Source organism: Noviherbaspirillum galbum (genome assembly GCF_010974945.1).
Classification (GTDB): domain Bacteria; phylum Pseudomonadota; class Gammaproteobacteria; order Burkholderiales; family Burkholderiaceae_D; genus Noviherbaspirillum; species Noviherbaspirillum galbum.
Map to the genome: position 1 here is coordinate 1 of NZ_JAAIVB010000047.1, position 57671 is coordinate 57671.

A 57671-nucleotide genomic window follows, 5' to 3' on the forward strand; every position below is an offset into this window, starting at 1 on the left:
CCTGAAGGAGCTGAAGAACCGGGGGATCTCGGTGCTGCTGGTGGAGCAGAAGCTGGCGATTGCGCTGGAGATCTCGCAGCGGGTGTACGTGATGGGGCATGGCTCCATCGTGTTCGAAGGCACGCCGCAGGACCTGCGCAACAACGCTTCCATCCGCAAGGAGTGGCTGGAGGTCTGAGATGGGCGCAATCGGTCCCGACGTCATCCTCAACAAGCCGGCTTACGTGCACGAGTCGGCCTGGCTCTATGGCAAGGTGAGGGTGGAAGAGGGCGCATCCATCTGGATCAATGCCGTGGCACGCGCCGAGCACCAGGAAATCGTGATCGGCGCGTACTCCAACATCCAGGACTTCGCCATGCTGCACATCGGCGACCGGACCCCGACCATCATCGGCAGCCACTGCTCGATCACCCATCACTGCACCATCCATGGCTGCACGATCGGCGACAACTGCCTCATCGGCATCAACGCCACCATCATGGATGGATGCGTCATCGGCGAGAACAGCATCATCGGCGGTCATACCTTCCTCAAGGAAGGCACCATCATTCCCCCCAATTCCATTGTGACCGGCGTGCCCGGCAAGGTCACGCGCACGCAAAACAACTTCGTGCGTAACCGGATCAATGCCTACATGTATTTTCGGAATGCGATTGCCTATCGCGGCGGCGATTTCCGCGATTGGGCGAAGGAGAACATGCCGGCGGAACTGATGGCGGAGATGCAGCGCTTGTCGGGGTTGGTTGGGGAGTGAGGTCGGAATCCCAGCGACATCGACTGCCACGGCTTTCACAACCGCGCCCTGACTACTGTACTTCCCCCTGAACAGGAGGGGACAAGGTGGAAGGCGCTTGAAAACCAGGCGGCCCGCACGCTCGTCCTAAAACATCAGCGTTTCTACGGATAAACTTTTTCCTACCGTCTCTTATACTCTTCTCACTCATTAGAAAAACAGGAGACGACGATGTATAAGAGTGCCCTCAACAGCGCGCTGGCAACGGGAATCTTGATTCTCGCATTCGCAGGGACATCGCACGCACAACAATCCCCCGAACCGATCCGCATCGGCGTATCCGGCCCCTTCACCGGCGGCTCCGCCCCCATGGGCGAAAGCATGCGCAACGGCATCCGCCTGGCCGTGGAGGAGATCAACGGCATCGGCGGATTGAACGGACGTAAAATCGAGCTGGTCGAGCGCGACGACGAAGCCAAGCCCGAGGTCGGCGCAAAGATCGCCAATGAATTTACCCAGCAGAAGATCGTTGCCGCCATCGGCATCGTCAATACCGGCGTTGGCCTAGCCTCCATCGACGCCTACCAAAAGGCCAGGATTCCCCTGGTCGTCGCGGTTTCCACCGGCACCTCGCTGACGAAGAAATACGCGCCGCCCGCCGCGCCGGAAAACTATATCTTCCGCATTTCGCCCACCCTCGACCTCGAGGCCAAGGTCGTGCTCGCCGACCTCAAGCGCAAGGGTATCGACTCCGCCGCCATCCTGGCGGACACGACCGCCTATGGGGAGGCGGGCCTGAAAGCCGTCGAGGAGCAGGCCGCTTCATTCGGCGTGCAGGTGGCATCGAGGGAACGCTTCAACATCGGAGATACCGACATGGGCGCGCAGGTCAAGCGCGCCAAGGCTTCGGGCGCGCAGGCGCTCGTGGTCTGGGGCATCGGGCCGGAGCTGGCGGCAATCGCGCGCAACAAGGACGCCGCCGGTTGGCGCGGTCCCATGCTGGGAAGCTGGACATTCTCGATGCGCAACTTCATCGACGGCTCGGGCAAGGCGGGCGAGGGCGCGCTCATGCCCCAGACCTTCATCCAGGACGTCGGCAGCAGCAGCAAGAACAGCTTCCTGCTGGCATACAGGCGCGCCTTCAACACCGACCGCATTCCCTCGCCGATGAGCGCGGCGCAGGGATACGATGGCATGCACCTTCTTTACCTCGCCTTGCGCCAGGCGAACGGCACCGACGGCCCGAAGCTGAAGGAAGCCCTGGAAAACCTGAAGTTCCGCTACCAGGGCGTGATCACCAGCTACAACAAGCCCTTCTCCGCACAGGACCATGATGCCATCACGCAAAACATGCTCATGATGGGCGTGGTCTCGCACGGCCGCGTGGATTATGCCTATGCCGACGACCAGAAGCGCGGCGCCCTGCTGCGCATGAAGTCCCAGTAACGAAGGACTTGCCGGCATGTCGCCGGGAGCGATCGCCCGCCTGGCCGGGCGATTATTTTTTTCCGCTTAAAATAATACGATCGTTCTTTTTTGGGTTATAGTAGGCACCATCACAACAAAAACCGACTCCAAGAGCGCCAAGGCCCGTGATGCCGCAGGCGGCCTTGGACACACCAACAAGACTTCAACTCAAAGGAAGAGATATGACTGCCGAATACAAGGTCAACGGCTCTGTCGCCGTCATCACGCTCAATAATCCTCCCGTCAATGGCCTTGGCCACGCCACCCGCAGCGCGATCGTGGATGGCATGCGCAAGGCCTTGAACGATGATGCTGTGAAGGCGGTCGTCATCACCGGAGCCGGCAAGGCCTTCTCCGGCGGGGCGGACATCAAGGAATTCAATTCGCCCAAGGCATCCGCCGAGCCGACGCTGCACACCGTGATCAACGTCGTCGAGAATTCCGAAAAGCCGGTCGTTGCCGCGATCCATACCGTCTGCATGGGCGGCGGACTGGAACTGGCGCTGGGTTGCCATTACCGCGTCGTTTCCCCAGGCGCGCAGATCGCGCTTCCCGAAGTGAAGCTCGGCATCCTGCCGGGCGCCGGCGGCACGCAGCGCCTGCCGCGCGTTCTCGGCCTCGAAATGGCCCTCAACATGATCGTGTCCGGTAACCCGGTGCCTTCCGAGAAGCTGGCCAAGACCAAGCTGTTCGACCAGCTCGCCGACGGCGACCTGATGGAAGCGGCGATCGCCTTCGCCAACAAGGTCGCCGATGCGCGCCCGCTGCCGAAGGTCCGCGACATCAAGATCGATTACCCCAACCACGAGGGTTTCCTGCAGTTCTCGCGCAATACCGTGCGCGCGATGGCTGGCCCGTTCCCCGCGCCTGTCAAGTGCATCGATGCCGTCGAGGCAGCCGTTACCAAGCGCTTCGACGACGGCCTGCGCTATGAGCGCGAGCTGTTCACCGAGCTGGTCCAGACGCCGGAATCCAAGGCCCTGCGCCACGCCTTCTTCGGCGAGCGCGCCGCCAGCAAGGTGCCGGACGTCCCCGAGGACACCCCGACCCGCGAGATCAAATCGGCGGCCGTGATCGGCGCCGGCACCATGGGCGGCGGCATTGCCATGAACTTCGCGAACGCCGGCATCCCCGTCACCATCCTGGAAATGAAGCAGGAAGCGCTCGACAAGGGTCTCGCGACGATCCGCAAGAACTACGAGAACACCCTGAAGAAGGGCAAGCTCACGCAAGAGAAGTTCGACCAGCGCGTCGGCCTGATCAAGGGCACGCTGTCCTACGAGGAAATCGGCCAGGCCGACATCGTCGTGGAAGCCGTGTTCGAAGAGATGGGCGTCAAGGAACAGGTGTTCAAGAAGCTCGACCAAGTCATGAAGCAGGGCGCCATCCTGGCGTCGAACACCTCGACCCTCGACGTCGACAAGATCGCCAGCTTCACCAGCCGTCCGCAGGACGTGATCGGCCTGCACTTCTTCAGCCCCGCCAACGTCATGAAGCTGCTGGAAATCGTGCGCGGCGAGAAGACCGGCAAGGACGTGCTGGCAACGTCGCTCAAGCTGGCGAAGAAGATCAAGAAGACCGGCGTCGTGTCCGGCGTGTGCGACGGCTTCATCGGCAACCGCATGATCGAGCAGTACAGCCGCCAGGCTGGCTTCCTGCTGGAAGAGGGCGCATTGCCCGAGCAGGTCGACAAGGCGATCGAAAAATTCGGTTTCGCCATGGGCCCGTTCCGCATGGGCGACCTCGCCGGCAACGACATCGGCTGGGCCATCCGCAAGCGCCGTTATATCGAGAAGCCGGACATCACCTATTCCAAGACCGCCGACCTGCTCTGCGAGATGGGCCGCTATGGACAAAAGACCTCGGCAGGCTGGTACGACTACAAGCCGGGCGACCGCAAGCCGTATCCCTCGCAAGTCGTGAACGACATGATCGTCAAGCACTCGGCCGACCTCGGCATCCAGCGCCGCAAGATCAGCGACGAAGAGATCGTGCAGCGCCTGGTGTTCGCGCTGACCAACGAAGGCGCGAAGATCCTGGAAGAGGGCATCGCGATGCGCGCTTCCGACATCGACATGGTCTACCTCACGGGTTACGGCTTCCCGCTGTTCCGCGGCGGTCCGATGCTGTATGCCGATATCGTCGGCTTGCAGAACGTCGTGATGACGATGGAGCGTTTCGCCCGTGGTCGCCATGGGGAGGCGTGGAAGCCTGCGCCCTTGCTGGCGCGTCTGGCTGCGGAAGGCAAGAGCTTCAACTAAGCATGCAGCCAGGCTGGAAAGCCTTTGCTGAAAACCCCGGCCCGATGGCCGGGGTTTTTTTATGGAGCCGGGATTGCCAACTGACTTCGTCGTTCGCGCGAGGGGGGATCCGATTGTCCGCTCAATGCAACTTGATCCTCGGATTCCTTACCCAGTCCAGCGTCTCCGCCCAGGTCGCAAGCCAGGTCCGGAACCATCCGATCACCGCGATCTGGTGCTGCTTGTGCAGCGCCCAGTACATCCACCGCGCGATCGTGCCCTCGATGAAGACCGAGCCGCGCGCCAGCGCTCCCATCAGGCTGCCGACGGTGCTGCTGTCTCCCAGCGACACCAGCGAACCGCGGTCGCGGTACTTGAATTCGAGCAGCGGCTTGCCGTCCAGCTGGCGGATGAGCGATCTGGCAAGCATCCCGGCTTCCTGGTGCGCGGACTGCGCGCGGGGAGGTACGGCGGGCAGTCCTTCGCCCTGCGGGATCGCGGCGCAGTCGCCGAGCGCGAAGATCGCCGGGTCACGCGAGGTTTGCAGGGTCTTGTGAACCACGAGCTGATTGATGCGGTTGGTTTCCAGGCCGTCGAGCTGGCGCACGTAGTCCGGCACCTTCACGCCCGCCGCCCACACGACGATGCTGCTGGGGATGAACTTGCCGCTTGCCATCTTGACGCCTTCCCTGGTCACTTCGACGACGCGTTCGCCCGTGTGCACGTCGATGTCCAGGTTGGTCAATTCATGCGAGACCGCGGCGGACAGGCGTTCCGGCAATACTTGAAGCAGGCGGGGCGCGGCTTCGACGATGGCGATCTTGAGGTCGCGCTGCGCGTCGAAGTTGCCCAGGCCATAGCTGGAAAGAATGCGGGCCGTCATGTGCAGTTCGGCGGACAGTTCGACGCCGGTGGCGCCGCCGCCGATGATGGTCACGGTGAACCGGCCTTCGCCCGGATGGCGGCTTCTGGCTTGCGCCCGCAGGCAGGTATTGATGAGCTTGTCATGGAACAGCTCGGCCGCGTCGGGAGAGTCGAGCATGATGGCGTTCTCCTGCGCGCCCGGCGTGCCGAAATCATTGGTCTGGCTGCCGATGGCAATGACCAGGGTGTCGTAGGCTATGGCGCGGCGCGGCAGGATCTCCTCGCCGTCCGGATCATGCGTCGGCGCGAGAAGGATTTCCTTGCGGGCGCGGTCGAGGCCGTCCATGCGGCCAAGTCGGAAGGTGAAGTGGTTGGCCTTCGCGAGCGCGAGGTATTCGAGTTCGTCGGCATGGCTATCGAGGGTGCCGGCCGCTACCTGGTGCAGCAAGGGCTTCCAGAGATGCGTCCGTGACGCGTCGATGAGCATGATCTCCGCCTTGCCCCGGCGGCCAAGCTTCTTGCCGAGGCGCACCGCGAGTTCGAGGCCGCCCGCGCCGCCTCCCACGATGGCGATCCGATGCGGCGCGCTTGCCGGGTTGGCAGCAGGAACTGAGCTCATGTTGGCGTGTTTCCTTGTGGCGATGGCATGCCCTGTGGTTGATCCTTGCCTGTCGACTTGACCGGCCCCATTCCATCAAGGTAGTCGTTGCCGGCGCGAAGCCATTCCCACCTCGCTTGACTCAGATCAAATATTTTTCGGATTCAACTGGCTACCCTGACCCGAGCGGAAAAGTGCCTGCAGGGCGTGCATCATGAAGATTCCGATAACGCCCGACGGTTCCTCGTTGCCGGAGCGCCGGAGGCGTGCGACGCATCCAGCGTCACGCCTGCTGGCGGGTTGGCGTTCCGCTTCTCCTTCCCAGTGACACGCATGTAATGTGAGATATGCCCATGAGCATCAGCAAAATCAAGGTGCAGGAATTCCTTGCCCGGCTTCCCTTGTTCAGCGAACTGGACCAGGTGGAGCTGGACCATATCGCGGCCGCGACCCAGGAACTGCATGTGCCCAAGGGAAGGACCATCTTCAACCGCGGCGAGCCGTGCAGCGGCTTTCACAGCGTGGTCTATGGGCAGGTCAAGCTGTACTTCACGTCGCCCGGAGGCAGCGAAAAAGTCGTCGAGATCATCAGCCCCGGCCACAGCTTCGGCGAAGCGCTGATGTTCATGGAAAAGCCTTACATCGTCTCGGCGGACGCGCTGGCCGATTCCATGCTGCTGCACGTCTCCAAGGACACCGTATTTTCCATGCTCGACCGGGACGGGAGATTCGCGCGGCGCATGCTGTCCGGCCTTAGCCGGCGGCTGCACGGCCTCATCTGCGACGTGGAAGCCTACTCGCTTCGTTCGGCGACGCAGCGGGTCATCGGCTACCTGCTGCAGCAGGAAAAGCTGAACGACGGCGACCACATCACCCTGGACGTTCCCAAGACCGTGATCGCCTCCCGTCTCAATCTCACACCCGAGCACCTGTCGCGCATCCTGCATGAATTGATGCAGGAGAAGGTGATCGAGGTGAACCGGAGGGATATCACGATACTGGACGTGAACAGGCTCAGGCAGTATTGAGCGGCCTGCTCCGGTAGTACAGCCGCGCGGCGCGATACAGGTTCGCGCCGAGGCAGGCGCCGGAAGCGGCCAGCGCGAGGCCGGCGAGATGGCTGAGCCATTTCCATTCCATGCCGGTGATCGTTCCCGCCATGCCGGCTGCGCAGGCAAGCAGTCCCAGCGCCACCGCGTGCACGCCCAGGTGCCTGAGTGCCCATGCGTCGGAAATCACCTGCTTCACGTTCGGCGCGCGCTGGCATCCGCCCGCAAGTTCGTTCTGGAGGTGGTACCAGACCAGGAACGGAAGAATCTTGTACAGCATGCCGCACACGACCGACATGCCGAATCCGACGATGAGAAGCACGCCAAGCACGAGGGAATAGGCGGGCGCGTCGGTGAGCCCGGGCATCATGCTTCCTGCGGCGCCCAGGCAGGCGGCAGCCAGGAGCGAGGCAAGGCTGAGGTGCCAGAAGCGCGTCGTCGGATCGGCCTGCGGACGTTTCCGCCGGCGCAGCAGGCTTAGCGTGGTAACGGCGAACGATGCCAGCGAGCCCATCAGTGCCAGCGCCGCCGCAACTTGCGCCATCCCGCCGGATCCTGCCGCACCCATTGCGGATGTCAATGCCAGCAGGACGAACAATACCGGTGCGAGCCAGCCCGACATCCATGCGGGATAGGTCGGCGTCACCTGGAACATCGGCACCACCTGGTAGGCCACGGCGATCACAAGCAGGCCAAGCCAGCCGGCCAGTCCCCATGCGGCGTGCGCATTGACGAGGGAAGTGAACGACAGGCCGGCGAGCCCGGATCCGGTCCCGAGCAGCGCTGCGGCGGCTGCGCCGAGCGCGGCTGCCGCCACCAGGGCGGTCACTGCCAGCCGGACGCCGCGCAGCATGGCGGTGCTGCTCACCGCATTGCGCAGGCTCCACAGGCAGAGAAGCCCGAAGCCGCCGAGCGCGGCGACCAGCAGGGGAATCGCCGACAGGGTCAGCGTGCCGTTCGAGAGAATGAGTCCGCCGGCGAGCAGGAGCGTGCCCGCCCACAACGCAACCGGGACTAGGCGCGACGCCACGCGCGAAAACGCGATCGGAACGCCGGCCACGACCGGCAGCATCTGGAACAGGGCGCCGATCATGACCGAGGACAGGAAGCCGAGCACCAGCAGGTGCACGATGCCCAAGGTCAGGGGCGACCAGCGCGAAACGAAGACGTCCGGCCCGCCCCATGCCGCAAGGCTGCCCGCGAGCACGGCAAACACCGGCGCCGCCAGGAAAAAGCGGGCCGGCAGCGAGAATGCGGGGGATTCATCGAGGGACAGCGAGCGTTGCATGCGCAGTTCGGGCGTGAGGTCGCGGCGTCAGGATGCCATGCCGTCATGGCGTCGTAAGCTCAATCCTGCTCGAGCCGGATGAGGATTTCATACAAGCCGTCGTCGCGTGCCGTCGTGTCGTGGCGGTAGCGGTTCTGGCGCAGGATGCGGTAGAGCGGCACCGGCTCGCGGTCGATCAGCATGCGCAGGCTGTCCTGCGGCGCCAGGCGCGACAAGGCATCCAGCACGCGCTCCATCGGTTCGGGCGGCTCGAGGCCGCATACATTGAGTTCGATGATCCTTGCTTCCATGATTGGCTTCTCCTGTTCCCTCATGCCGCGGTCTCGTGCTTGGACTGCGGCTCAGCCCGTTCCGATCCCGAAGCAACATCCGCCGCCTGCAGGGCTGTCATTGCCTGGATGATTTCCTGCGCCCTGGGGCGCAGCACATTGTCGGCCATCGGATAGAGGATGTTCTCTTCCTTCATGTTGTGCTGCTGCATGAGGGTGTTGAGGGTATCGGCGCAGCCGAAGAAATTGTCCGCGTGCCGGGACTCCAGCGCCGCGCGCATCGACGCGAGCATGTTGCGCATCTGTTCATGCTCCAGGCGCATCACCCGCGTCGGGCCGCTCGCATTGCCGGTCGCGAGTTCGAAAGCCTGGAACAAGACCGCTTCTTCCATCTGGAAATGCCGTTCGAGCAAAGCGCCGAAGCGCGCGCATGAGGCCACGGCCTCCGTCCATTTTTGCCTGGCGGCGTGCATTTCACACTCCGCGAATAGATCGTCGCAACGTCCATGGTCGCCGCTGAGGTAATGCGAGATCGTCGTCATACGTTGTTCCCATTGCTCCTGTTGTTGCGATGCATTCTCCCACCCGCGCCCGCCGCGAATCCTTGACTCAGGTTAAGGATTCACGGATCGCGAAGCGGGTAAAGTTCGCTGCCATGCCGGGTAATGTGCAAGTCCGGCAAAGTTGATTCAGGTCAAACAAATTGAAATTCTGCACTGCTACATTCGCTCGTTCTCAACGGCCTAGGAAGGATCGACGTGCTGGACCTCGTCTTGAAACCACTCATCATCAAGGGAAAGACCCTGTTGCCCATCGTGCAAGGCGGCATGGGCGTGGGGATTTCCGCGCACCGCCTCGCCGGCAACGTTGCCCAGGCGGGCGGCGTGGGGACGATTTCCAGCGTCGACCTGCGGCGCCATCATGCAGACCTGATGGCGGAAACCGGCAAGTCGCGCGACAAGGCGCTGATCGACCGCGCCAATCTCGTCGCGCTGGACCGTGAAATCAAGGCGGCAAAAGGCATCGCTGCCGGAGCTGGCGTCGTTGCCGTCAACATCATGCGCGCCGTTTCCGAATACGCAAACTATGTCCGCCAGGCCTGCGCGAGCGGCGCCGACGCGGTGGTATGCGGCGCAGGCTTGCCGCTCGACCTGCCTGAACTCACGGCCGAGCATCCCGACGTCGCCATCATTCCCATCCTTTCCGACGTGCGCGGCATCTCGCTGATCCTGAAGAAATGGATGCGCAAGAACCGCTTGCCGGATGCGATCGTCATCGAGAATCCGAAGTATGCCGCCGGCCACCTCGGCGCGGCGCGCCCGGAGGATGTCAACGATCCGCACTTCGCCTTCCCCACGGTGCTGGAAGGCACACGTGAACTCCTGCGCCAGCTCGACCTGGAAAAGGAGAACATTCCCCTGATCGCCGCGGGCGGCGTGCACAGCCACGAGCAGGTGAAGGAATTGATGGCGCTTGGCGCGAATGCGGTGCAGCTCGGCACGCCATTCGCTGTCACCGAGGAGGGAGATGCCCATGTCAACTTCAAGCGCGTGCTGGTCGACGCGAAGCCGGAAGACATCGTCACCTTCATGAGTGTGGCCGGCCTTCCCGCGCGCGCGGTCAAGACCACCTGGCTGGCGAATTATCTCGACAAGGAAGAGAAGATGCAGCGGCGCGCGAAGCCGCAGCAGTGCACCGTCGGCTTCGACTGCCTCCACCAGTGCGGGCTGCGCGACGGCATCCCCAAGTCGGGCCAGTTCTGCATCGATACCCAGCTCGCCTTCGCCATGAACGGCGACGTCAAGCGCGGGCTGTTCTTCCGGGGTTCCGAGCCGCTGCCCTTCGGCAACGAGATCCGGTCGGTGCGCGACCTGATCGATTACCTGCTGACAGGCAGGCGTCCCGCGGCGAACAAGCTGGATGCGGGAACGCTGCCGCAACCCGCATAGGAAACCGACCGATGAATGAAACGCTCCACGCCGGCGCGGCAACCGCGGCCGGAGGGTTCGAGCTTGTCTGCCCCGCAGGGACGCTGCCGGCACTCAAGTCCGCGATTGACAATGGCGCGGACTGCGTGTACCTCGGCTTCCGGGATGCGACGAATGCGCGCAACTTCGCCGGATTGAACTTCGACGACAAGGCCATCGCCGACGGCATCCGCTATGCGCACGACCGGCAGCGGAAAGTCTTGCTGGCGCTGAACACTTATCCGCAGGCGCATGACGTTACGCCTTGGCGCAATGCGGTGGACCGTGCCGCGGGGGCGGGCATCGATGCGCTCATCCTCGCCGATCCGGGGCTGATGGCCTATGCGGCAGAGCGTTACCCCGGCATGCGCCTGCATCTCTCGGTGCAAGGTTCCGCGACGAATTTCGAAGCGATCAATTTCTACCATGCGCGCTTCGGCGTGCAGCGGGCCGTGCTGCCGCGCGTGCTATCCCTCGAACAGGTGAAGTACGTGGCCGAAAACACGCCGGTGGAAATCGAGGTATTCGGTTTCGGCAGCTTGTGCGTGATGGTGGAAGGGCGCTGCGCCCTGTCGTCATACGTGACCGGCGAGGCGCCGAACACGCATGGGGTCTGCTCGCCCGCCAAGTCGGTGCGCTGGCAGAAGACGCCGAAGGGAATGGAGTCGCGCCTGAACGGCGTGCTGATCGATCAATATGCAAGCGATGAGAACGCCGGTTATCCGACGCTCTGCAAGGGGCGCTTCGAGGTCAATGACGAGCAGTACTACGCGATCGAGGAACCGACCAGCCTGAATACGCTCGAGCTCTTGCCCAAGCTGATGGCAATGGGTGTGCGCGCGGTGAAGATCGAAGGCCGCCAGCGCAGCCCGGCCTACGTGGCGCAGGTGACGCGGGTATGGCGCGAGGCGATCGATCAATGCCTCGCCAGCGCCCAGCGCTATTCGGTAAAGCCGGGCTGGATGGCGGATCTCGGCAAGGTGGCGGAAGGGCAGCAGCAGACGCTTGGCGCCTATCACCGTCCATGGAAATGACAAGACGCATGGCGTCGATGAATCAAGGAGGCCCGATTTGAAACTTGCGCTTGGTCCGCTGCTCTACTTTTGGCCCCGCCATACCGTCTTCGAGTTCTACCAGGAGATCGCCGAATCCGCGGTCGACATCGTGTATCTCGGCGAAGCGGTCTGTTCCCGGCGCCGCGAACTTCGCCTGAGCGACTGGCTCGACATCGCCGATCTCGTCACGGCTTCCGGAAAGCAGGCCGTCTTGTCGACACAGGCCTTGCTCGAATCCAAGAGCGACATCAACACCCTGCATCGCGTGACGGAGAATGGCCGCTACCTGGTGGAAGCGAACGACATGGGCGCCGCGCATCGCCTCGCCGGAAAGCTGCCCTTCGTGGCCGGCCCCCATCTGAACGTCTACAACCCGCCGACGCTCTCCCTGATGCATGAACTCGGGGCGACGCGATGGGTCATGCCGCTGGAAATGTCCGGCGAGGCGCTGGCCGTGATGCAGACCTCCAGGCCGTTGGGCATGGAGACCGAGGTGTTCGCGTATGGACGGATGCCGCTCGCTTTCTCGGCCCGCTGCTTCACGGCCCGCCATTACAACCTGCCAAAGGACGACTGCCAGTTCAAATGCATGGATTATCCCGATGGACTTGCGTTGAAGACGCGTGAAGGCCAGCCTTTCCTGACCTTGAACGGCATCCAGACGCAATCGGCCTCGGTGCATAACCTCGTGCAGGAAACGGAAGAACTCGGCCGGCTTGGCGTCGACATTCTCCGCATCAGTCCGCAAGCGACGGACACGGTGCAGGTCGTCGACATTTTCCGCGCCGTCTGCGATGGCAAGCGCGATGGCGGGGAAGCGCTGGCTGCCATGGCGTCCATCATGCCCGCGGCCGCATGCAACGGCTACTGGCATGGCAAGCCCGGCCTCGAGCTGTGCATCGCGGCGTGAATTCCCTTGATCAAGAACACGATGACACCCAACCAATTCATCATTCCCGCGCCGGTCGGCCGCCTGTGTGCCTTGCTTCCCGCCTATCCTGGGTGGGTGCTGTTCGCGTCCGCGCTGAACCTGGTCGTCAGCCGCAATCTGCCGGATGACGTGAAGCAGGCGCTGACAGGGCGGCGATTGCGAATCACGGCGACCGATGCGAACCTCAGCTTCACGGTGGAGTGGCGGGCCGGCGGGTTTCGCGCTTGCGCACCGGGAGCGATGCCCGAGCTGACGATCAGTGCGAGCGCGCAGGATTTCCTTCTCCTTGCGCGGCGGCAGGAAGATCCGGATACCTTGTTCTTCAGCCGGCGGCTTGGAATGGAAGGGGATACCGAGCTTGGGCTGCTGGTGAAAAATACGCTGGATGCGATCGAGGTTCCTGTTTTCGAGCTTGGCAGGACGGCGCTGGGCAGAGTGTTCGGGCGGTTTGGGGGGAAGAGGTGATTGCTGTCGGTGGCGCCTGCCGGTGAGGTCTAAATTGGCGTCCAGCGCCTGCAGCGTTTTTCGCCGTCCCAGCCATCTTCATGATTTCCGCCTGCGCGGGAATCATGGGGTGCGCTAGACCGGCCTACCGGCACCCGCCGCCACAACAACCACCACCGGCGCCAAGATCCAGGCTGCGCATGCCCGCCACGCTGAACCCGGCACGCTTGAGCGTGGCGAGAAGTTCCTGACGGCTGGTCTTGTTTCCATCGAAGGCGACGACGGCTTTCTGGCAACCGATATCGATCTGCACATGGCTGACCCCCGACACTTCCTGCAGAACGCGGGCCACGAAATTGGCAGTGGTTTCTGAGGCGATACCGCTCAGTTTGAAGATCTCGGTTTCCATCGTATTCGTCTCTACCATGAGGGTGACCGGCGAAGTGTAAGCGGCAAAGGCGTTGCCGCTGAATGATCCAGATCAAGAATATCCAAGTGAAAAAAAGCGTTTGCGGATTCACGCGACGCGGAATAACATGTAATGCAAATGCATGTTTAAGCCTTGTCCCAGAAATTGCACAGGCACGATTCAGCTTCGACTCGAATTCCTCTCAACATCAAGATCACCATCATGGCTCTCATTACCATCGACGAACCCCGTGTCACGGGAAACCCTGGAAAGTCGTTTGGCGACCATCCCGTGTTCCGCCTCGGCTTCCGTCCCTTCTACCTGCTTGCCGCGCTGTTCGCCGCGGTCAGCATTCCGCTGTGGCTCGCCGCGTATTCGGGCGTGTCCTTGCCGCACCTGCGCATCGACATCAACTGGCACATGCACGAGATGGTGCACGGCTTCGCCATCGCGGTCATCATCGGCTTCCTCTACACCGCCGGCCGCAACTGGACAGGGCTCTGGACGCCGAAAGGAAAGCATCTTGCGGCGCTGGCCGGACTCTGGCTGGCAGGGCGGGGCGCCATGCTGTTCCTGCCGCCGCTGCCCGCTGCCGTGGTCGATGTCGCCTTCCTTCCGCTCGCCGCCTGGCCGTTGTACCGGGTGCTCGCGCGTGCCGGCAACAAGCGCAACATGTTCCTGATCGGCTTGCTGGCGCTGCTGTCCCTGCTGAACTTCGCCTTCCACGGCGCGCGCATCGGCTGGCTCGACATCTCCACCATCAAGCCCATCCATGCCTCGCTGTTCGTCATCGTCGTCATCGAATCGGTCATCGGCGGTCGCGTCATTCCCGGGTTTACCGCGAATGCCTTGCCTGGCGTGAAGCCGCATGTCAGCGAAAAGCTGGATCGCATCTGCCTGGGCTTCACCGCGGCTGCCTGCATCGGCTGGGTAGCCGGCGCGTCCGGGCCGCTGATGTTCGGACTGGGACTGTCGGCAAGCTGCGCGCAACTGTTTCGCCTGATCGGCTGGAAGCCGCACCGCACCGTGCGCAAGCCGCTGTTGTGGATCCTGCACCTGTCGTATGCCTGGATCGCGGCGGGCTTCTTCCTGCTGGCGCTGGCCGGCATCCATGCCGTCAGCGCGAGCGCGGCGGTGCACGTCCTTGTGATCGGCTCGATGGCCGGGCTGATTATCGGAATGATCACCCGTACGGCGCTCGGGCATACCGGCAGGAAGCTGGAAACCGGCTGGGCCGAGCCGGTCATGTACCTGCTGCTGCAGGCCGGCGTGGTGGCGCGCCTCGTCGCGGCGATCGACGCCCTGCAACTGCGCGAGCCGGCGCTGGGCATGGCTGCCGCATGCTGGTCCGCCGCCTTCCTGCTCTACGTCGTGTCGTATGGACCTTTCCTGATGCGTCCGCGCACCGACGGGCGGGAAGGTTGATGTCTCCGGCGCTGGCGCCTGACGATCGCGAGTCCGGCTATTTTGACCTAGATCAATGTTGAGAATCGACCCGCTTTCGTACACTGCAAGCACACCGGAAAACGTCCGTCTCGCCTGGCGCGAGCGCAGGAGCACATCACATGGCAGTCCCCAACCTGGCAATGAATGCCATCCCCGCAGTCCAGTTCGACGCTGAACTGATTCGCAAGCTGACCCAGCAAGGCCCGCGCTACACCTCGTATCCCACCGCCGACAGGTTCAATGGCAACTTCGGCGTGGGCGACTACCTGCAGGCGGTAAATTCGGTGCGCGCCATGGGCGCGCGCAACCCCTTGTCGCTGTACGTGCACATCCCGTTCTGCGAGCACCTCTGCTACTACTGCGCCTGCAACAAAATCGTTACCAAGGTGCGCAGCAAGGCGGAGGTCTACCTGACCTACCTGAAGCGCGAGATCGACATGCAGGGCAAGCTGTTCGAGGGAATGAACACCGTCGAGCAACTGCATTTCGGCGGCGGCACGCCGACCTACCTCAACGATGCGCAGATGGGCGACCTGCTCGCGCACATCCGCAAATGGTTCAAGTTCGCGACCGATGACGCAGGCGAATACTCGATCGAGATCGATCCGCGCACCGTCTCGGCGGCACGCATCCGGACATTGCGCGAGCAAGGTTTCAATCGCGTGAGCCTCGGCGTGCAGGATTTCGATCCCGACGTGCAGAAGGCGGTCAACCGCATCCAGCCGGAAGAAAAGACGCTGGAAGTGATCCAGGCCGCGCGCGATGCCGGGTTCCGCTCGATCAGCATCGACCTGATCTACGGCCTGCCGAAGCAGAACCTGATCACGATGAACCAGACCCTCAACAAGGTCATTGCCGCCAATCCCGACCGCATCTCGATCTACAACTATGCGCACATGCCGGCCTTGTTCAAGTCGCAGCGCCGGATCTCGGAAGATGAACTCCCCAGCGGCGAGACCAAGCTCGACATGCTGTCGCTGTGCATTCGCCGCCTGACCGAAGCGGGCTACGTCTACATCGGGATGGACCACTTCGCCAAGCCGGACGACGACCTCGCCATCGCCCAGCGCCATGGCCGCCTGCACCGCAACTTCCAGGGCTATTCCACGCATGCGGACGCGGAAATGGTGTCGGTCGGCGTGTCGGCGATCAGTGCCGTGGGTTCAACCTATAGCCAGAACGACAAGACGCTCGAAGGCTATTACGAGCGCATCGAGCAGGGCGAGCTGCCCATCGTGCGCGGCACCAAGCTCAGCCTCGACGACGTGCTCCGCCGCATCATCATCCAGATGCTGATGTGCAATTTCGAGCTCTCCATCCGCTCGCTGGAACTGGCCTACCCGATCAGCTTCGCGACTTACTTCCAGCAGGAACTGGCCAAGCTCAAGGAACTCGAAGCACTCGGCCTGCTCAAGCTCGACAGCGAGTGGCTGACGGTCACCGCCAAGGGCCGGCTCCTGATCCGCAACATCTGCATGGTGTTCGATCGCTATCTCAACATGCCGCAAGAGATCAAGCTCGAGCGGATGAAATATTCCAAGACGATCTGACGTGTCCCAGATCCACCTGCTTCCTGTCTTCCTGGTCGGCCTCCTGGGTGGAGTGCATTGCATCGGCATGTGCGGCGGCATCGTGGGCGCGCTCTCGCTCGCCGGCGACAGGAAGCGCATTCCCATCATCCCGGTCTCCGGCGCCGCAACGTCCAGCCTGATGGCAGGCCAGGCCGACGTGAGCGGCCTCGCGCGCGTCCTCGCCTATAACACCGGACGCATTGCGAGTTACGCCACGGCCGGCGCCATCGCGGGCGGCGTTGCCCAGGGCGTGCGCGCGCTGTCCTTCATGTCCTCCCTGCAGATCGGCGGATACTGGCTTGCCAACATCATGCTGGTTGCCCTCGGGCTGTACCTGATGGATGCCTGGCGCGGGCTGGCCCGCCTCGAAGCGGCCGGCCAGTTCGCATGGCGCCGCATCCAGCCGCTGGTCCGGCGTTTCCTGCCGATGGACACGCCAGGCAAGGCGCTGGCCCTCGGCGCCCTCTGGGGATGGGTACCGTGCGGGATGGTGTACAGCGTCCTGCTCACGGCCATGATGAGCGGCTCCGCTGCCAGCGGCGCGCTGACCATGCTTGCCTTCGGCGCGGGCACCTTGCCGGTGCTTCTCACCATGGGCCTGTTCGGCGACCGCTTGCAGCAATGGACGCGCCAGCGTCGCGTCCGGGTCATTGCCGGCGTCATCGTTCTCGGATTCGGCCTCCTTGGCCTGGCACGGGTCGTGCATGGATTGCCCCTCGGCGGGCTGGATGCATTGTGCATCAGTCCTGCCGTGCACTAAGGAGCAGTCTTCATGTCTAGCGCGCCAATCCCGCATCAGGAGGATTGCTTTCACTGCGGCTTGCCGGTGCCTGCCGGCGCTGCCTGGTCTGTCGAGATCCAGGGGCTGCCCCGGGCCATGTGCTGTCCGGGCTGCGAAGCCGTGGCGAAAACCATCGTCGAGAGCGGATTGTCGGACTATTACGCCTCGCGCACGGCGTTCTCGCCGCGCACCGGCGATGACCTGGTGCCGGAAGCGCTGCGGCTCTACGACACGCCGGAAGCCATGCAGGGCTTCGCCCGCGCCGCCGGAAACGAGCAGCCGGATGGCAGTGAATCCCAATCGCAGGAAACGGTGTCCGCCACGTTCTCGATAGAGGGAATCCGCAGCGCCGCCTGCATCTGGCTGATCGAACGCCGGCTGTCCATGGTGCCGGGCGTGCTTGCCGCCAACCTGAACGTGGCAACCGAACAATTGCATGTCCGCTGGAAACCCGCGGCGTGCAAGCCGAGCGACATCCTATCCGCGCTGCGCTCGCTCGGATACACCGCCTATCCCTACGACCCGGTGAAGCATGAAGAACTGGTGCGCCGCCAGGCGAAGCGGCTCTTCAGGCAGGTCTTCATCGCCGGCCTGTCGATGATGCAGGTGATGATGTACGCCGTTCCCGCCTATCTCGCCACCGATGGCACGATGGATGCCGACATGGCTGCGCTGATGCGCTGGGCCAGTCTCTGGCTGACGGTGCCGGCCGTGTTCTATTCGGCATTGCCGTTCTTCCGGGGCGCATGGGCGAACCTCAAGACGCGGGCGCTGGGCATGGACGTGCCCGTGGCCATCGGCATTGCGGCCGCGTTCGGAGGCAGCGTGGTCAACACCGTGCAAGGCAGCGGCGAGGTCTATTTCGATTCGGTGACGATGTTCATCTTCCTGCTGTTGTGCAGCCGTTATCTCGAAACGGCTGCGCGCCGCAAGGCCGCATCGGCCCTCGAAAGGCTGCAGCGCGGCCTGCCGCCGTCGGCGAGCCGCCTGCTTGATTATCCGGCAAGCCGGGATACGGAAACCGTTCCGGCCGCCAGGCTCGTGCAGGGCGACCTGCTGCAGATCCGGCCCGGCGAATCGGTGGCCGCGGATTGCGTGATCGTCGAGGGCGCAAGCGCAATCGATCTGTCGCTGCTCACCGGGGAAAGCGTGCCGGTGCGCAAGGGATGCGGCGATGCGCTGCCCGGCGGCGCGGTCAATGCCAGCCAGCCGCTCATTGCGCGTGTGCTGCGGCCGACCACGGAAAGCACCTTGTCCAGCCTGGTGAAACTCATCGAGCGGGCAGGGCAGGAGAAGCCGAGGCTGGCGCAATGGGCGGACCGCGTCGCGGCTTGGTTCGTCGGCGCGCTGCTGCTGTTCGCGGCCGTGGTCTTCGCCGCCTGGCAATGGCTCGATCCCGCGCGATCCTGGGCAATCGCCATCGCCGTGCTGGTCGTGTCCTGTCCGTGCGCGCTGTCGCTTGCCACGCCGACGGCGCTGGCCGCCGCCATCGACCGGCTCGTTCGCCAAGGGGTGCTCGTGATCCAGCCGCACGTGCTCGAAACCCTGCACCGCTGCACGCATATCGTTTTCGACAAGACCGGCACGCTGACCAACGGCAAGCCGACGCTGCGGCGCATCGAGGTCGCGGACACGAAGGCACCTGATACCGCGCTGGCGGACCGCTGCCTGCAGATTGCCGCCGCGATGGAACAGGCCAGCAGCCACCCGCTGGCAGCCGCCATCGTCGACGCGGCGCGCGCCAGGTCGCTCGCCGGCATGCAGGCGGAAGAGATCGTCCATACGGCGGGCGAAGGCTTGCAGGCGCGCATCGAGGGCACGCTGTACCGGCTGGGACGCGTCGGTTTCGTCGCCGCCCTGGGCGGGCCGCCGGTCGCGGCGCAGGCGGATGCCAGCGTCACCGCCATCTACCTCGGCACGGCAGCAGGGCCAGTGGCGCGGTTCGAGCTGGAAGACAGCCTGCGCGACGATGCGCGGGAAACCGTGCGCCTGTTCCAGCACGCGGGCAAGGAAGTCATCTTGCTCAGCGGCGACCGGCAGGAGGTCTGCGCGCATGTCGCCGCACAACTGGGCATCCGCGAAGTGCGGGGCGATTGCCTGCCCGAACGGAAGCTCGCTTTCGTCCAGGAACTGCAGGCGCGGGGCGGGGTGGTTGCGATGGTGGGCGACGGCATCAACGATGCGGCCGTGCTGCGCGCTGCGGATGTCTCATTCGCCATGGGCGGCGGCGCCGCGCTGGCCCAGACGCATGCGGATGCCGTGCTGCTGTCGGGGCGCATCGCTTCCGTCGCCGCGGTGTCGATCGCCGCGAAGCAGACCATGACGGTGATCCGCCAGAACCTTGGCTGGGCCACCCTGTACAACGCCATCGCGATTCCCGCGGCGGCATTCGGACTGCTCAACCCCTGGCTCTCCGGCGTCGGCATGTCGCTCAGCTCGGCATTCGTCATCCTCAACGCGCTGCGCCTGCGCCGCGTTCCCCGGCAAGCTTCGCCGCAAGCACCCGCGCACGCGGGCATGCTGCGCGAACAAGCCGCTTGAAAGGCCGCCATGGAAGCCCTTTACTTTCTCGTTCCCTTCAGCGTCGTGGTCGTGTTCTTTTCGATATGGCTGTTCCTGAATATGTCCGAAGGCGGCCAGTTCGACGACATGGTCGGACCCGCGCTGCGCGTCATCCAGGATGATGACAAGCCGGCATCGCCCGAGAAGACGGCGTCGCGGCTGCCTGACTGACGATCCCTCCACTAATGGGCCGCCGCCATGTTCCCTCCCCTTGAAGGGGAGGGAATAACAGCTGATCCCCGTTCCTGATTATGCGAATGCCCCGCATCGCGCTTCTCTGATTCAGGAACGCTCCGCAGTCATTTTCCCCGAATCCCGCATGAACACTGGCCCGCGCGGCCAGGCATTGTTCCTGCATTAGGCATGTCATCGCATTGAGCATTGCAAGCGGAGAGGGCGAGGCGCGCATCACGCTTTACCCGCAACGAGTGAACACTTTCGCATCGGTTTCCTTGAGTCTGGCCAATTTGATTCACATCAAGGAAATTCAAACCCCCGAAACGTAACCTCGCCCCATCGTTTTACCAACAGGAGATCGTACGTGGATACTGCACTTAACTACAACTACAAGGTCGTGAAGCAATTCGCGATCGCCACTGTAGTGTGGGGTGTGGTCGGCATGCTGGTCGGCGTGTTCATCGCCGCCCAGCTTGCCTGGCCCGCCCTCAACTTCGACATTGCCTGGCTGAGCTATGGACGCCTGCGTCCGCTGCACACCAACGCGGTGATCTTTGCCTTCGGCGGCTGCGCCCTGTTCGCGACGTCGTACTACTGCGTTCAACGCACCTGCCAGGTCCGGCTCTTCTCCGACGCGCTTGCCGCAGTCACCTTCTGGGGCTGGCAGCTCGTCATCGTGGCGGCTGCGATCACACTGCCGATGGGTTTCACCTCCGGCAAGGAATACGCCGAGCTCGAATGGCCGATCGACATCCTGATCGCCGTGGTGTGGGTGTCCTACGCGATCGTGTTCTTCGGCACGCTGGTCAAGCGCAAGGTCCCGCACATCTACGTCGCGAACTGGTTCTACGGCGGCTTCATCCTCGCCGTGGCGCTGCTCCACATCGTCAACAGCGCCGCGATCCCGGTCACGCTGACCAAGTCCTACTCCGCCTACGCCGGCGTGCAGGACGCGATGATCCAGTGGTGGTACGGCCATAACGCGGTGGGCTTCTTCCTGACCGCAGGCTTCCTCGGCATGATGTACTACTTCATTCCCAAGCAGGCGGAAAAGCCGGTGTTCTCGTATCGCCTGTCGATCGTGCACTTCTGGGCGCTGATCTTCACCTACATGTGGGCGGGCCCGCACCACCTGCATTACACCGCGCTGCCCGACTGGACCCAGTCGCTCGGCATGGTGTTCTCGCTGATCCTTCTGGCGCCTTCTTGGGGCGGCATGATCAACGGCGTGATGACCCTGTCCGGCGCATGGAACAAGCTGCGCACCGATCCCATCCTGAAGTTCCTGATCGTGTCGCTGTCCTTCTACGGCATGTCGACCTTCGAAGGCCCGATGATGTCCATCAAGACGGTCAATGCCTTGTCGCACTACACCGACTGGACCATCGGCCACGTGCACGCCGGTGCGCTGGGCTGGGTCGGCTTCATCTCGATGGGCTCGATCTACTACCTGCTGCCGCGCCTCGTCGGCAAGGCAGAGATGTATAGCAAGCGCATGATCGAAACCCACTTCTGGATCGCCACAATCGGCATCGTGCTGTACATCGCCGCGATGTGGATCGCCGGCGTGATGCAAGGCCTGATGTGGCGCGCGGTGAACGCGGACGGCACCCTGACCTACACCTTCGTCGAAGGCGTGAAGGCGACCTATCCGTACTACGTCATCCGTTTCGGCGGCGGCCTGCTGTACCTCAGCGGCATGATCCTCATGGCCTACAACACGATCATGACCATCCGCGATCCGAAGCCGGTGAATGCCCGCATTCCCGCCACAGCCGCACACGCATAGCATTAGGAGCAAACAATGAAGTTTTCACATGAGTGGATCGAGAAAAACCCTTGGCTGCTGATCGCGCTGGTGGTTCTCGTGGTGAGCGTCGGCGGCCTGGTAGAGATCGTCCCGCTGTTCTTCCAGAAGTCGACGACCGAGCCGGTGGCAGGCCTGAAGCCTTACTCCGCGCTGCGCCTCACGGGCCGCGACATCTATGTGCGCGAAGGCTGCTACAACTGCCATTCGCAGATGATCCGCCCCTTCCGCGCCGAGACCGAGCGCTACGGCCACTATTCGGTTGCGGGCGAATTCGTCTACGACCGGCCGTTCCAGTGGGGTTCCAAGCGCACCGGCCCGGATCTTGCACGTGTCGGCGGCCGCTACAGCGATGAATGGCACCGCACCCACCTGAACAATCCGCGCGACGTGGTTCCCGAGTCGAACATGCCGAGCTATCCATGGCTGGCATCGTCCAAGCTGGATCCGCAGGAAGTGGTGCCGAAGATGCGCGCACTGCAGAAGCTCGGCCATCCTTATTCGGAAGAGGAAATCAAGCAGGCGCCGTCCGAGCTGGAAGGCAAGTCCGAGCAGGATGCGCTGGTGGCCTACCTGCAAGGCATGGGAACGTTGATCAAGGCAAAGAGGTAACCAAGATGCTCGAACAATTCTTTTCCGATGCCCGGATCGCGCTGACCGTCGTGAGCTTCCTCACCTTCGTCGGCATCATCCTGTGGGCCTACAGTGGTCGCCGCGAGGCGGCGTTTGCGGCGGCGGCCAACCTGCCTTTCGCCGACGAGATCGATATGGAAGGTGCGGAGAAACACCATGGCTGACTTTACAAGCGAATTCTGGAGCATCTATGTTGCGGTGCTGACCCTGCTCGGCATCGCCGGCTGCGCGCTGCTGTTGTGGGGACAGGCCCAGGTTAAGATCGAAGTGCCTGCGGATGGCAAGGTGGATACCACCGGCCACCAGTGGGACGAGAACCTGACGGAGCTGAACAATCCGATGCCGCGCTGGTGGATGTGGCTGTTCTACATCACCATCGTCTTCGGCCTGGGCTACCTGGTGCTGTATCCCGGCCTCGGTTCCTACGCTGGCAAGCTGAACTGGCAATCGACCGGCGAATACCAGGCTGAGCTGAAGCAGGCCGACAAGGAATTCGGCCCGATCTTCGCCAAGTACCAGCAGCAGGACATCAAGACCGTGGCTGCCGATCCGCAAGCACGGGCCATCGGCGAGCGCCTGTTCATGACCTACTGCGCGCAGTGCCATGGTTCGGACGCACGCGGCAACAAGGGCTTCCCCAACCTGACGGACAAGGACTGGCTCTATGGCGGCGAGCCCGACACGATCAAGACCACGATCATGAACGGCCGCAATGGCGTCATGCCGCCGATGGGCGCGGCGGTCGGCTCGGACAAGGACATCGAGAACGTGGCTCACTACGTCAAGAGCCTCTCCGACTCGGCGCACGATCCGATCAAGGCGGTGTTCGGCAAGGAGAAGTTCGGTGCATGCATGGCCTGCCACGGCGCTGACGCCAAAGGCAACCAGGCCCTCGGCGCGCCGAACCTGACCGACAAGATCTGGCTCCATGGCGGCAGCATCGACACCGTGATGGAAACGATCCGCAAGGGCCGCAACAACACCATGCCCGCGTTCAAGGACTTCCTGGGCGAGGCTAAGGTACATGTGCTGGCGGCCTATGTCTGGAGCCTGTCGAACGATTCGTCCCAGGCAAGCCAGACGGCGCAGAAGTAATGGCAAGGCAGTAACAAGGTTGTATTACAAGGTAGAGAGCAAGACTGATGACTGAGGCCGCTCCAAAAGTTGCGATAGTGAAGATGTACGCCGCGCGGGAAGAAATCTACCCGCGCGAAGTCAAGGGCTGGTACGCGAGCTGGCGCTGGGTGTGTGTATGGCTGACCCAGCTCGTGTTCTACGGGCTTCCATGGCTGACGCTGAACGGCCGCCAGGCAGTCTTGTTCGACCTGGAGGCACGGAAGTTCTATATCTTCGGCGTGGTGTTGTGGCCGCAGGACTTCATCTACCTCGCGCTGCTGCTGATCATCTGCGCGTACTCCCTGTTCCTGTTCACCGCCATCGCCGGCCGGCTCTGGTGCGGCTATGCTTGTCCGCAAACGGTCTACACCGAGATCTTCATGTGGATCGAGCGCAAGATCGAGGGCACGCGCAGCGCGCGCATGCGCCTCGACAAGCAGCCGATGTCGGCTGAGAAGTTTTTCAAGAAGTCCGCGAAGCATGCAGCCTGGGGCGCGGTCGCCCTGTGGACCGGCATCACCTTCGTCGGCTACTTCACTCCCATCCACAAGCTGATGGGCGAGATTGCTTCCTTCGGCCTGGGGCCGTGGGAATGGTTCTGGGTGCTGTTCTACGGCTTCGCCACCTATGGCAACGCCGGATGGATGCGCGAGCAGGTATGCAAGTACATGTGCCCCTACGCGCGTTTCCAGAGCTCGATGTTCGACAAGGACACGCTGATCATCACCTATGACAAGGAGCGCGGCGATCCGCGCGGCGCCGGCAGCAAGTCCGGCGGCCGCGCCAACCTCGGCGATTGCATCGATTGCTCCATGTGCGTCCAGGTCTGCCCGACCGGGATCGACATCCGCGACGGCTTGCAGTCGGATTGCATCGGCTGCGCGGCGTGCGTTGACGCCTGCAACATCGTGATGGACAAGGTCGGTTCGCCGCGCGGACTGATCCGGTACTCCACCGAAAACGGCATGAAGGACAAGCTCACCGTGCCGCAGATCCGCCGTCGCGCGATGCGTCCGCGGGTGCTGATCTACTCGGGCATCCTGGTCGTCATCCTTGCCGCCTTCTTCGGCTCGCTGTTGACGCGCACGCCGCTGAAGGTCGACGTGATCCGCGATCGCGGGGCCATGGGACGCGAGCTCGACGACGGTTCTATCGAGAACGTGTACCGGCTGCAGATCATGAACACCGATGAAGCCGGACACCGTTTCCGCATCAAGGTGTCGGGCGTCGATGCGATCTCGCTTGCCTCGCCCGATATCGTCGAACTCGGCGCGACCGCCTCGCGCGGCGTTCCGGTACAGGTCCGCGTGCCGCAAGGCAAGGCCCAGAAGGGATCGAACAAGATTGTCTTCGAGATCGAATCGATGGATGAGCGCCACCTGGAAGTGCACGAGAAAGCCGTGTTCTTCGTCCCGCGCTGATGACTGAACGTGAACGATTGCTGGCGCGCGTCGCCAATGGAGAAACATCATGAATACCGCAACCCTGAAACCGACTTCCGCCGGCAACGACCAGGCGCCCTGGTACCGGCACCGCTGGCCCTGGTTCATCATGCTCGGTCCCTTCCTGGTCGTGGTCGCCGGCCTGTTTACCGCATGGCTGGCATACACCCGCCAGGACGCGCTCGTGGTCGACGACTACTACAAGCAGGGCAAGGCCATCAACCAGGACCTGCGCCGCGATCGCGCGGCAGCCACCCTGGGCCTGCATGCCGAGCTGCGCTACGATCCGGCGGCGGGCCGTCTGAACGGCGTGCTGGCCGGTTCGGTTCCGCGCGGCGACAACAAGATGGTCATGCGCCTCGTGCATTCGACCCAGCCGCAGAAGGACATCGTGACCGACGTGGTCCTTGGACAGGACGGCCGGTTCTCGATCGCCTTGCCGATGCTTGAGAAGGCACGCTGGCAGATCATCGTCGAAGACGACGAAGGCGGATGGCGCCTGACGGGTGAGTGGCTCTGGCCGCAGCAGCTCAGCGCCAAGCTGGCGCCGGTGCTCGCGCCCGCAGAATGATCACACCTATCGTGGGATTGATCGGATCGAGATTGGCGAAGGCCATTGTCATTCGCCGGGGAATTGCATTATCGTAGCAGGCAGGAGGCGGGCAATGATGCTTGCCTCCGCCTTGCCGGAAATGGGATCGTTCCATTCCCGGTGTAGGGAAAAGATGAAACTGGTCGTTCCCGTGAATGAGAGCGTGTTCCCGCAAGCGGCAACGTCGTGCGCGAGGGACAGGAGGATAAGTGAATGGCGCGGTTGATGATGGTCGTATTGTGGCCGTCTTTCTTGGTGGCGATCGTGGCGGAAGGTTTCTTCTTTTCGCTGTTTGATCCGAATGACCTGGCATTGGTCGGCTCGCATCTCGACATGCCGGCGCTGGCGGTCTATACCGTCGGCTTCTTTTGCTTCTGGGTATTTTGCTCGCTGGCCAGCATGCTGACTTGCTATCTGGTGGGCGTGCCTAACGAACGCAAGGTGCCGTTCTAGGCGGGGTTGCACACGGCTGTGGACTGCCGGTGCGCTCCGAAAAGCTCCCTCCCTTTCAAGGGGAGGGCTGGGGTGGGGATGGGGTTCGGTCGCAACCAAAGAACAGTCTTAGTTCGCTGGCGATATTCGACGCTGTTCTTTGTTTGCGCCGGAAACCCATCCCCACCCTAACCCTCCCCTTGAAGGGGAGGGAATATGGCGGGACGGCATCGCGCGGTGCGGGTGCGGCGGAAAAGGAAGAAGCAGAAGGGAAAAGAAGTTGTCTTCTGGGCCCGGCGGATAGCCGGAACCGGAAATTCAAGCTGGAAATCAGGCGCAGGTCTGCATGCCAGCCGCCACCGCCTTCAGCGTGGGCTGGTCGAGCAGTTCGAGTTCGCGATTGGCCACGCGTATCCATCCCTGTTTCTTGAACTTGGAGAGCAGGCGGCTGATGCTTTCGATCGTCAGGCCGAGGTAGTTGCCGATCTCTTCCCGGGTCATGCGTAGCTGGAATTCCGTCGAGGAATAACCGCGTGCCGAATATCGGGATGACAGGTTGATCAGGAAGGCCGCGAAGCGCTGCTCTGCGCGCATGTTGCCCAGCAACAGCATGACGCTTTGCTCACGGGTGATTTCCTGGCTCATCATGCGATGGAAATGATGCAGCAGAGTGGGAATCTCGCCGAACAGCGATTCCAGGCGCGAGAACGGGATCTCGCAGACCTCGCTGTCCTCGAGCGCAACGGCGTTGCAATGGTGGCGGTCGGTGCTGATGGCATCGAGGCCGAGCAGTTCTCCCGCCATCTGGAAACCGGTCACTTGCTGGTCGCCGCTGGGGTTGATCTGGTGCGTCTTGAAATGCCCCAGGCGGATCGCATAGAGGTTGGTGAACGGATCGCCGACGCGATACAGGTGGGAATCCTTTGTCACCTTGCGGCGGCGGCCGATGATCTTGTCGAGCTTGTCCATGTCCAGCTCACCCAATCCCATCGGCAGGCAAAGCTGATGCATGCTGCAGGCGGAGCAGCGCGCGGCGGCGTCGCGCGTGACGGCGTCGGCCTGGCGCGCGGCGGGTTCGAATGCCTGCAGGTGCGGCGTCGTGGGAATGGCGGTGTCGATGTATTGCAGGTTCATGGCGTGGTCTCTGGGTCAGCAGGGAATCTTGATGTTGCGAACCATTATGCAAGCGCCGTGCCAGTCCATGTTCAATCACCGCTGGCCCGTCGCGCCTCGTGCGGACGGGCCGAAGCGTCCCGTCAAGCCTGGCGATTTCCCAGATTCAGAAACAGGTTGATCGCAAAAGTGATAATGCCGAGCGCTGCGAGCATTTCGGAGATCACCAGCGCCGGCAGCGCCTGCCGGGTTCCGGTCAGGATGAGCGCCAGGGAGACAGCCATTACCGGCAGGGACACGTTCGCCAGCCAGAAGTGGATCTGGGCCAGCTTGCTGCGGCCGGCCTCCGGAAAGACGGCATAGGTCAGGCCGGCGAGTGCCATGGTGGCCCAGCCGAGCAGGTTGATGTGGGCGTGCACCGGACGCAGGGTGAAGTCCTCGCTGGCGCCCATCATGATGCCGAGGCCGACCCCGACGAGAAGGTAGAGCACGCCGAGCTTGATCCAAATGGCGCCGGTGCTCGAGAACCGGGTGGTGAGCTGGACGGGAATGGTTTGTTGTGTGGCTTGCATGTTGTTCTCCAATTGTTTTAGGTGTGTGGGTCAGGCTGGTTCCGCCATCGCGGCGGCGGGCAATGCTTCCTTGCCCGCCAGCTTGAGCGCGCTGGCGGTGATGGCGTCCGCCTGCGGCATGAAGGCCTGTTCGAGCACGTAGCTCGACGGCGCCGGCACGTCCGGTCCGGTCAGGCGCATCACCGGCGCCTTGAGCGCGTCGAAGGCATGTTCCGCAACGATCGCGGCAACCTCCGACCCGACGGCGCACAGCCGGCTGGCTTCGTGCACGATGAGCACGCGTCCCGTCTTGCGCGCGCTGCGCAGGATGGTCTCTTCATCGAGCGGCTTCAGGCTGCGCAGGTCGATCACTTCCGCCGACACGCCTTGCGCGGCCAGGCGCTCGGCGGCATCGAGGCAGGTGTTCACCGCCTTGGAATAGGAAATCAGGGTAACGTCCCGGCCCTCGCGGCGGATCGCGGCCTTGCCGATCGGGACGAGGTGCTCGCCTTCCGGCACGTCGCCCGGCACATAGCCCAGGGTCATGTCGGCGAAGAACAGCACCGGGTTCTCGTCGCGGATGGCCGACTTCAGCAAGCCCTTGTAATCGGCGGCGCAAGAAGGCATCACGACCTTCAGGCCGGGGCTGTGCACGAACCAGGCTTCGAGATTGTGGTTGTGCTGCGCGCCGACGGTCCAGCCGCCTCCGGTCATGGCGATGGCCACCATGGGGAAGGAAAACTGGCCGCCGGACATGTATCTCAGCTTGCCCGCGCTGTTGACGATCTCGTCCATCGCAAAGCAAAGGAAGGGGGCGAACAGCATGTCCACCACCGGCCTGAGCCCGGTCGCGGCCGCGCCCACCGCGGTGCCGGCGATGATTCCCTCTGCCAGCGGCGTGTTGCGCACCCGTTGCGCGCCGAATTCGGACACGAGGTCCTGGCGCTTCGTGGCGACACCCTCGCCGAACATCAGCACGCGCGCGTCGCGCCGCATTTCTTCCGCCAGGGCCGCGCCAATCGCTTCGTTGCAAGTCATCATGGTCATGTCGGTCTCCTCGATTTTCAGGCGTAAACGTCGGTCAGCAGTTCGGATGCGTCGGGGAAGGGCGACGCGGTCGCGAAGGCAGCGGCCTTCTCGATCGCGGCGGCAACCCTTTCCTCCATGGCGGTGATGTCGGCGACGCTCAGCGTGCCATCGGCGGTCAGCCTGCGCTGCGCCAGTTCGATCGGATCGCGCTGGCGCCAGGATTCCAGCTCGGCGGCATCCACGTAGTCCTGGTCGTCGGGCTCGTAATGGCCCCGCAGGCGATAGGTGAAGGCTTCGAGGAAGTAGGGCATGCCGGTCGATTCGATGGCAGCGATGGCCTCGATGGCGGCGGCATGCACCGCTTGCGGGTCGTTGCCGTCCACCGTCTTCGCCGGCATGCCATAAGTCGCGGCGCGCGGGCTGATGTGGTCGCCCAGCATGGTTTCGTTGCGGTGGACGAAAGCCTGCCACTGGTTGTTTTCGCAGACGAAGAGAATGGGCAGTTTCCAGACCGCCGCAAGATTCAAGGATTCATGGAAGATGCCTTCGCATGCGGCGCCGTCGCCGAAGAAGCACACCACCACGCCGCGTTCGCCGAGCATGCTCTTGGACAGGGCTACCCCGGTCGCCAGCGACAGTTCGCCGCCGACGATGGTCGAGGTCAGGACCACGCCCAGTTCCTTGGCCGAGATGTGCAGCGAGCCGCTCTTGCCCTTGCAGTAGCCGGTGCTGCGGCCGAGGACTTCGGCCATCATGCGGCCGGGATCCGCGCCGCGCGCAATCAGGTGGCCGGCGCTGCGGTGGTTCGTCAGGATGCGGTCCTCGGGGCGCAGGGCGCGCACGACGCCGACCGCCGCGGCCTCCTGGCCGACCGACGTGCATGTGCCGGCGGCATTTCCGGCCGCGTGCATGGCGGCGAGTTTTTCTTCATAGGCGCGGATCAGCATCATGCATTCGAGCATGGACGCGGCGCTGTCGTGGCGTGCGGTCTGTGTCATGTCTTCCTCGTTGTCGTTCGGTGGTGAAGTGATGGAGGCGAAGTCTATCGCCGCCGCGACGAGAAAAAAATGCACCGCAGGATACTTAAGGTTTTTTTACGAAGGTTTGAATGAAGTTTTAGGGAATCTGGGAAAAGCCGGCGGCGGGACGGGATCGCTGCAAGCGCCCGCCGTCCGGAAGTGTGAAGGGTTTGAGTCGAGCGCGGGGTTCAGTGTTCGCTGAGTTCGACGGGGCGATGCACGCAGAGGCGGAACCGGCCGCGTCCCGTCTTTTCGATGCGGACCGGGCAGTCGCGCTCGACGAGACGCTTGCTCAGCAGGATCAGCCTGGCTTCGAGGTTGTCGCTCACGTCAGGCAATCGGATCCGTGAATCGAGGCGGAGTTCGCGGTTGGTGAACTCGGAGCGGCGGCGGTCGGTGTAATCCTTGAGCAAGGTCCAGAAGATGGATCCGGCGACGCCCTTGATGAGATAGTCGTCGCCGAGGAAGACACTGTCGTTCGCGGCGAAGTGGCGCACGACGACAGGCGCGCCGTTCATGCCGGATGGCTTGTCATTCACCGTCTCCGGTGGCGCGGGTTCCTCGGCGTGTTCCGTCACGCCGTGAAGAAGCTGCATGGCCATGCCGAGCTGGGTCGCGAGCGTGACGAGGGCGTCCTCGTCGTCGTAGGTGAAGCGCAGGTCTTGCGGACTCTCGACGTAGATGACGCCGAGCAGCCGGCCGGCGGCCAGCATCGGCACCGCAAGCTGGCTGCGCGCCTCCGCGAGACCGGGAAAGGGAATCTCGGTCTCCAGCGCGCCGGCCCAGCCGCTGTGCTCGGCGCTCTCGCGGATCGCCCGGCTGTAGGAGTATTCGGCATTCATGTGGCCGATGCGGATGGCCGTGCGTTCGCGCGCGGCAACGCCGATGACGCCATGTCCAAGCGGAATCTCCGAGCCGACCCCCGAGGCTTCATAGCCCCGGCTGGCGACCGTGTACAGGCGCTCGTTCGGCTGGTCATACAGCAGCACCATCGCGTGGCGGATGTCGAAATGCCGCTCGAGGCAGGTCAGGGTGTTCGCGAGCAGTTGCTCGAGGTCGCAGCTATGGGCGAGCTTTTCGGTGCAGGCGCGCAGCGCGGTCAGCGTATTGCGGCTGGCGGGCGCCGGCACCGACTTGCCGTCCACCTGCTCAATGCGATGAACGCGGTAGATGTCAGAGCCGAGCAGCTTGAACACGCCGCTCATCCCCGTGTGCGAGGCGATGCCCGCGAGCTTCGCCTTCATGCTTTCGAACAGCGGCCCGGCGGTCTCGGTGCGCAGGTATTCGATCGTCAGCCGGTACTGCGCGGCGGTGGCCGGACTGATCACCACGAGCACGGCCCGGGGATTGGCCATGATGTTCTGGCGCGTCTTGTTGAAGAACTGGTAGGACAGCGCCAGGTGGTCGTTGTCGATGAACTGGACCTGGGACAGGTAGGCGACGTTCGGGGTGCCGTTCGCGTCGCAGGTGGCCATGGTGCCGGGAATCACGCCTTCTAGGCATTCCCTGATCGAATCCAGCTTGATCATGGCGCCACCGCCAGTCGCTGCCCGGCGTTGGGACCCGGAGTCTGGATGAAGGCATCCTCGGGCGTGAAGCGGATGGCGACGAGGTCGGCCGGCGGACAGTCGAGCAGGGTGCGGATCAGTAGGGGTTCGAAGCCGAGCGGCGCGAGCTCCGTCGCGAAAAGGTCGCGGTAGCGGACCGCAGACTCGCGGTCTTCCGCCGTTGCGCCGACCACGCGCGCATCCTTGCCCTTGAGCTGGATGGTCCGGTGCGTCGATGGCTGGCTGAACACGACCGCCACCGCGCCGTTTTCACGAATGCAGCGCAGCACTTCCGCTCCCTGGCTTGCCGAGACCACGATGCTCACCTCGCCCAAGTCGTCGAGCAGCCGGCATCCGGTCGCCCTGACGATGGCCGGAGACTTGTCATTGGAAGCGGCGCCGACGACGAGCGACACGCCGGCCTGCATGAAGTCGGCATCGATGCCGTCAAGCCGGGAAACCGTTGATCTGCTGGGAGACATGGGCGGCTGCATGTTTGGAAAAAAGGGAAACGGACCTAGGGAAGACCTTTGCCTTGCTGGCAATTCGCTGCAAGGGAATGATACCGCCGAAGGTGCCCCCACGCCACTGGAAAACGTCCCCTGGCACCCTGGGAAAAAGCGGTGCGGCCGCCCCCTGCGGAGTCCGCGCCTTGGTCCCCATGACGATGCTGGCGCGCCGGTTTCTGGTACAGTGCGCCGATGGGAAAAATGACATTAGACCGCATCCTCCAATCGCAGGGTTTCGGTTCGCGCAAATGGTGCCGCCAGCTGATCGCCGACGGCGAGGTCAGGGTAGGCGGCGAGGCAGTCGATGATTTCCGGACGGCATTCGAAACCGATGGACTCGAGTTCTCCGTGTTCGGCGAGGACTGGCGCTACCGGGAAAAGGTGTATCTCGCCGTGAACAAGCCGCCCGGCTTCGAGTGCTCCCGCAAGCCCAGCCATCATCCCGGCGTGCTGACCCTGCTGCCGGAGCAGTTCACCTGGCGCGACGTTCAGCCCGTGGGGCGGCTCGACCATGACACCACCGGCCTGCTGCTGCTGTCGGACGACGGCGCCTTCATCCACGCCCAGTCCTCGCCCCGGCGCCACGTTCCGAAGCTGTATCTCGCCACGACCGCCGAGCCCGTGACCGGGGCGCTGGTGGACGCCTTGCTGCGAGGCGTGCAGTTGCACGACGAGCCCGCGCCGCTGGCGGCTCAGGTCTGCCGGCAGGTCGGGGAAAGCCTGCTCGAGATCGTGCTCGAGCAGGGCAAGTACCACCAGGTGAAGCGCATGCTGGCGGCGGCGGGCAACCATTGCGCCGCGCTGCGCCGCACGGCGATCGGCGGGCTTGGGCTGGATGCCCTGGCGCTGGAAGAGGGGGAATGGATGTTCCTCGAGGAAGAGCACCTGGCGTTGCTGGCTGCCGAATAGGCAATCATTGCCGCCCAAGGCCGCACGACACTGCAAAAGACCGAATTAGTCCATGCCAGGCGTGGTTTCCTTGCCTCAGTCGGGGGACGCGGCGGGACTTTCGGTTTTGAATGCTTCTTTATGGCAAGATTTGCGAATAAACTATAGGCCATTGCTATAGTTCGCTTCGTCTCATGGCCGACACTGAATACAAACGCCTCATCGAGACCGCCAAGGAGCGCGCAGTCTTCGGCTTCCTTGCCCTCTCGCAGCGTGCGTTGCAGGACACGGATCGGAACGTGGCCCAGCTCCTCGGCGCCGCCACATCCGGCGTCGGGCAGAGCGCCCTGATGGGGGTGCGCCATTTCATCCGCCAGGATGGCAATCGTTTCGTGCGCAAGGTGGACAGCCTGTTCCGGGTCTACCTCGAACGGGCATTGCAGACCATGTACGTCGACATGCGCGCCGGCATGCGCCAGCTTTCAGCCGACGAGCTTTCCCTGATCGACGATGAATCGGTCACCCAGCAGATCGAAGTCGGCCGCCTGACTACCCGCCTGCGTGACGCCAACGAAGAAGTGATCGGCAGGCTCAACGTCATGATCGCCATGCTCAATGGCCAGCGCGAGGCGAAGGAAAGGGAAAATCCGTTCCGGCCCTACCTCCTTGCCCGCTGCATCTACGAGGCCGTGCGCGAGCTCTCGCCCGACGAGGCGAAGTCGCGCATCCTGTTTGATCACCTTGCCAACGGCATCGCCCAGCACCTGCCCGGTTATTACAACTCGCTGCGGGAGGTCTTCGAGCAGGCGGGACTGAACGGCAAGTTCGCGCCCAAGCCTTCGCGCGCAAGCCACTACCAGCGTTATTTCGGCGCGCCGCCGGAACATGTCAACCTGCCGCTGCACTTGCGCAGCCATATCGTGCCGGGCCTGCAGCGCATGATGCACGCCCTGCAGCAGCCGGGCGGGCTTGGCGCCGACACCGGCCTGGAAGACGAGCCCACGGACGTGCATGAATTCATCCGGCGCATGGTCACCCCGTCACGCTCCGGCATTCAGGGCGAGGACGGAAGCGCCCCGGGGAGGAAGCCGTCGTCCCTGAACCCGGTAGCCGCCCAGCTCAAGCGCTTCCAGCAGCAGGCCGCCAGCGGTGACGACGGCCTTGATGGCGGAAGCGGGCAGCCCAATGCCTTGTTCAACATCCGCGAGAAGCTGAACCTCGACGTCGCTTCGCCGATGGATCGCATGACCATCGACGTGGTCGCCATGCTGTTCAGCTTCATCCTCGACGACGAACAGATACCCCTTGAATTGCGCCGGCGGATCGGACGACTGCAGATTCCCGTGCTGAAGGCCGCCATCATCGATCCGGGCTTGCTGCAGCAGGAAGACCACCCCGTCCGCCAGCTGCTCAACCGCGTCAGTTCGGCGGCGGTCGGTGCCGATCCGCAGAATGAGCAGGGCCAGGCGCTGCTCCAGGAAATCGACAGGATCGCCGACGCCGTGCTCGCCGGCTTCGATGCCGACCTGTCCATCTTTACCGGCCTGCTCGGAGAGTTCGAGCAATTCCTGCTCGATTTCGCCACGCGCGACGACGACCGGAGCATGCGCGGCGTGGAGGCCGTCGAAGCCGCGGAAAAGATCAGCGTATTGCGGGCCAACATCATGAAGGCCCTGTGCGACGTGCTCCTGCCGCTGAACATCGACAAGCGCATCTCTGATGTCATCATCCACGTCTGGCCACATGTCCTGGCGCACGCCTTGTGGAAGGATGGCGAGAACCGCGTCGCTTCCGACGACGCGGAAAGTTATTTCCGATCCTGCCGTTCCATCCTGCCGAAGCTGATCTGGAGCATACAGCTGAAGACCAGCCCGGATGACCGCGCCGCGCTGATCCGCATGCTGCCCAGCCTGGTCAAGCAGATCGCCAAGGCCTTTGAAATCATCGGCCTGCAGGAAGCGGAATCGCGGGAGGTCATGGACCTGCTGATCGAAATGCATTCCCGGGTGCTGCGCTACACCGGAAAGCAGGGCGACGTCCCGCCCTCGCTCGATGACTTGCAGCTGATGTTCTCGCGCATGGTCTTCAACTGGGACCGCGTGTCGTGGGGTAACGACGATCCGCCCGCGATCCGCGACGACGTCATGGAAGAGGTGATGGCGCGGTATCAGCTGAACCCGGTGCTCAGCTTCGGCGGCTCGATGGCGAGCGCGTCGCCGGCGGATCGCGAATTCCTGGCGCAGACCTACCTGCTCGGCACGCGCGTCGAGCTGCGCGCGCCGGATGGATCGGGCAGGCAGGCCCAGCTCATCTGGATCTCCACCCACCGTTCCCTGTATCTCTTCAAGCGGGACGGCGATGGCGAGCTGGTCATCTACAGCTATGCCTCGCTGCTCGATTCCCTGCGGGATGGCAGCCTCGTGCCGGTGGAATATGCGCCGGTGTTCGAGAGGGCGGTGGATTCACTGCTGTTCCGCGCCGACAAGGTGAAGGACGGCGTGATTCTCTAGCCGGTTCAGGCCTGTCTTCCCTCGCCGGCGTCACTTGATGATTTCATAGCACGGATGATAGACGGTGCCCGGCAGTTTCATGCGGTGCTGGGCCACGAAGGACGCGAGCAGGGCATCCATGCGTTCCATGATGGTACGGTCGCCGCGAATCTGGAAACGGCCATGGCGTTCTATCGCCCGGATGCCCTGGTCCTTGACGTTCCCGGCAACGACTCCCGAGAAGGCGCGGCGCAGGTTCGCCGCCAGCATGTGCGTGGGCTGGTGCCGTTCGAGGTGCAGGTTGCGCATGTTCTCATGCGTCGGCAGGAAGGGCTGCTGGAACTCGTGGTCGATCTTCAGCGCCCAGTTGAAGTAATAGGCGTCGCTCCGGTCCTTGCGGAACTGGCGGACGTCGCGCACGCCGGCCTGCATCTCCCGCGCCACCGCGGCCGGATCGTTGATGATGATCTTGTAGAGCTGGCGCGCTTCCTGTCCCAGCGTGTCGCCAATGAATTCGTCGATGCGTTCGAAGTACTCTCCAGAGTGGGCCGGCCCGGTGAACACCAGCGGGAAGGGCATGCCGGCATTTTCCGGATGCAGGAGGATCCCGAGGATGTAGAGGATTTCTTCCGCTGTGCCCGCGCCCCCCGGAAACACGACGATGCCATGGCCGGCGCGCACGAAGGCTTCCAGCCGCTTTTCGATGTCGGGAAGGATCACGAGATCGTTCACGATGGGATTCGGGGATTCGGCGGCGATGATGCCGGGTTCGGAAAAACCGAGGTAGCGGCCGTTGGCGATGCGCTGCTTGGAATGCGCGATTGCCGCGCCCTTCATCGGGCCTTTCATCGCCCCCGGGCCGCAGCCTGTGCAGATGTCGAGTCCGCGCAGGCCGATCTGGTAGCCGACTTCCTTCGTGTAATCGTATTCCTCGCGGGAGATGGAGTGGCCGCCCCAGCAGACGACGAGGTTGGGGTTGGTCATCGGCCTCAGCACGCCGGCATTGCGCAGGATGTGAAAGACCGCGTCGGTGATGCCTTCGGAAGTGGTCAGGTTGAAGCGCGGATTGCCAATGACTTCATCGTTGACGAAGATCACGTCCCGCAGCACCGCGAACAGGTGTTCGTGGATGCCTTTGATCATGACACCGTCGACGAAGGCGCGCGACGGCGCGCCCTTGATGTCGAGCTTGATTCCGCGCTCGCGTTGGATAATGCTGATCTGGAAGGAGCGGTGGCGCTCGAGCAGTTCTTTGCCGTTATCAAGCGGGCTGCCGCTGTTCAGCACGGCCAGGGCGCAGTTGCGGAAGATGTTGTAGAGGCCACCCTGGCTGGTATCCAGCAATCGCGCGACTTCCGCCTTGGACAGGATTTCGAGATGGCCTTCGGGAGAGATGAGGGCGTCTACCAGTTGTTGTTCCATAAGGCAGTGTGCATTGAATGAGTATTTATGGTTGCATAGTACACCGGCTGCATTGCCGGGAAGCGCTTTTCGCCATGCCAGCAGGCATAGCTCAAGGAATCGGCGCAAACGCGCGAAGGGCGGCAACCAGTGCGAACGATTGCGGCGACGCACCGTCGAACTTCCATGCGATGCAACGACGACATGACCGGCGAGATTAAGGCGCGCGATTCATGAAGCGGCATGTTTTTTCCTGATCCCAACATGGCGGGCCGCCGCCTGACGATCGATTATGGACCGAGAAGGAAGTTGCGACGAAAGTCGCCGTCTCTTTGCATTGGCCGAGTACGGCATACTCGACACGTCCCCGGAAGGGGAGTTCGACGATATCGTCCGGTTCGCGGGGCGCCTGTGCGGCACGCCGATGGCAATGATCGCCTTGCTGGACGACAGCCGCCAGTGGTTCAAGGCCAGGATAGGATTGGCGATGCAGGAGACCGCCCGGAGCTGGGCATTCTGCAATGAAACCATCAGCCGGCGCGAGTTGTACGTCGTGTCCGACGCGAGCCGCGACCCTCTGCATGCCGGCAGTCCGCTGGTGACCGGTCCGCCATACATCCGGTTCTATGCCGGCGTGCCCTTGATCAGCCGCGACGGCTATGCACTTGGGACCATCGCCGTCTTGGACAGCAAACCGCGGGAGCTCGAGCAGTCCGCAAGGGAAGACCTGGACGTTTTGGCGCGGGGCGTCATGGCACGCCTCGAGCTGAGACGGCATGTGAACCTGCTGGAATCGCTCGCCAACGAATTGCGATCTTCCAAGGACGAGCTTTTCCTGTCGCATCGCGACATGGAGGAACGCGTCCGGGAAAAGACGGAAGCCTTCGACCGTATCCACGGGGAATTCAAGCGCGAGATCGCGGAGCGCATCCGCCAGGCCACGGAAACGCGGGCGGTGGTGGACAGCCTGCCGGGATTGTTCTATGTCTTCGACACGGACTGGCGCTTCGTCTACTGGAACAGGCAGTTCGAGCGCGTGACCGGCAAGACGCATCGCCAGATCGCCGGCGCAAGTCCGCTCGATTTCATTGCGCCATCGCAGCATGCCCTGCTGAAATCCCGCATGGAAGACGTCATCCGGGATGGCTCGGCGACGGTGGAAGCCGATCTGCTGGCCGGCAATGGCAAACGCATCCCGCATTTCTTCACCGGAACCCGGATCCACATGCAAGGCAAGGTTTGCGTCTGCGGCATGGCGGTCGACATCACCGAGCGCCGCCGCGCGGAGAAAGCCTTGCGGCTGCGCGACAGGGCGGTGCGCGCGAGCGTCAATGCCATCATCATCACCGATCTCGAAGGCAAGATGGAATACGCCAATCCGGCCTTCGAACGCATGACGGGCTATGGAATCGAGGAAGCCATGGGCAGGAACTGCCGCTTCCTGCAGGGCGACGACAGCGAGCAGCCGGGCATCCTCAGCATCCGGCGCGCGATCCGGATGCAGGAAGAGGGCAATGCGTTGCTGCGCAACTATCGCAAGGATGGCACGCTGTTCTGGAACGACCTCCATATCGCGCCGGTTCCCAATGCCGACGGCGAGGTGACGCACTTCGTCGGCGTGCTCAATGACGTGACCGGCATCAAGACCTACGAAGAACAGCTCGAAATGCACGCCAACGTCGATACCCTGACGGGTCTTGCCAACCGCAACGTGCTGAAGGAACGAATCGATCATGCGATCACCTCTGCCCAAAGGCAGCGCGGCATGATCGCGGTCGGTTTCATTGACCTGGATAATTTCAAGTTCATCAATGACAGCCTCGGGCATAACATCGGCGACGAACTGCTCAAGCGGGTCGCCGAACGCCTCGCCTCCTGCCTGCGCGGCCAGGATACGATCGCCCGCTATGGCGGAGACGAGTTCGCCTTCGTGCTGGCGGGGCAGAGCGAGGAAAAGAGCGTCGGGGCGCTGATGGACCGGATATTGAAGGTTCTCGACAGGCCATTCCACATCGATGGCAACAAGCTATTCATCAGCTGCAGCATCGGGCTCAGCTTCTATCCGCGCGATGGCGAGGACGTGGACACCCTGCTCAAGAACGCCGATGCCGCGATGTACCGCGCCAAGGACAAGGGAAGGAACAATTTCCAGTTCTACACGGCCGCGATGAACCAGCGGGTCACCGAGCGCCTGTCCCTGGAAAGCAAGCTCAGGCAGGCGCTCGCGTCGGATGAGTTCGTGCTGCATTACCAGCCCAAGGTCGAACTGGCCAGCGGCCGCATCGTCGGCGTCGAGGCCTTGCTGCGCTGGAATCCGCCGCAAGGCGGGCTGGTCGCCCCGGGAACGTTCATCCCCTTGGCGGAAGAGACGGGGCTCATCGTTCCCATCGGTGAATGGGTGCTGTACACCGCGTGCTCCCATATCCGGTCGCTGCGCGAATCCGGCATCGATCCGGTGCAGGTGGCCGTCAATATTTCGGCGCGTCAATTTGAATCCAGCCGGCTGGTGGACCTGGTAAGCCATGTCCTGATGACGTCAGGACTCGAGGCCAGCTTGCTCGAACTGGAGCTGACGGAAAGCCTCATCATGCAGAACCCGGAAGAGGTCATCCGCATCCTGCTCGACCTTAAGGAAATGGGCCTCAACCTGTCCATCGATGATTTCGGCACCGGCTATTCCAGCCTGAGCTACCTGCAGCGGCTGCCGGTGGACCGGCTGAAGATCGATCAATCCTTCGTGCGCGACATCGGTGCCGATCCCAACGACGCAGTCATTGCCAGGGCGGTGATTTCGCTTGGGCACAGCCTGGGGCTGAGCGTCGTCGCGGAGGGCGTGTCGAGCGCCGAGCAGCTGACTTTCCTTCGTGAAAACGGCTGCGATGAAATGCAGGGCTTCCTCTTCAGCCAGGCCGTGCCCATCCATGAACTGGCGCTGCTGCTGCAGGAAGACCGCAAGCTTCTCATGCACTGAGACCCGCCGTTGACGACGGCCGGATTTCCGGGCCGCAGGTTTGTCGTTTTTTCCTTTCGGTTTGCAAGCGTGTAGGTTTTACAGGTACATGTAACCATTTGTTAAGTCCGGGCTGAATGCCGAACCGATCATCCGCCTCCTGTCTAAACACGACCTTCAGCGATTTGTTGGAGCGACAACTCACCAATCAGCAATCAGGAGAAAGCATGAAGACATTACGCATGACGGTCATCGTGGCAATGCTTGGCATATCCAGCCTAGCCCTTGCACAAAGCGCGGGCAGCGGCTCCAGCACCAGCGGCAGTACCGGCGCAAGCTCCGACATGTCCTCCAGCGGCGCGGACAAGAGCACCTCCACTGAAAAGAAGGCGAAGAAGGCAAAGAAGAGCCACTCGGACACCACCTCCGGAAGCAGCGGCACGAAAGGCAGCTCGAGTTCCGGACGTGAATCCTCCTCAGGCTCTTCCGGCATGACCGGTTCTGGCGACAGCTCGGGCAGCTCCAGCGGCGCCGGCAGCTCGGGATCGTCGGGCATGAGCGGCTCAAGTGGATCGAGCGGCTCCAGCGGATCAAGTGGATCGAGCGGCTCCAGCGGATCAAGCGGCTCCAGCGGATCAAGCGGCTCCAGCGGATCAAGTGGCGCCAGCGGCTCCGGGTCGTCGAGCATGGGTGGCAGCAGCGGCTCTTCCAGCACCATGGGCTCTCCCAGCTCTTCCGGGACGTCGGGCACTACCGGCTCATCGGGTTCTTCTACCACGAACAAGTAAGCTCCCACCCTACCGCCTTCCTGCCGGTCTTTCCCGCCGGGAAGGCGCCCGTCTTTCCTCGATGACAGTTCCCTTCCTGTTTGACATTGCTCAGCAGGTTTCCTGAATTCATCGTGTCAAATAAGCATGAGCCAGGCTGGTATGTAAATTGCCTGCTTTCTTCGGCGTCATGCTTGTCCGTCTGATAAACGTCCCCATCTATTCCTCGGCACCTGAACGCGCGGCCTAGGCCGCGGGCACGTATCGGAAATGCCACCCATGACGTCGGCAGGCGCGTCCCGGTATCCCCGCGACGCGCGGATCGGATGCTGTCCGCACAAGCGGACACGTCCGGTCACAACCAACGGGAGAGATCCACCGTTTCACTATTGGAGAATTACATGCAGACCCTGAGTTATAAAGTAGGGCAATGGCGCGCCGAAGCGCAACTGGAGGAACTGGAAACCGGCAAGTTGATGGCAATCATCTCGGTGTCGGATGAGAAGCAGAGCCAGCGGGAACAGTCCCGCCACACCGTCGTGTTCGACCATGATGCCGGCATGGACAAGACACTTGAAACCGAAGTGTTGGTCAACCGCATTCTGCGCCACCACTACAAGATGTAGACCGGAGCGTTCAACGAGAGTACCGGATTCCCATCATTTTCAGGAAGCAACCAGACTGACGGATCCGGTATTCTCCCTGCCTACACTGCACTGACCGAGAACCCGCGCGGACAACATTTTCAACCATCAGATGCCTGCCGCAATGGCGCCGGCAAAGTGCGCTACGCACTGGCAGCAGCGTTCTCTTCTACGGAGAATCAACAGGCTGCGGACCCGCCGGAACTATCCGCCATCCGCACGATCTTTTTGTTTGGCTAGAAATACAACTCTTGCAAGCGAACCGATTGCACTTCGGCGAACCGGCCGGCGAGCGCGCACGCGACGCGCGCCCGCCAGTTCTTCCGCAATCGACGCAAATTACTAAAAGGAAAGCATGCAGTCCAGGTTCCTCAGCCTCTCTCTCAGATTCATCCTGCCCCTGGCACTCGTACTCGGGCTCTCCGCCTTTGTCGTCGTTCCGCTCGTGGATGACCTTACCCTGCGCTGGTTCATGCGCGACCTCGACGCCCGTTCGCAGTCCCTCGCCAACGCGCTGAAGGAGCCGATGGCGGAATACCTCCCGGCAAAGTCGGAAAGACGGATCATGCAGCTGTTCGACAGGGCGCTGCAGGACGAACGCCTCTATGCGATGGCATTCTGCAGCCCGACCGGCGAACTTCTCTACAAGACGCGGACGTATTCCGATGCGCTCGGCTGCGGGCTCGGCGTCGACAAGGCGGCGAAACGCCCGGCGCTGATCAATCTCCCGGAAGGCCCCGTGCATGTGACGGACAGCCCGGTGGAAGTGGATTCGCAGTATTTCGGCCGCCTCATCCTCGTGCACGACATGAGCTTCATCGAGCGCCGCAGCGCGGACACCAAGCGCTACATCATCACCATGTTCGCGGTGCTCGGCATCATCATTTCCCTCATCACGGTATTCGTCGCGCACTTGAGCTGGCGAAACTGGCTGCAGGCGATGAAAGGGATGCTGCGCGGCGAGCTCGGGCCGAGGCCGCTGCACAAGAATACGTCGCAGGACGTCATGCCGCTCGAAGGCGATCTGCGGGCGCTGCTGCATGAAATCACGCTCGAGCGCCGCACCCGCGAGGACGCCACGTATTCCTGGACGCCGGAAAAGCTGCGGACCCTGCTGCACGAAGAATTGGCGGGCGATGAAATCATCGTGGTCTCGAATCGCGAACCCTACATGCATGCCCGAACCGGCAAGGGGATCGAGGTGCAGCGTCCTGCGAGCGGCCTGGTCACCGCGGTCGAACCGGTGATGCGCGCCTGCTCCGGCACCTGGGTCGCGCATGGCAGCGGCTCGGCGGACCGCGACACCGTCGACCGCAACGACCGCGTGCCGGTGCCGCCCACCAATCCGAGCTATACCTTGCGGCGCGTCTGGCTGACCAAGGAAGAAGAGCAGGGCTACTACTACGGTTTCGCCAACGAAGGCTTGTGGCCGCTGTGCCACATTGCCCATGTGCGACCGGTGTTCCGGTCCAGCGACTGGGAGCAGTACGTGGAAGTCAACCAGCGTTTCGCCGACGCGGTCATCAAGGAAGCGCGCACCGACGACCCTGTCGTGCTGGTGCAGGACTACCATTTCGCCTTGCTGCCTCGCATGGTGCGGGAAGTGCTGCCCAAGGCGACGATCATTACCTTCTGGCACATCCCCTGGCCTAACCCCGAGTCCTTCGGCATCTGCCCCTGGCGGGAAGAGCTTCTCGAAGGTTTGCTGGGCAGCACCATCCTCGGCTTCCACACGCCTTTCCATTGCAAGAACTTCCTGGAAACGGTGGATCGTTACCTCGAGACGCGCATCGAGCACGAGGCATCGACGATCTCCTATGGCGGCAAGCTCACCCAGGTGGAAAGCTATCCGATCTCGATCGCCTGGCCGGAAAGCAGCCCCGAACGCCCGAGCGTGGCCGACTGCCGTGCGCAAATCCGGCAGGAACTCGGACTAAGCGCGGATCACCTGCTCGGCATCGGCGTCGACCGGCTCGACTATACCAAGGGCATCGTCGAACGCTTCCAGGCCGTGGAGCGCATGCTGGAGATGTACCCGGCCCTGGTCGGACGCTTCACCATGGTCCAGATCGCCGCGCCCACCCGCTCTTCGCTGGATGAGTACCAGAACTTCGAGGCGCGCGTGCGCAGCCTCGTCCAGCGCATCAACAACCGCTTCGGCAACGGCAGCTACCAGCCGGTCATCCTGAAGGCGGAACACCATAGTTCCGAACAGGTCGATCGCTACTACCGCGCGGCCGACGTCTGCCTCGTCACCAGCCTGCATGACGGCATGAACCTGGTTGCCAAGGAGTTCATCGCTTCCCGCGACGACGAACGCGGCGTGCTTATCCTCAGCCAGTTCACGGGCGCCGCGAGGGAACTGCACGAAGCTTTGATCATCAATCCGTACCATATCGAGCAGGGCGCGGAATCGCTGTACCGTGCGCTGACGATGCCGGAAATCGAGCAGCGCGAGCGCATGCGCAGCATGCGTTCGCTGGTGCGCGACTTCAACATCTACCGCTGGGCGGGCCGGATGCTGCTCGACGCGGCACGCTTGCGCCAGCGCGAGCGCATCTCGTCGAAGATCCGTTCCCACAGCAGGAAATCCTTGCGGCGGGTGGTCTGATGATCGATCTGCTCCATACCCCCGAGGCATCCAGGCGACTCGAGAGCATCATCCGGCCCGGCCTGCTCTGCGCCTTCGATTTCGACGGCACGCTCGCACCTATCGTGCCCCAACCCCACCTGGCGGTGCTCCCCGCCGAATTGCGTGCGCTGCTGGTGCAGGTTTCCGCGCACGCGCCGGTGGCGATCATTACCGGAAGGTCGATCGACGACATCCATCATCGCCTCGGATTCGACCCGGATTTCATCGTCGGCAACCATGGACTGGAAGGCGTTCCCGGCTGGGAGAACACCGCCGCCCAGCATGCCGAGACTTGCCAGCGCTGGAAAGCCGAACTCGAGGCCGCATTCGCGGACATGGGCGCCGATCCCGGCATCGTGATCGAAGACAAGCGCTTTTCCCTGTCGGTGCATTACCGGCAGGCAGCCAATCCCGGCGCGGCGGAACAGGCGCTCGACCGCCTGTTCACCCGGCTGCATCCCATCCCGCGCATCGTCTGGGGAAAGATGGTATTCAACCTGATGCCCGACAATGCCGGGCACAAGGGAACGGCGCTGGCGCAGCTCATGAAGGTCACCGGCGCCAGCAATGCGATCTACGTGGGGGACGACATCACCGACGAAGACGTATTCCGGCTGCGGCGCCCCGACGTGCTGTCGGTACGCATCGAGCATTCGACGGAAAGCGCGGCCGAATGCTACCTGGACAAGCCGGAAGACATGGCGCAGTTGCTGGGCGTGCTGATCGAGCGCATGCGCGCCGCGGGCGCGGCGAACTGGGTGCAGGCCCCGGCGCCGATTACGGCCGCATGACCGCATCTGCGCCTGACCACGTCCGCGCCGGCACCGCAATCAAGATGGAGCATTCATGAGTTCACTCGAGTTAGGCCTGATCGGCAATTCCCGTACCTGTGCATTGATTGACCGCCAGGCGTCCATCGTCTGGTGGTGCTATCCCTATTTCGATGGCGATCCGATCTGCTGCTCCCTGTTGCAGAACGAAGAACAGGCACAGCGTCACGGGCAGGTGGCTGTCCAGCTCGAAGGGGCGACCAGTTCCGAGCAATACTACGAGCGCAATTCCGCCATTCTCGTCACTCGCTTCCGCGACGAGGCTGGCAACGGCATCGAGGTACTCGATTTCGCGCCGCGCTTCCACCAGCATGGCCGGACCTTCGCGCCAGCGATGCTGGTGCGCATCGTGCGCCGGCTGTCCGGCCGGCCGCGCATCATGCTCAAGGTCAGGCCGGCGATCGACTACGGCACGGAGCGGGCATCGATCCGCTGCGGCGCCAACCATATCTCTTATCACGGCTCCGGCCAGTCCCTGCGCCTGACGACCGATGCCTCCATCTCGTCGGTGATGGACGAGCGCCCGTTCTTCCTGCACGAAAGCATCACCCTGCTGATGGGGCCCGACGAGACGGTGGATGGCTCCGCGCATGACGTCGGCCGCTCCTTCTACGAAAAAACCCTGAGCTATTGGCATCACTGGGTCCGCAACCTGCACATTCCCTTCGAGTGGCAGGACGTGGTCATCCGCGCGGCCATCACCCTCAAGCTCAATGCCTTCGAAGACACCGGGGCCATCGTGGCGGCGGTCACGACCTCGATCCCGGAAGCGCCGAACAGCCAGCGCAACTGGGATTATCGTTTCTGCTGGCTGCGCGATGCCTACTTCGTCGTGAACGCCCTCAACAGCCTGGGTGCGACCACGACGATGGAGCATTATCTCGACTACATCCTCAACATCATTGCCGACACGAGGGACGCGCCCTTGCAGCCGGTGTACGGCATCCGGCGCGAGGCCGAGCTCCATGAAAGCGTGGCGCCCGCTCTCGCGGGCTACCGCGGCATGGGACCGGTCCGCGTCGGCAACCTCGCGTATTTCCAGGTTCAGAACGACGTGTTCGGCGAAGCCATTCTCGCCAGCACCCAGGCCTTCTTCGACACGCGGCTGGAACGTCCTGCCGGCAAGCACATGTTTGCTGACCTCGAGCGGCTGGGCGAACAGGCGATCCGGAGCTATAACGTGCCCGATGCCGGATTGTGGGAGCTGCGCGGCACCAAGCGCGTGCACACCTTCTCAAGCATGATGTGCTGGGCCGCCTGCCACCGGCTGGGCTGCATCGCGCGCAAGCTCGGCCTGACGGACCGGGAGCAATACTGGTTCGGGCATGCCGAGACGATTCACCGCGAAATCTGCGACAAGGCCTGGAATCCGGAACTTGGCAGCTTCGTCGCCACCTTCGGCGGCGACCAGCTCGATGCCAGCCTGCTGCTCATGGCGGAATTCCAGTTCCTCGACGCGAACGATCCGCGCTTCGCCGCCACTGTCGAGACTATCGAGAAGCACCTGCGGCGCGGCGAGTTCCTCCTGCGCTACGACGAGGAAGACGATTTCGGCAGGCCGGAAACGGCCTTCCTGGTCTGCACCCTGTGGTGGATACTGGCGTTGGCCCAGATGGGCCACAAGGAGAGGGCGCGCGAGCAGTTCGCCCACGTGCTTACCAAGTGCAACCACCTCGGGTTGCTGTCGGAAGACGTGGCCACCGACACCGGCGAGCAATGGGGCAATTTTCCGCAGACCTACAGCATGGTCGGACTCATCCAGTGCGCGGCGCGCCTGAGCATACGCTGGGACAAGGCCTACAACTCATGACGAAGGAAAGAGCATGATGCCTTCCCATGTCGGCGGCATCGACATCGGCGGCACCAAGGTGGCCGCCATCGTCGCGGGCGAATCGGGCCCGCTGGCGCGACGGGTCATGCCGACGCCGAAGAGCGGCCCCATCGACACGCTTCCCGAGCAGGCGATCGCCCTGCTGAGGCAGGCTTGCCAGGATGCCGGGGTGGCGGAATCCGACCTCGGCATGGTCGGCGTCAGCTCCTGCGGGCCTTTCGTGAAGGACGGCGGCCTGATCGGCCTGGCCACGCCCAACATCTGCGGCGCGCATTCCCCCGGGCTGCCAAACGACTGGGAGGTGATTCCGCTGGAGGCGGGCCTGCGGCGGCACCTGCCGGCGGTGCGCATCGAAAACGATTGCGTGGCCGCCCTCGTTGCCGAACGCACCTTCGGCGCGGTGGTGGATGAGCCTGATTGCGTCTACGTCACCTGGAGCACCGGCATCGGCTTCGGCTTCTGCGTCGATGGCCATGTCCTGCGTGGCAAGAACGGCAATGCCGGGCATGCCGGGCACATGCTGATCAGCGAGCGGCAGGATGCGATCTGCGGCTGCGGCAACCGCGGCGACGTGGAAGGGCTGATCGCCGGGCGCAACCTCGGGGATCGGTTGGGCATGCCGACAGCGGAGCTGTTCGCCGCGGCACGCGCCGGCGACGCGGCGGCATTGGCACATGTGCACGAAGCGGCGCGCTGGTTCGGACGTGCCCTCTACGACGTCACCACCTGCCTGGATACCCGCCAGTTCGTCATCGGCGGCTCCGTCTGGCTGCACCACGGGGAATGGCTTGCGCCCTTGGTGAGCGAGGAAATCCGGCGGCACTTCCCGGCACTGACGGATGGCGTGGAGCTTCGCATGACGAAGCTCGGCAATCTCGTCGCCGACCTCGGTGCGCTATGCCTCGTGCTGCCCGACGACTGGATTTCCGCCTGGCGCGGCACCCAGCCCTGGAGCAGGCTCGCACCGTTGCCGGGCTGAGCCCGCCGGGCAAGCCTGCTTGATCGACGGAACTTTTTTCCGGGGTGTATCATCCTAGAGTCTTCTATCTTCTAACGAGCGGAAAGACCGAGATGACACTTCAATCGGCGTTGCATACCTTGCCACGCGAGTGGCAGGACTGGGTGATGCACAACCTGGAGCGTTCCTGCGAGCCTGAGGGAATGATCGACATCATGGTGCGCGATGGCCGCTTCGAGCGCCAGTTCGCCCGCGCCGCGGTCGAGGAAGCCCGGTTCGGCGCGCCGTCCACGGAGCCCGTCGCCATCCCCGACATCGACACCAGCAGCAACACCGTACAGACGCCGGACCGCAGGGTCAACGTGGTGTTTTCCCTGAAGTCCCCGCGCATCGTGGTCGTCGGCAACCTGCTCAGCGACGACGAATGCGATGCCATGCTTGCCTACACCGAGCAGAAACTCGTCCGCTCTCCCGTAGTCAGCGACACCGATGGATCCAGCGCCATGCATTCCCACCGCACCAGCCGCGGCGCCATGCTGCAGCGGGGAGAAACCGAACTCGTGGCGAGGATCGAGGCCCGCCTTGCTGCGCTGATGCAGTGGCCGGTGGAGCGCGGCGAAGGATTGCAGGTGCTGCGTTACGATCATGGCAACGAGTACCGGCCGCATTACGACTGGTTCAATACCGAGCAGCCCGGACCGCGCAAGCATCTCGAGCGCGGCGGCCAGCGCTTCGGCACCATCGTCATGTACCTGAGCGACGTGGAGAAGGGCGGAGGAACATCCTTTCCCAAGCTGGGCCTGGAAGTGCAGCCGAAGAAGGGCGGCGCGGTGTTCTTCGCCAACGTAGACCGCTATGGCGCGCCGGACGAAAACACGCTGCATGCCGGCGAGCCGGTAGTTTCCGGCGTCAAGTACATCGCCACCAAGTGGGTCCGGGAACGGCCCTACGTCTGACCCGCGCCTGACGACCCTCCAGGGCGAATGAGTAGATATCGAGGAGGCCGCTCAGGCCGCCTTGTTCAGTTGCATGGTGTGATGAGCCGCCATCGCCTGGCGGCAGGCACTGATGAATCCGCCCACCGCGTTGTCATGGTTGTATTCCGCCACGAGCCAGCGGCAGCGCGCGGAAAAGTTTGACCAGCTCGCCTGGTCGCTGAGCAGCTGCGCGGCATGGTTCGCCCAGGTCGCCACGTTGAGCTGGCAGATATACCCGTTCTCCCCATAGCGCACGAGTTCGCCCGCCGCTCCGGTCTCTGGAGTGAGGATGGATGGCGTCCCGGCAGCGCAGGCTTCGTTCACGACCACGCCCCACTGGTCGCGCAGCGCCGGATACAGCAGCAGGCGCGCGGAGCGGTAGATCGCGCCGCGGTCCTGCGCGGTCCGGAAGTCGGCGAATTCCGCCTCCACAAGTTCGTCGCGCCTGGCGACGCCGTCATGCACCCGCGATTCGAGTTCGCCGGCGCCGACAAGCAGCACCTTGAGCTTGCGCTGCAGCAGCCGCGCGGTTTCGGCAGCCACGTTGAGCACGAACATGGGGTTCTCGACCTCGCTCATCTGGCCGCAGAAGATCAGGTCGAAAGGGCGCTCTTCGCTGGCGCCGGAGCGCGGCGCATAAGCGTCGTTGTCGACCGCGATGCAAGAACGGAAACACCTCGACGCGGGGATGCCGAAGCTCTCGAACAGGCGCTGCCCACCCATGCTGGACGCCACGAAGCTGGCGCTGCGCGCATAGACGAATTCGCGGAGTCCATGCCGCAGGCGGCCCAAGGACTGTTCGGTGGCATAGTTCGCCTCGGTCATCGCGACATGGGGAATATGCCGGAGGCAAGCCTGCCCGAACGCCATCAGCTGGACGGGATGGAAGCCGTTGGTGACGATGGCATCCGGCTGGAACGAATGCAGGAAGCGATTCACTCCGCCGGGCAGCAGGCTGACCTGCAGCAGCGAACCCGGCGGCTGCCCGTCCGGCGAGGCTTGCATCTTCTCGCGCGGCCTGGGAAACGCGGCTGACGACAGATGAAGCAGGCGGCCGCGCGTCTCACGCTGCCCGCACACGACTGCCTGGATCTCGAATCCCGGCACGCGCATCAGCCTTTCCAGGAATTGCAGGCGATGCGCCGGCAATTCGTTCATCACGAAGGCGACCTTCTGAACACGCATTCTTGAGTTCCTCTTACCCTTGTTCGCCTCGTCTGGTTCAAACCCTGCGGCTGCGCGCGCCGGAGGCAGCCAAGCCAGGCAACGATTGCCTGGCGTGCGGCTTGAACGTATAGAGGACAAGCTTTTCCGGATGGGCGGGGCGGCGATGCGCGCGGTCACGATGGGGTGTGAGGCGGTCGGCGCCATGCCGAAGGCTGCTTGCAAGCCTTGAAAACGCAAGGATCATGCCGGATGGGGAAGGCCGATGCGCGTCGCGCCGCACCGACACCGACGCGGTGTTGAATGCCGATGGCAATGACGCGTTCAACTGGCCCACCATGTTCGTCCCCCCGGATTTGACGTCATGCACGACGTATTCATGCCTCTGTGTTTATGAGGATTGGATGATGGGCCAGTGAAAAGTTCAGCCCCTTCCGGCGGCATGGCAGGGTTCATTGTGCGAGGACAAAAAGCCTTCAACTCCCGCCTTCGGGAGGGAACGCGGGGACGTATTGCCGTCCGCACGCCCTGCGTCGCCGGGTTGACGGTTCATTCCGTGCCCCCGGTCGCCCCGGAGGGAACGATCAGCTTGACGGCTTGAAAACTGTTCAAGGCGCGGCTGCAACATTTTGAAAAAATTTCGTCATCGGATGGACAAGGAGCAACGTTGTTCTCGGCTAACGCGCTATCATTAATTCCGCAGAACAACTTTTCCCCGGACCCACCATGTTCAAAAAAACGCTAGCCGCGCTGCTCCTGAGCTACGCAGCGGCAGTCCAGGCGCTTCCGTTCAGTTCCCAGCATGCCCTCGTGTTCGAAGAGGAGTCGGGCCAGGTGCTGCTGGAAAAAAACGCCAACGACATCGTGCCCATCGCTTCCCTGACGAAGCTCATGACCGCCATGGTCGTCCTCGACGCCAAGCCGGACATGAACGAACTCATTTCCATCGATGAAAGCGACGTCGATACCCTCAAGTTCAGTTCCTCCCGCGTTCCGGTCGGCACCATGCTCCCGCGCAGCGCCATTCTCCACCTCGCCCTCATGTCCTCCGACAACCGCGCCGCATCGGCGCTGGCCCGGACCTATCCGGGCGGTCGCGCCGCCTTCGTCGCGGCGGTGCGCGAGAAGCTGACCGTGCTCGGCATGCACAGCACCACCATCGAGGAGCCCACCGGCCTGTCGCCGCACAACCGGTCGTCTGCCGCCGACCTGCTGAAGATGGCAGCCGCCGCCTCGAATTACCCGGAAATCACGCACTACACCACCGAAACGGGCGAAGTCTTCGACATGAACGGCCGCCCGGTCGAGTACCACAACACCAACCGCCTCGTCGGCAAGCAGGGCTGGGACATCCTGCTGTCCAAGACCGGCTTCACCAGCGAAGCCGGGCGCTGCCTGATCATGCGCATGCAGTCCGCCGGCAAGCACCTGATCGTCGTGCTGCTGAACGCCAAGGCGACCGCCGCGCGCGTGGTCGACGCGGAAAACATCCAGCGCTACGTCAGCGGCCAGCCGCTGATCATGGCCCAGGCGGCGCCCGCCGGGAAGCACGCTTCTGCCAAGATGCGCAGCCACCATGCGCAGCGCCACGCGCACATCGTGCTGGTCAAGGGCAAGGCTGCCAAGCCTGCAAAGAAGCGCCGCACGGTCTGATCGGCGCCGGATGGCGAGAAGGCGGCCTGCGGGCCGCCTTTTTCATTTGGGCTGCCTTTTCATTCAGGCTGCCTATCAGGGCCGATCCTGGCCTCGCCGCAAATTGGTTTAGAATCTAACGCCCGTTCGTTTCCAAATTGCCTCCCATGACTCTCGCCTCCGGCTTCGATGCCTCCCGACTCGACCTTCTGACCCGGCGCTTCCAGGAAGACATCGCCGCCGGACGCATTCCCGGCGCCGCGATGCTGATCCACCGTCATGGACGGACCGTGTACGACGAGGCGCTCGGCGTGCAGGATCCGGCGAGCGGCAAGCCCCTGGCCAAGGACACGATCTTCCGCATCTATTCCATGACCAAGCCGGTGGTTTCCGTGGCCATCATGAAGCTGGCAGAGCAGGGACGTCTGATGATCAGCGATCCGATCAGCCGCTTCCTGCCCGAGCTGGGCGAACTGGCGGTCGGCGTGGAAAAGCGCCAGGGCGCGCAGACCGTGCTGGCACTGGAACCCGCGGTCCGTCCGGTCACCATCCAGGACCTGCTGCGCCACACCTCGGGATTCACCTACGGCATCTTCGGCGATTCACTGGTGAAGACGGCGTACCGAGACGCCGGCGTCGGCCGCATGCGCGCCAGCAACGACGAGTTCATCCGCACCTTGGCGGGCCTGCCTCTGGCCTACCAGCCGGGTACGGTCTGGGAGTACAGCGTATCGACGGACGTGCTTGGCGTGATCCTGGAGCGTGCGCATGGCAAGCCGCTGGACGAGGTGCTCAAGCAGGAGATCTTCGACCCGCTCGGCATGACCGATACCGATTTCTGGGTCACGCCGGATCGCTTCCCGCGCCTCGCGCAAGCCTTCGATACCGACCCGGTCACCGGGGTCGCCGTCAAGCTCAATGGCATGGAACAGCGGCCGAACTTCCTGTCGGGCGGCGGCGGGCTCGCCTCGACCATGTCCGACTACCTGAAGTTCGCGCGCATGCTGATGCAAGGCGGCGAACTGGATGGCGTGCGCATCATTGGCCGCAAGACCCTGGCGTGGATGACCAGCGACCACCTTGGCGACCTGCCCGCGGCGCGCACCGGCGCCAACTACCTGCCGGGTCCGGGCTATGGCTTCGGCCTGGGCTTCGCGGTCCGGCTCGGCGAGGGCGGGGCGGTTCTCCCCGGCAGCACCGGCGACTTCACCTGGAGCGGCCTGGCCGGCACCTATTTCTGGATCGATCCGCGGGAAGACCTGCTGGCGATTCTCCTCATGCAGGCGCCTGAGCAGCGCACCTACTACCGGCAGATGTTCCGGGGCCTGGTGTACGGCGCGCTCGACTGATCTTCACTGCGCCTCCTGGCCTGATTCCGCGCGATGCGCTTCGCAGGCGGTGTTGGTCCGTTCCATCAGGATGTCCGCCAGGCGCAGCGTGCCCGGGCCGGCCGCATCCGGATCGGCGAGGATCAGGTAAAGCTCGAGAAAGCGCTCTCCGCCTTCCTTCAGCGGCAACGCCTTGAGGCTGCCTTCAGCCAGTTCGTTGCGGATCTTGTCAACTGGGAACCAGGCAAAGCCGTGGCCGAGCTTGACCGCTTCGATGGAAGTCGCGCTGTGGCTCACGGTCCAGCGCTGGCTAGCGTCCAGCGGCAAGACATTGGACTTGCGGCTCGACCCCGATTCTCTCACCACCAGGTGCCGCTGCTGGCGAAGGTCGTCCATGCCCAGTGGCCGGCCGAGCCGGTGCAAGGCGTGGTCCGGGCTCGCCACCGGAACCGCCCGCAGCCTGATCAGGGGCTGTCCGAGAAATCCGGGCGGAACCTGGCCGGCGATCGCCAGATCCGCGACACCCATGCTCAGGGCCTCGGTGGTGCCGTTGAGGACCGATTCATACAACTCGATCCGGGTATGCGGGCTTTCCGCGCCGAATCGGGCCAGGCAATCGAGCAGCAGCCAGGTCGGATACAGGATTTCCACCGCGATGCGGATCTCTGCCTCCCAGCCGGCGGAAAGCCGGCCAGCCGCCCGTTCCAGCGCAAGCGAGTCGTCGAGCAGGCCTTTTGCGCGGCGATAGAGAAATCGTCCGGTAGCGGTCAGCATGGCCTTCCGCCCTTGCATCTCGAATACCTTGATCCCGAGCTGGCTTTCTATCTTTTGCACCGCATAGGTCACGGAAGACTGGCTCTTGTGCAGGGCGTCTGCCGCCTGCGCATAGCCGCCCATGTCGACCACCGTGACCAGCGTGCGCCACTGCTCCAGCGTGATGTGATTGATGTCCGACATATATCTATCTATCCGATATTTAACACCGAAATATTGTACTTTTTTATCGTCTGAATAAATAGTTTAATAGCTCTACCGACACCTCACGTGGAGCAAAAAAATGAAAACCCTGCTGCAACTGAATTCCAGCCTGTTTTCCGCCAATGGCCAATCCAGCCGCCTGGCCGACAGTTTCGTCAGCCGGTTCAAGGCAGGCAACCCGGAAACGCGCGTCATCACCCGTGACCTGGCCGCCGACCCCATTCCTCACCTGGATGCCGAACGTTTCGGCGCCTTCCTGTCCAAGCCGGAAGACCGCACCCCGGAACAGCAAGCCGTCGTCGGATTCTCCGACGCGCTGATCGACGAACTGCGCGAAGCCGACGTGATCGTCCTTGGCCTGCCGCTCTATAATTTCGGCGTGCCTTCCCAGCTCAAGGCGTATTTCGACCACGTGGCTCGCGCCGGCGTGACCTTCCGCTATACCGAGAACGGCCCGGTCGGCCTGCTCAAGGGAAAGAAGGCATATGTCTTTGCCGCGCGGGGCGGCCTGTATGCGGGCACGGCGCGCGATACCCAGACCGGCTACGTGCGTGATTTCCTGCGCTTCATCGGCATCGACGACGTCGAATTCGTCTACGCCGAAGGCCTCTCGATGGGAGACGCCAGCAAGGAAGCCGCGCTGGGCAAGGCCGAAACTGCCATCCAGCAGCTCGTTACCCCGTTGCGCGCCGCCGCCTGAAAAGTCACTAGGCTACTCACCAACATCGACGAAAGGACCAGGAGCACATCATGGACACGAACCGGCAAGCGCGCCAGCTGCAACGCATCATCGATGCCATGGAAACTTCCGATGGCGCCGGCGTCAGGCTGCGCCGCAGCCTTGGCCGCGGCCAGGGCACGCGCCTGGATCCTTTCCTGATGCTCGATGAATTCTCCTCCGACAATCCGGACGATTACGTCGCCGGCTTTCCTTCGCATCCGCATCGCGGCTTCGAAACCGTGACCTACATGCTCGACGGTCACATGCGGCACCAGGACCATCTGGGCAACACCGGGGACCTCAAGAGCGGCGGCGTGCAGTGGATGACGGCCGGGCGCGGCATCATCCACTCGGAAATGCCCCAGCAGGAACAAGGACGCATGCGCGGATTCCAGCTTTGGATCAACCTGCCCGCCGCGGAAAAGATGAAGCCGGCGGGGTATCGCGACATCCAGCCGGAAGACATCCCGGTGGCCGATCTGCCGCAGGGCGGGAAGGTCAAGGTGATCGCCGGCAGCATCGACCTCGATGGCATGAAAGTCGACGGTCCGATACTCGGCCTGTCGACCGATCCGGTCTACCTGGACGTGCATCTTCCGGCTGGCGGCCGCTTCTCGACGCCGGTCCGGCGCGGCCACCACGCCTTCCTGTATGCCTACGAAGGGCGTCTCGCGATAGGCGAGGGCGCCGACGCGAGGCCGTTGAAGACCCAGGCGGCGGGCGTGCTTTCCGATGGCGACGTGGTGCATGTCGGCGCGGATGGCGGGCCGGCGCGCTTCATCCTGCTCGCGGGGCGGCCGCTCAACGAGCCGGTGGCGCAATATGGCCCCTTCGTGATGAACACGCCGGCGGAGATCGAACAAGCAATCATCGACTTCCAGTCGGGACGGTTCGCGCAACCCGCCTGAACCGGTGAAACGGAGCTTGCCGGGACGCACCGGCAAGCCTTCCGCGGCGGGGCTACAATGAGGACCTGCCCCACGGGTAAATAACAAGATCCAAGGTCCTCCCCATGTCGCAAGCTTCCGCCGCCTTGCCGGCCATACCGCGCTCGGCGGTGCCGGTGCTTTCCATCGCTGCCTTCGCCAGCGGCATTTCCCTTCGCGTGACCGACCCCTTGCTGCCCCAGCTCGCGCGCGAGTTCGGCGTCAGCCTGGGCAATGCCTCCTACGTCATCACCTTCTTCGCGATCGCCTACGGGTTGTCGCAGCTTTTCTTCGGCCCGCTGGGCGATCGATACGGCAAGTACTTCGTGGTCGGCGGAGGCAGCATCGCCTGCGCCGCGACCGCAACGCTCTGCGGGCTGGTTCCCAGCTTCCCGATGCTGCTCCTGGCCCGGCTGCTTGCCGGCGCCACCTGCGCGTCCATCATTCCCTTGTCGATGGCCTGGATCGGCGACGTCGTGCCGTATGAGGAACGGCAGCCCGTCCTGGCGCGCTTCCTCATCGGTCAGATCCTCGGCTTGTCCACCGGCGTCATGGTCGGCGGTTATGCGGCGGACAAGCTCAGCTGGCGGCTTCCCTTCTTCGGCGTGGCAATGATCTTCCTGATGGTGGGCTTGGTCGCCCTGCGCCTCAACCGCCGCCTCCCGGAGCATGCGCGCCTGACCCGGCGCGCGGAAGGCAATGCGGCGCAGCGGCTGGTTTCGGAATTCCGGCAAGTACTGGCCAAGCCCTGGGCGCGGGTGGTGCTCGGCACGGTGTTCCTCGAAGGTGCCTTCCTTTACGGCGGCTTTGCCTTCATCGCATCGCATGTGCACCAGCGCTTCGACCTCTCGCTCAGCGCTGCCGGCGCGCTGGTGATGCTGTTCGGCTTCGGCGGCTTCCTGTTCGCGCTGGCTTCGCGCCGCCTCGTGCAACACCTCGGGGAATTCGGGCTGGCGACGGGCGGCGGCATCTGCATGGCCGCGGCGCTCATTAGCATCGGCCTGGCGCCGGAATGGTGGTGGGGAATTCCCGGCTGCTTCGCGGCCGGACTCGGCTTCTACATGCTGCACAACACCCTGCAGACGAATGCCACCCAGATGGCGCCGGAGCGCCGGGGAGCAGCCGTTTCCGCATTCGCCTCGAGCTTTTTCCTCGGGCAATCAGTGGGCGTGGCCGTGGCGGGCATGCTGGTGGAACGCATGGGCACCTCGTGGGTGATCGCCGCCGGTGGCCTTGGCGTGCTGGTCGTCGCGATGCAATTCGCGCGCCGGCTCAGGAAGTCGCATAGCGCCCGGGACGGTGGTTCACCGCGAGCGTGAGGTTCAGGACGGCCGCGCCGACCAGTGAGATCGCCACTGACCGCAGCGTAATGACCGGGATCGATGCCATCAGGATGATCGCGTCCAGGATAAGCTGGGTCAGGCCCGCCCTGATGCCGAAGCGCTCCTGCAGGTAGAGCACGAAGACATTGAAACCGCCGAGGCTGGCGCGGTGCCTGAAGAGGGCCAGCAGGCCTACACCGGCCAGCAGGCCGCCCATCGTGGCCGCGTACACCGGCTCTATCCGGTCGAGCCGGATCATCTGCGGCATCCATTCCGAGAACAATGCCATCAACGAGATCGCTGCCATGGTCTTGAGCGTGAACGTCCAGCCCAGCTTCTTGACGGCAAGGTAGTAGAAGGGAAGGTTGAGGCAAAAGAAGAGAGCGCCGAAGGGCAGGCCGCTGTAGTAGTGCAGCAGGAAGGCGAGGCCCACCGTGCCGCCGGTCATCAGCCGCGCCTGGCCGAGCAGCGTCACCCCGAGCGCGACCAGCAATGCGCCGCTGACCAGGGCCTGGAGATCATCGAACAGCGTATGCCGAGGCGCCGTCTTCGGCTTGGAAGGCTGGGTAGCGGCAGACCCATTTCTGGAGAGCGCGTTCATCGTCATGTAGAGAGGGGAAATGCGCACAGGGTAGCGCAGACCCGGCATCAAAAAAATTGATCGAGGTCAAGAATCTCCAAGCCATCCGGCGCTTCGCGCATTCCGGACGGCGTCCGGGCTCGCGAGACTTGAGCGGCGGCGGGCGAAGCCGGCGAAAGCGGGTTAACATGAAGTGAAACACAACCATGACGACAGGAGACAGTCTTGAACGACGCTGCAAACGCACCGCTTTGGTCACCCACTCCGGAACAGATTGCCCGCAGCCGGATACATGATTTCATGCAATGGCTGGAGGTCCGCAAGGGATTGCGTTTCGACGACTACAACGCGCTGTGGCAATGGTCGGTCGATGAACTGTCCGCCTTCTGGGAATGCGTCTGGCAGTACTTCGACGTGAAAAGCTCGGCGCCCTACACGCGCGTGCTCGATGCCGAGCGCATGCCCGGCGCGACATGGTTCGAGGGTGCGCGGCTGAACCTTGCCGAGCAGGTGTTCCGCTTCCACGAAGGCCAGTCCGATGCCGACGCGCCGGCGATCATCGCGAAGTCGGAGACCCGGCCCTTGTCGACCATGACGTGGGGCGAGATGAAGCGTCAGATCGCCTCGGTGGCGGCCACGCTCAGGGACATGGGCGTCGAGCCCGGCGACCGCGTCGTTTCCTACATGCCGAACATTCCTGAGACGGTGATCGCTTTCTATGCCTGCGCCAGCATCGGCGCGGTCTGGTCGAGCTGCTCTCCCGACATGGGCACGCCGAGCGTGCTCGACCGCTTCGGCCAGATCGCGCCCAAGGTCTTGTTCGCGGTGGACGGCTACCGCTATGGCGGCAAGGATTTCGACCGCAAGGAAGTCGTTGCCAGCCTTGCTCAGGCGCTGCCGAGCGTGAAGCACATCGTGCTGCTTCCTTACCTCGATGCCGGGGCGCGCATCGACGGTGCCATTCCCTGGGCGGAAACCATCGGCCGCGAGGCGGTGCCGGCATTCGAGCAG

The 57671-nt window shown here is 63.4% G+C and carries 51 protein-coding genes and 1 pseudogene (1 of these 52 running past the window's edge); 36 read left to right on the forward strand and 16 right to left on the reverse strand.

From position 1 onward, the window contains the following. The 4 genes and pseudogenes from G3574_RS14345 to G3574_RS14360 all read left to right on the forward strand — a co-directional run. Positions 1-178 (forward strand): annotated as a pseudogene (locus tag G3574_RS14345) (ABC transporter ATP-binding protein); the annotation flags it as partial. A 1-nt stretch (position 179) separates the two neighbouring features. After that, a complete protein-coding gene (locus tag G3574_RS14350; protein WP_163964333.1) occupies positions 180-755 on the forward strand; it encodes a gamma carbonic anhydrase family protein in 576 nt (191 codons plus the stop codon). Between the two features lie 210 nt (positions 756-965). Next, positions 966-2180: an ABC transporter substrate-binding protein gene (locus G3574_RS14355; protein ID WP_163964335.1), complete on the forward strand. Its 1215-nt coding sequence runs from the start codon at positions 966-968 to the stop codon at positions 2178-2180. Positions 2181-2383: 203 nt separating this feature from the next. After that, positions 2384-4462, forward strand: coding sequence for a 3-hydroxyacyl-CoA dehydrogenase NAD-binding domain-containing protein (locus G3574_RS14360; protein ID WP_163964337.1), 2079 nt, complete (start codon positions 2384-2386; stop codon positions 4460-4462). A 121-nt stretch (positions 4463-4583) separates the two neighbouring features. Here G3574_RS14360 and G3574_RS14365 read toward each other — a convergent pair whose 3' ends face one another. Beyond that, positions 4584-5924: an NAD(P)/FAD-dependent oxidoreductase gene (locus G3574_RS14365; RefSeq protein WP_163964339.1), complete on the reverse strand. Its 1341-nt coding sequence runs from the start codon at positions 5922-5924 to the stop codon at positions 4584-4586. Between the two features lie 332 nt (positions 5925-6256). On the opposite strand from G3574_RS14365, the gene G3574_RS14370 reads away from it, so the two are divergent. Further along, complete coding sequence (locus G3574_RS14370) at positions 6257-6931, forward strand: Crp/Fnr family transcriptional regulator (protein WP_163964340.1); 675 nt, start codon at positions 6257-6259, stop codon at positions 6929-6931. Here the strand turns inward: G3574_RS14370 and G3574_RS14375 are convergent. From G3574_RS14375 to G3574_RS14385, 3 genes are read right to left on the reverse strand one after another with little or no spacing between them, the layout of a single operon-like run. Further along, positions 6918-8240, reverse strand: a complete 1323-nt coding sequence (locus tag G3574_RS14375) for a permease (protein ID WP_163964342.1) — start codon at positions 8238-8240, stop codon at positions 6918-6920. The genes G3574_RS14370 and G3574_RS14375 overlap by 14 nt on opposite strands. Before the next feature lie 59 nt (positions 8241-8299). Then, positions 8300-8530: a DUF2249 domain-containing protein gene (locus G3574_RS14380; protein ID WP_163964344.1), complete on the reverse strand. Its 231-nt coding sequence runs from the start codon at positions 8528-8530 to the stop codon at positions 8300-8302. 20 nt (positions 8531-8550) lie between these two features. Continuing rightward, positions 8551-9051 carry a hemerythrin domain-containing protein gene (locus G3574_RS14385; RefSeq protein ID WP_163964346.1) on the reverse strand — a complete coding sequence of 167 codons (501 nt, stop codon included), beginning with the start codon at positions 9049-9051 and terminating at the stop codon, positions 8551-8553. 210 nt (positions 9052-9261) lie between these two features. Here G3574_RS14385 and G3574_RS14390 point away from each other — a divergent pair, with 210 nt between their 5' ends. From G3574_RS14390 to ubiT, 4 genes are read left to right on the forward strand one after another with little or no spacing between them, the layout of a single operon-like run. Continuing rightward, complete coding sequence (locus G3574_RS14390) at positions 9262-10458, forward strand: NAD(P)H-dependent flavin oxidoreductase (RefSeq protein ID WP_407941673.1); 1197 nt, start codon at positions 9262-9264, stop codon at positions 10456-10458. 11 nt (positions 10459-10469) lie between these two features. After that, a complete protein-coding gene (gene ubiU / locus G3574_RS14395; RefSeq protein WP_163964347.1) occupies positions 10470-11510 on the forward strand; it encodes a ubiquinone anaerobic biosynthesis protein UbiU in 1041 nt (346 codons plus the stop codon). 37 nt (positions 11511-11547) lie between these two features. Next, positions 11548-12441 carry a U32 family peptidase gene (locus G3574_RS14400; protein WP_163964349.1) on the forward strand — a complete coding sequence of 298 codons (894 nt, stop codon included), beginning with the start codon at positions 11548-11550 and terminating at the stop codon, positions 12439-12441. 6 nt (positions 12442-12447) lie between these two features. After that, positions 12448-12927, forward strand: coding sequence for a ubiquinone anaerobic biosynthesis accessory factor UbiT (gene ubiT, locus G3574_RS14405; RefSeq protein WP_328804789.1), 480 nt, complete (start codon positions 12448-12450; stop codon positions 12925-12927). Between the two features lie 124 nt (positions 12928-13051). Here the strand turns inward: ubiT and G3574_RS14410 are convergent, their stop codons facing one another. Further along, on the reverse strand, positions 13052-13315 hold the full coding sequence (locus G3574_RS14410) for a heavy-metal-associated domain-containing protein (RefSeq protein WP_163964351.1): 264 nt from the start codon (positions 13313-13315) through the stop codon (positions 13052-13054). Between the two features lie 222 nt (positions 13316-13537). Here G3574_RS14410 and G3574_RS14415 point away from each other — a divergent pair, with 222 nt between their 5' ends. From G3574_RS14415 to G3574_RS14470, 12 genes are all read left to right on the forward strand, one after another. Beyond that, positions 13538-14740 carry an NnrS family protein gene (locus tag G3574_RS14415; protein ID WP_163964354.1) on the forward strand — a complete coding sequence of 401 codons (1203 nt, stop codon included), beginning with the start codon at positions 13538-13540 and terminating at the stop codon, positions 14738-14740. A 140-nt stretch (positions 14741-14880) separates the two neighbouring features. Continuing rightward, complete coding sequence (hemN, locus tag G3574_RS14420; protein ID WP_163964356.1) at positions 14881-16311, forward strand: oxygen-independent coproporphyrinogen III oxidase; 1431 nt, start codon at positions 14881-14883, stop codon at positions 16309-16311. 1 nt (position 16312) lies between these two features. Beyond that, entirely contained in the window at positions 16313-17092 is a 780-nt protein-coding gene (locus tag G3574_RS14425; RefSeq protein ID WP_163964357.1) for a sulfite exporter TauE/SafE family protein, read from the forward strand. A 12-nt stretch (positions 17093-17104) separates the two neighbouring features. After that, positions 17105-19654 carry a heavy metal translocating P-type ATPase gene (locus tag G3574_RS14430; protein ID WP_163964358.1) on the forward strand — a complete coding sequence of 850 codons (2550 nt, stop codon included), beginning with the start codon at positions 17105-17107 and terminating at the stop codon, positions 19652-19654. A 9-nt stretch (positions 19655-19663) separates the two neighbouring features. Continuing rightward, entirely contained in the window at positions 19664-19846 is a 183-nt protein-coding gene (ccoS, locus tag G3574_RS14435; protein WP_163964359.1) for a cbb3-type cytochrome oxidase assembly protein CcoS, read from the forward strand. A 370-nt stretch (positions 19847-20216) separates the two neighbouring features. Continuing rightward, positions 20217-21641 (forward strand): cytochrome-c oxidase, cbb3-type subunit I, encoded by a 1425-nt coding sequence (ccoN, locus tag G3574_RS14440; protein ID WP_163964360.1) that lies wholly within the window; start codon positions 20217-20219, stop codon positions 21639-21641. Between the two features lie 15 nt (positions 21642-21656). Continuing rightward, the gene (gene ccoO / locus G3574_RS14445) at positions 21657-22271 is read left to right on the forward strand and encodes a cytochrome-c oxidase, cbb3-type subunit II (RefSeq protein WP_163964361.1); all 615 of its coding nucleotides are present in this window, start codon (positions 21657-21659) and stop codon (positions 22269-22271) included. A gap of 5 nt (positions 22272-22276) precedes the next feature. Next, positions 22277-22456, forward strand: a complete 180-nt coding sequence (locus G3574_RS14450; protein WP_163964362.1) for a cbb3-type cytochrome oxidase subunit 3 — start codon at positions 22277-22279, stop codon at positions 22454-22456. Continuing rightward, on the forward strand, positions 22449-23387 hold the full coding sequence (ccoP, locus tag G3574_RS14455) for a cytochrome-c oxidase, cbb3-type subunit III (protein ID WP_163964363.1): 939 nt from the start codon (positions 22449-22451) through the stop codon (positions 23385-23387). The genes G3574_RS14450 and ccoP overlap by 8 nt, the downstream gene beginning before the upstream one ends. A gap of 47 nt (positions 23388-23434) precedes the next feature. Next, positions 23435-24829, forward strand: coding sequence for a cytochrome c oxidase accessory protein CcoG (ccoG, locus tag G3574_RS14460; RefSeq protein WP_163964364.1), 1395 nt, complete (start codon positions 23435-23437; stop codon positions 24827-24829). 49 nt (positions 24830-24878) lie between these two features. Beyond that, positions 24879-25421 (forward strand): FixH family protein, encoded by a 543-nt coding sequence (locus G3574_RS14465; RefSeq protein ID WP_163964365.1) that lies wholly within the window; start codon positions 24879-24881, stop codon positions 25419-25421. 234 nt (positions 25422-25655) lie between these two features. After that, the gene (locus G3574_RS14470; RefSeq protein ID WP_163964366.1) at positions 25656-25895 is read left to right on the forward strand and encodes a hypothetical protein; all 240 of its coding nucleotides are present in this window, start codon (positions 25656-25658) and stop codon (positions 25893-25895) included. Between the two features lie 309 nt (positions 25896-26204). Here G3574_RS14470 and fnr read toward each other — a convergent pair whose 3' ends face one another. From fnr to G3574_RS14500, 6 genes are all read right to left on the reverse strand, one after another. After that, positions 26205-27008 carry a fumarate/nitrate reduction transcriptional regulator Fnr gene (gene fnr, locus G3574_RS14475; RefSeq protein WP_163964367.1) on the reverse strand — a complete coding sequence of 268 codons (804 nt, stop codon included), beginning with the start codon at positions 27006-27008 and terminating at the stop codon, positions 26205-26207. Between the two features lie 122 nt (positions 27009-27130). Then, positions 27131-27559, reverse strand: a complete 429-nt coding sequence (locus G3574_RS14480) for a cbb3-type cytochrome c oxidase subunit I (protein WP_163964368.1) — start codon at positions 27557-27559, stop codon at positions 27131-27133. 30 nt (positions 27560-27589) lie between these two features. After that, complete coding sequence (locus tag G3574_RS14485; RefSeq protein WP_163964369.1) at positions 27590-28585, reverse strand: alpha-ketoacid dehydrogenase subunit beta; 996 nt, start codon at positions 28583-28585, stop codon at positions 27590-27592. 17 nt (positions 28586-28602) lie between these two features. After that, complete coding sequence (locus G3574_RS14490; protein WP_163964371.1) at positions 28603-29565, reverse strand: thiamine pyrophosphate-dependent dehydrogenase E1 component subunit alpha; 963 nt, start codon at positions 29563-29565, stop codon at positions 28603-28605. A 209-nt stretch (positions 29566-29774) separates the two neighbouring features. Beyond that, on the reverse strand, positions 29775-31115 hold the full coding sequence (locus G3574_RS14495) for a GAF domain-containing protein (protein ID WP_163964373.1): 1341 nt from the start codon (positions 31113-31115) through the stop codon (positions 29775-29777). Next, positions 31112-31615 (reverse strand): hypothetical protein, encoded by a 504-nt coding sequence (locus G3574_RS14500; protein ID WP_163964375.1) that lies wholly within the window; start codon positions 31613-31615, stop codon positions 31112-31114. The genes G3574_RS14495 and G3574_RS14500 overlap by 4 nt, the downstream gene beginning before the upstream one ends. A 219-nt stretch (positions 31616-31834) precedes the next feature. Between G3574_RS14500 and G3574_RS14505 the strand changes: the two genes are divergently transcribed. Both G3574_RS14505 and G3574_RS14510 read left to right on the forward strand, forming a co-directional pair. Further along, positions 31835-32551: a pseudouridine synthase gene (locus G3574_RS14505; protein WP_163964377.1), complete on the forward strand. Its 717-nt coding sequence runs from the start codon at positions 31835-31837 to the stop codon at positions 32549-32551. 173 nt (positions 32552-32724) lie between these two features. Next, a complete protein-coding gene (locus tag G3574_RS14510; RefSeq protein ID WP_163964380.1) occupies positions 32725-35040 on the forward strand; it encodes a DUF1631 family protein in 2316 nt (771 codons plus the stop codon). Positions 35041-35070: 30 nt separating this feature from the next. Here G3574_RS14510 and ppnN read toward each other — a convergent pair whose 3' ends face one another. After that, positions 35071-36441 carry a nucleotide 5'-monophosphate nucleosidase PpnN gene (gene ppnN / locus G3574_RS14515; protein WP_163964382.1) on the reverse strand — a complete coding sequence of 457 codons (1371 nt, stop codon included), beginning with the start codon at positions 36439-36441 and terminating at the stop codon, positions 35071-35073. Positions 36442-36712: 271 nt separating this feature from the next. Between ppnN and G3574_RS14520 the strand changes: the two genes are divergently transcribed. Beyond that, entirely contained in the window at positions 36713-39391 is a 2679-nt protein-coding gene (locus G3574_RS14520) for a sensor domain-containing phosphodiesterase (protein WP_163964384.1), read from the forward strand. 187 nt (positions 39392-39578) lie between these two features. On the opposite strand, the gene G3574_RS14525 is transcribed toward G3574_RS14520, so the two are convergent. Continuing rightward, complete coding sequence (locus G3574_RS14525; RefSeq protein WP_205609788.1) at positions 39579-40154, reverse strand: hypothetical protein; 576 nt, start codon at positions 40152-40154, stop codon at positions 39579-39581. Between the two features lie 384 nt (positions 40155-40538). Between G3574_RS14525 and G3574_RS14530 the strand changes: the two genes are divergently transcribed. From G3574_RS14530 to G3574_RS14555, 6 genes are all read left to right on the forward strand, one after another. Next, positions 40539-40763, forward strand: coding sequence for a hypothetical protein (locus G3574_RS14530; RefSeq protein ID WP_163964389.1), 225 nt, complete (start codon positions 40539-40541; stop codon positions 40761-40763). Positions 40764-41136: 373 nt separating this feature from the next. Continuing rightward, a complete protein-coding gene (locus tag G3574_RS14535; protein ID WP_163964391.1) occupies positions 41137-43392 on the forward strand; it encodes an alpha,alpha-trehalose-phosphate synthase (UDP-forming) in 2256 nt (751 codons plus the stop codon). Continuing rightward, positions 43392-44204, forward strand: coding sequence for a trehalose-phosphatase (gene otsB, locus G3574_RS14540; RefSeq protein WP_163964400.1), 813 nt, complete (start codon positions 43392-43394; stop codon positions 44202-44204). The genes G3574_RS14535 and otsB overlap by 1 nt, the downstream gene beginning before the upstream one ends. A 55-nt stretch (positions 44205-44259) precedes the next feature. Beyond that, a complete protein-coding gene (locus G3574_RS14545; protein WP_163964402.1) occupies positions 44260-46053 on the forward strand; it encodes a glycoside hydrolase family 15 protein in 1794 nt (597 codons plus the stop codon). A gap of 13 nt (positions 46054-46066) precedes the next feature. Continuing rightward, positions 46067-47053 carry an ROK family protein gene (locus G3574_RS14550; protein ID WP_235953443.1) on the forward strand — a complete coding sequence of 329 codons (987 nt, stop codon included), beginning with the start codon at positions 46067-46069 and terminating at the stop codon, positions 47051-47053. 92 nt (positions 47054-47145) lie between these two features. Further along, a complete protein-coding gene (locus G3574_RS14555; RefSeq protein WP_235953445.1) occupies positions 47146-47988 on the forward strand; it encodes a 2OG-Fe(II) oxygenase in 843 nt (280 codons plus the stop codon). Between the two features lie 51 nt (positions 47989-48039). Here the strand turns inward: G3574_RS14555 and G3574_RS14560 are convergent, their stop codons facing one another. Then, positions 48040-49194 (reverse strand): glycosyltransferase family 4 protein, encoded by a 1155-nt coding sequence (locus G3574_RS14560; protein WP_163964404.1) that lies wholly within the window; start codon positions 49192-49194, stop codon positions 48040-48042. Between the two features lie 705 nt (positions 49195-49899). On the opposite strand from G3574_RS14560, the gene G3574_RS14565 reads away from it, so the two are divergent. Both G3574_RS14565 and G3574_RS14570 read left to right on the forward strand, forming a co-directional pair. Then, a complete protein-coding gene (locus G3574_RS14565; RefSeq protein WP_163964406.1) occupies positions 49900-50826 on the forward strand; it encodes a D-alanyl-D-alanine carboxypeptidase family protein in 927 nt (308 codons plus the stop codon). 146 nt (positions 50827-50972) lie between these two features. Next, positions 50973-52154 (forward strand): serine hydrolase domain-containing protein, encoded by a 1182-nt coding sequence (locus G3574_RS14570; RefSeq protein ID WP_163964408.1) that lies wholly within the window; start codon positions 50973-50975, stop codon positions 52152-52154. A 3-nt stretch (positions 52155-52157) separates the two neighbouring features. Here G3574_RS14570 and G3574_RS14575 read toward each other — a convergent pair whose 3' ends face one another. Then, positions 52158-53090: a LysR family transcriptional regulator gene (locus tag G3574_RS14575; RefSeq protein WP_163964410.1), complete on the reverse strand. Its 933-nt coding sequence runs from the start codon at positions 53088-53090 to the stop codon at positions 52158-52160. A gap of 100 nt (positions 53091-53190) precedes the next feature. Here G3574_RS14575 and G3574_RS14580 point away from each other — a divergent pair, with 100 nt between their 5' ends. The 3 genes from G3574_RS14580 (at position 53191) to G3574_RS14590 (ending at position 56077) form a co-directional block, all read left to right on the forward strand. Further along, the gene (locus G3574_RS14580) at positions 53191-53811 is read left to right on the forward strand and encodes an FMN-dependent NADH-azoreductase (RefSeq protein WP_163964412.1); all 621 of its coding nucleotides are present in this window, start codon (positions 53191-53193) and stop codon (positions 53809-53811) included. Between the two features lie 50 nt (positions 53812-53861). After that, a complete protein-coding gene (locus tag G3574_RS14585) occupies positions 53862-54740 on the forward strand; it encodes a pirin family protein (RefSeq protein ID WP_163964414.1) in 879 nt (292 codons plus the stop codon). Positions 54741-54844: 104 nt separating this feature from the next. Next, the gene (locus G3574_RS14590) at positions 54845-56077 is read left to right on the forward strand and encodes an MFS transporter (RefSeq protein ID WP_163964415.1); all 1233 of its coding nucleotides are present in this window, start codon (positions 54845-54847) and stop codon (positions 56075-56077) included. Here G3574_RS14590 and G3574_RS14595 read toward each other — a convergent pair. Further along, positions 56031-56708, reverse strand: a complete 678-nt coding sequence (locus tag G3574_RS14595; protein WP_328804790.1) for a YitT family protein — start codon at positions 56706-56708, stop codon at positions 56031-56033. The genes G3574_RS14590 and G3574_RS14595 overlap by 47 nt on opposite strands. A gap of 177 nt (positions 56709-56885) precedes the next feature. On the opposite strand from G3574_RS14595, the gene G3574_RS14600 reads away from it, so the two are divergent. Then, positions 56886-57671, forward strand: partial view of an acetoacetate--CoA ligase gene (locus tag G3574_RS14600; protein WP_163964416.1) — the beginning only. It continues 1206 nt past the right edge of the window; 786 of the gene's 1992 nt are visible here — the first part of the coding sequence; the start codon lies at positions 56886-56888; its stop codon lies off the right edge, out of view.

Bases quoted from the DNA above. Each gene is read 5' to 3' on its own strand.
- hemN (WP_163964356.1), top strand. From the start codon at position 14,881: ATGGCAGTCCCCAACCTGGCAATGAATGCCATCCCCGCAGTCCAGTTC.
- G3574_RS14575 (WP_163964410.1), bottom strand. From the start codon at position 53,090: ATGTCGGACATCAATCACATCACGCTGGAGCAGTGGCGCACGCTGGTC.
- G3574_RS14470 (WP_163964366.1), top strand. From the start codon at position 25,656: ATGGCGCGGTTGATGATGGTCGTATTGTGGCCGTCTTTCTTGGTGGCG.
- G3574_RS14590 (WP_163964415.1), top strand. From the start codon at position 54,845: ATGTCGCAAGCTTCCGCCGCCTTGCCGGCCATACCGCGCTCGGCGGTG.
- G3574_RS14365 (WP_163964339.1), bottom strand. From the start codon at position 5,924: ATGAGCTCAGTTCCTGCTGCCAACCCGGCAAGCGCGCCGCATCGGATC.
- G3574_RS14505 (WP_163964377.1), top strand. From the start codon at position 31,835: ATGGGAAAAATGACATTAGACCGCATCCTCCAATCGCAGGGTTTCGGT.
- ccoG (WP_163964364.1), top strand. From the start codon at position 23,435: ATGACTGAGGCCGCTCCAAAAGTTGCGATAGTGAAGATGTACGCCGCG.
- G3574_RS14510 (WP_163964380.1), top strand. From the start codon at position 32,725: ATGGCCGACACTGAATACAAACGCCTCATCGAGACCGCCAAGGAGCGC.
- G3574_RS14350 (WP_163964333.1), top strand. From the start codon at position 180: ATGGGCGCAATCGGTCCCGACGTCATCCTCAACAAGCCGGCTTACGTG.
- G3574_RS14380 (WP_163964344.1), bottom strand. From the start codon at position 8,530: ATGGAAGCAAGGATCATCGAACTCAATGTATGCGGCCTCGAGCCGCCC.
- ubiU (WP_163964347.1), top strand. From the start codon at position 10,470: ATGAATGAAACGCTCCACGCCGGCGCGGCAACCGCGGCCGGAGGGTTC.
- G3574_RS14535 (WP_163964391.1), top strand. From the start codon at position 41,137: ATGCAGTCCAGGTTCCTCAGCCTCTCTCTCAGATTCATCCTGCCCCTG.
- G3574_RS14580 (WP_163964412.1), top strand. From the start codon at position 53,191: ATGAAAACCCTGCTGCAACTGAATTCCAGCCTGTTTTCCGCCAATGGC.
- ccoS (WP_163964359.1), top strand. From the start codon at position 19,664: ATGGAAGCCCTTTACTTTCTCGTTCCCTTCAGCGTCGTGGTCGTGTTC.
- G3574_RS14495 (WP_163964373.1), bottom strand. From the start codon at position 31,115: ATGATCAAGCTGGATTCGATCAGGGAATGCCTAGAAGGCGTGATTCCC.
- G3574_RS14550 (WP_235953443.1), top strand. From the start codon at position 46,067: ATGATGCCTTCCCATGTCGGCGGCATCGACATCGGCGGCACCAAGGTG.
- G3574_RS14560 (WP_163964404.1), bottom strand. From the start codon at position 49,194: ATGCGTGTTCAGAAGGTCGCCTTCGTGATGAACGAATTGCCGGCGCAT.
- fnr (WP_163964367.1), bottom strand. From the start codon at position 27,008: ATGAACCTGCAATACATCGACACCGCCATTCCCACGACGCCGCACCTG.
- ccoP (WP_163964363.1), top strand. From the start codon at position 22,449: ATGGCTGACTTTACAAGCGAATTCTGGAGCATCTATGTTGCGGTGCTG.
- G3574_RS14415 (WP_163964354.1), top strand. From the start codon at position 13,538: ATGGCTCTCATTACCATCGACGAACCCCGTGTCACGGGAAACCCTGGA.
- G3574_RS14385 (WP_163964346.1), bottom strand. From the start codon at position 9,051: ATGACGACGATCTCGCATTACCTCAGCGGCGACCATGGACGTTGCGAC.
- G3574_RS14520 (WP_163964384.1), top strand. From the start codon at position 36,713: ATGGACCGAGAAGGAAGTTGCGACGAAAGTCGCCGTCTCTTTGCATTG.
- ppnN (WP_163964382.1), bottom strand. From the start codon at position 36,441: ATGGAACAACAACTGGTAGACGCCCTCATCTCTCCCGAAGGCCATCTC.
- G3574_RS14360 (WP_163964337.1), top strand. From the start codon at position 2,384: ATGACTGCCGAATACAAGGTCAACGGCTCTGTCGCCGTCATCACGCTC.
- G3574_RS14480 (WP_163964368.1), bottom strand. From the start codon at position 27,559: ATGCAAGCCACACAACAAACCATTCCCGTCCAGCTCACCACCCGGTTC.
- G3574_RS14370 (WP_163964340.1), top strand. From the start codon at position 6,257: ATGAGCATCAGCAAAATCAAGGTGCAGGAATTCCTTGCCCGGCTTCCC.
- G3574_RS14410 (WP_163964351.1), bottom strand. From the start codon at position 13,315: ATGGAAACCGAGATCTTCAAACTGAGCGGTATCGCCTCAGAAACCACT.
- G3574_RS14430 (WP_163964358.1), top strand. From the start codon at position 17,105: ATGTCTAGCGCGCCAATCCCGCATCAGGAGGATTGCTTTCACTGCGGC.
- G3574_RS14530 (WP_163964389.1), top strand. From the start codon at position 40,539: ATGCAGACCCTGAGTTATAAAGTAGGGCAATGGCGCGCCGAAGCGCAA.
- G3574_RS14570 (WP_163964408.1), top strand. From the start codon at position 50,973: ATGACTCTCGCCTCCGGCTTCGATGCCTCCCGACTCGACCTTCTGACC.
- ccoO (WP_163964361.1), top strand. From the start codon at position 21,657: ATGAAGTTTTCACATGAGTGGATCGAGAAAAACCCTTGGCTGCTGATC.
- G3574_RS14465 (WP_163964365.1), top strand. From the start codon at position 24,879: ATGAATACCGCAACCCTGAAACCGACTTCCGCCGGCAACGACCAGGCG.
- G3574_RS14555 (WP_235953445.1), top strand. From the start codon at position 47,146: ATGACACTTCAATCGGCGTTGCATACCTTGCCACGCGAGTGGCAGGAC.
- G3574_RS14545 (WP_163964402.1), top strand. From the start codon at position 44,260: ATGAGTTCACTCGAGTTAGGCCTGATCGGCAATTCCCGTACCTGTGCA.
- G3574_RS14485 (WP_163964369.1), bottom strand. From the start codon at position 28,585: ATGACCATGATGACTTGCAACGAAGCGATTGGCGCGGCCCTGGCGGAA.
- otsB (WP_163964400.1), top strand. From the start codon at position 43,392: ATGATCGATCTGCTCCATACCCCCGAGGCATCCAGGCGACTCGAGAGC.
- G3574_RS14375 (WP_163964342.1), bottom strand. From the start codon at position 8,240: ATGCAACGCTCGCTGTCCCTCGATGAATCCCCCGCATTCTCGCTGCCG.
- G3574_RS14500 (WP_163964375.1), bottom strand. From the start codon at position 31,615: ATGTCTCCCAGCAGATCAACGGTTTCCCGGCTTGACGGCATCGATGCC.
- G3574_RS14450 (WP_163964362.1), top strand. From the start codon at position 22,277: ATGCTCGAACAATTCTTTTCCGATGCCCGGATCGCGCTGACCGTCGTG.
- G3574_RS14490 (WP_163964371.1), bottom strand. From the start codon at position 29,565: ATGACACAGACCGCACGCCACGACAGCGCCGCGTCCATGCTCGAATGC.
- G3574_RS14585 (WP_163964414.1), top strand. From the start codon at position 53,862: ATGGACACGAACCGGCAAGCGCGCCAGCTGCAACGCATCATCGATGCC.
- G3574_RS14565 (WP_163964406.1), top strand. From the start codon at position 49,900: ATGTTCAAAAAAACGCTAGCCGCGCTGCTCCTGAGCTACGCAGCGGCA.
- G3574_RS14355 (WP_163964335.1), top strand. From the start codon at position 966: ATGTATAAGAGTGCCCTCAACAGCGCGCTGGCAACGGGAATCTTGATT.